At 44.3% G+C, this 57,671-nt stretch carries 47 protein-coding genes and 1 pseudogene (1 of these 48 running past the window's edge); 29 read left to right on the forward strand and 19 right to left on the reverse strand.

The genetic code is table 11. The features are described 5' to 3' along the window. Window positions 1-79: 79 nt before the first annotated feature. The 7 genes from EV202_RS10290 to EV202_RS10320 all read right to left on the reverse strand — a co-directional run bounded on the left by EV202_RS10290 (window position 80) and on the right by EV202_RS10320 (window position 8,926). Window positions 80-472 carry a hypothetical protein gene (locus tag EV202_RS10290; protein WP_131927003.1) on the reverse strand — a complete coding sequence of 131 codons (393 nt, stop codon included), beginning with the start codon at window positions 470-472 and terminating at the stop codon, window positions 80-82. Between the two features lie 19 nt (window positions 473-491). Continuing rightward, window positions 492-1,043, reverse strand: a complete 552-nt coding sequence (locus tag EV202_RS10295) for a hypothetical protein (protein ID WP_131927004.1) — start codon at window positions 1,041-1,043, stop codon at window positions 492-494. Between the two features lie 102 nt (window positions 1,044-1,145). Next, window positions 1,146-3,248 carry a dynamin family protein gene (locus tag EV202_RS10300; protein WP_131927005.1) on the reverse strand — a complete coding sequence of 701 codons (2,103 nt, stop codon included), beginning with the start codon at window positions 3,246-3,248 and terminating at the stop codon, window positions 1,146-1,148. A 175-nt stretch (window positions 3,249-3,423) separates the two neighbouring features. Continuing rightward, entirely contained in the window at window positions 3,424-5,154 is a 1,731-nt protein-coding gene (locus EV202_RS10305) for a dynamin family protein (RefSeq protein ID WP_131927006.1), read from the reverse strand. Continuing rightward, on the reverse strand, window positions 5,151-5,540 hold the full coding sequence (locus EV202_RS10310) for a hypothetical protein (RefSeq protein ID WP_165899419.1): 390 nt from the start codon (window positions 5,538-5,540) through the stop codon (window positions 5,151-5,153). The genes EV202_RS10305 and EV202_RS10310 overlap by 4 nt, the downstream gene beginning before the upstream one ends. A gap of 11 nt (window positions 5,541-5,551) precedes the next feature. After that, window positions 5,552-7,345, reverse strand: coding sequence for a dynamin family protein (locus EV202_RS10315; RefSeq protein WP_131927008.1), 1,794 nt, complete (start codon window positions 7,343-7,345; stop codon window positions 5,552-5,554). 771 nt (window positions 7,346-8,116) lie between these two features. After that, complete coding sequence (locus EV202_RS10320) at window positions 8,117-8,926, reverse strand: alpha/beta hydrolase (RefSeq protein ID WP_131927009.1); 810 nt, start codon at window positions 8,924-8,926, stop codon at window positions 8,117-8,119. A gap of 148 nt (window positions 8,927-9,074) precedes the next feature. Here EV202_RS10320 and rpsA point away from each other — a divergent pair, with 148 nt between their 5' ends. The 7 genes from rpsA (at window position 9,075) to EV202_RS10355 (ending at window position 14,484) form a co-directional block, all read left to right on the forward strand. Next, on the forward strand, window positions 9,075-10,868 hold the full coding sequence (gene rpsA / locus EV202_RS10325) for a 30S ribosomal protein S1 (RefSeq protein WP_125238927.1): 1,794 nt from the start codon (window positions 9,075-9,077) through the stop codon (window positions 10,866-10,868). Between the two features lie 104 nt (window positions 10,869-10,972). Next, window positions 10,973-11,338, forward strand: coding sequence for a hypothetical protein (locus EV202_RS10330; RefSeq protein WP_131927010.1), 366 nt, complete (start codon window positions 10,973-10,975; stop codon window positions 11,336-11,338). Between the two features lie 207 nt (window positions 11,339-11,545). Beyond that, window positions 11,546-11,938 (forward strand): hypothetical protein, encoded by a 393-nt coding sequence (locus EV202_RS10335; RefSeq protein WP_131927011.1) that lies wholly within the window; start codon window positions 11,546-11,548, stop codon window positions 11,936-11,938. A gap of 100 nt (window positions 11,939-12,038) precedes the next feature. Then, window positions 12,039-12,953 (forward strand): ribonuclease Z, encoded by a 915-nt coding sequence (locus EV202_RS10340; protein ID WP_131751390.1) that lies wholly within the window; start codon window positions 12,039-12,041, stop codon window positions 12,951-12,953. Window positions 12,954-13,007: 54 nt separating this feature from the next. Then, window positions 13,008-13,562: an RNA polymerase sigma factor gene (locus EV202_RS10345; RefSeq protein ID WP_125238930.1), complete on the forward strand. Its 555-nt coding sequence runs from the start codon at window positions 13,008-13,010 to the stop codon at window positions 13,560-13,562. Window positions 13,563-13,613: 51 nt separating this feature from the next. Beyond that, window positions 13,614-13,979 (forward strand): hypothetical protein, encoded by a 366-nt coding sequence (locus tag EV202_RS10350; RefSeq protein WP_131927012.1) that lies wholly within the window; start codon window positions 13,614-13,616, stop codon window positions 13,977-13,979. 28 nt (window positions 13,980-14,007) lie between these two features. Next, entirely contained in the window at window positions 14,008-14,484 is a 477-nt protein-coding gene (locus EV202_RS10355) for a hypothetical protein (protein ID WP_131751387.1), read from the forward strand. A 42-nt stretch (window positions 14,485-14,526) separates the two neighbouring features. On the opposite strand, the gene mazG is transcribed toward EV202_RS10355, so the two are convergent. Together mazG and EV202_RS10365 are read right to left on the reverse strand one after the other, a co-directional pair. After that, the gene (gene mazG / locus EV202_RS10360; protein ID WP_131927013.1) at window positions 14,527-15,327 is read right to left on the reverse strand and encodes a nucleoside triphosphate pyrophosphohydrolase; all 801 of its coding nucleotides are present in this window, start codon (window positions 15,325-15,327) and stop codon (window positions 14,527-14,529) included. Between the two features lie 28 nt (window positions 15,328-15,355). Further along, a complete protein-coding gene (locus tag EV202_RS10365) occupies window positions 15,356-16,513 on the reverse strand; it encodes a DUF3810 domain-containing protein (RefSeq protein WP_131927046.1) in 1,158 nt (385 codons plus the stop codon). Window positions 16,514-16,617: 104 nt separating this feature from the next. Between EV202_RS10365 and EV202_RS10370 the strand changes: the two genes are divergently transcribed. After that, complete coding sequence (locus EV202_RS10370; protein WP_131927014.1) at window positions 16,618-19,269, forward strand: valine--tRNA ligase; 2,652 nt, start codon at window positions 16,618-16,620, stop codon at window positions 19,267-19,269. A gap of 97 nt (window positions 19,270-19,366) precedes the next feature. On the opposite strand, the gene EV202_RS10375 is transcribed toward EV202_RS10370, so the two are convergent. The 7 genes from EV202_RS10375 to EV202_RS10400 all read right to left on the reverse strand — a co-directional run bounded on the left by EV202_RS10375 (window position 19,367) and on the right by EV202_RS10400 (window position 28,500). Then, entirely contained in the window at window positions 19,367-19,813 is a 447-nt protein-coding gene (locus EV202_RS10375) for a hypothetical protein (RefSeq protein ID WP_106068198.1), read from the reverse strand. A gap of 84 nt (window positions 19,814-19,897) precedes the next feature. After that, complete coding sequence (locus tag EV202_RS10380) at window positions 19,898-20,998, reverse strand: DUF6340 family protein (RefSeq protein WP_131927015.1); 1,101 nt, start codon at window positions 20,996-20,998, stop codon at window positions 19,898-19,900. Further along, complete coding sequence (locus EV202_RS15080) at window positions 20,916-21,413, reverse strand: hypothetical protein (protein ID WP_165899420.1); 498 nt, start codon at window positions 21,411-21,413, stop codon at window positions 20,916-20,918. The genes EV202_RS10380 and EV202_RS15080 overlap by 83 nt, the downstream gene beginning before the upstream one ends. Next, window positions 21,367-24,702, reverse strand: coding sequence for a preprotein translocase subunit SecA (secA, locus tag EV202_RS10385; protein ID WP_131927016.1), 3,336 nt, complete (start codon window positions 24,700-24,702; stop codon window positions 21,367-21,369). Before secA ends, EV202_RS15080 begins: the two co-directional genes overlap by 47 nt. 277 nt (window positions 24,703-24,979) lie before the next feature. Then, entirely contained in the window at window positions 24,980-26,548 is a 1,569-nt protein-coding gene (locus EV202_RS10390; protein WP_131927017.1) for an alkaline phosphatase family protein, read from the reverse strand. Further along, the gene (lnb, locus tag EV202_RS10395; RefSeq protein WP_131927018.1) at window positions 26,545-27,765 is read right to left on the reverse strand and encodes a lipoprotein N-acyltransferase Lnb; all 1,221 of its coding nucleotides are present in this window, start codon (window positions 27,763-27,765) and stop codon (window positions 26,545-26,547) included. Before lnb ends, EV202_RS10390 begins: the two co-directional genes overlap by 4 nt. A 375-nt stretch (window positions 27,766-28,140) precedes the next feature. Next, complete coding sequence (locus tag EV202_RS10400; RefSeq protein ID WP_106068203.1) at window positions 28,141-28,500, reverse strand: hypothetical protein; 360 nt, start codon at window positions 28,498-28,500, stop codon at window positions 28,141-28,143. A 206-nt stretch (window positions 28,501-28,706) separates the two neighbouring features. Here EV202_RS10400 and EV202_RS10405 point away from each other — a divergent pair, with 206 nt between their 5' ends. From EV202_RS10405 to EV202_RS10500, 20 genes are all read left to right on the forward strand, one after another. Next, window positions 28,707-29,267 (forward strand): RNA polymerase sigma-70 factor, encoded by a 561-nt coding sequence (locus tag EV202_RS10405; RefSeq protein WP_131927019.1) that lies wholly within the window; start codon window positions 28,707-28,709, stop codon window positions 29,265-29,267. Between the two features lie 76 nt (window positions 29,268-29,343). Then, the gene (locus EV202_RS10410; protein WP_131927020.1) at window positions 29,344-30,291 is read left to right on the forward strand and encodes a FecR family protein; all 948 of its coding nucleotides are present in this window, start codon (window positions 29,344-29,346) and stop codon (window positions 30,289-30,291) included. A 145-nt stretch (window positions 30,292-30,436) separates the two neighbouring features. Further along, window positions 30,437-33,712: a SusC/RagA family TonB-linked outer membrane protein gene (locus EV202_RS10415; RefSeq protein WP_131927021.1), complete on the forward strand. Its 3,276-nt coding sequence runs from the start codon at window positions 30,437-30,439 to the stop codon at window positions 33,710-33,712. Window positions 33,713-33,723: 11 nt separating this feature from the next. Next, the gene (locus EV202_RS10420; RefSeq protein ID WP_106068207.1) at window positions 33,724-35,469 is read left to right on the forward strand and encodes a RagB/SusD family nutrient uptake outer membrane protein; all 1,746 of its coding nucleotides are present in this window, start codon (window positions 33,724-33,726) and stop codon (window positions 35,467-35,469) included. 48 nt (window positions 35,470-35,517) lie between these two features. After that, a complete protein-coding gene (locus EV202_RS10425; RefSeq protein WP_174704378.1) occupies window positions 35,518-36,999 on the forward strand; it encodes a glycoside hydrolase family 30 protein in 1,482 nt (493 codons plus the stop codon). Window positions 37,000-37,681: 682 nt separating this feature from the next. After that, complete coding sequence (locus EV202_RS10430) at window positions 37,682-38,413, forward strand: type III pantothenate kinase (RefSeq protein WP_131927022.1); 732 nt, start codon at window positions 37,682-37,684, stop codon at window positions 38,411-38,413. After that, entirely contained in the window at window positions 38,400-39,662 is a 1,263-nt protein-coding gene (locus EV202_RS10435) for an OmpP1/FadL family transporter (RefSeq protein WP_106068211.1), read from the forward strand. The genes EV202_RS10430 and EV202_RS10435 overlap by 14 nt, the downstream gene beginning before the upstream one ends. A gap of 48 nt (window positions 39,663-39,710) precedes the next feature. Next, window positions 39,711-41,033, forward strand: a complete 1,323-nt coding sequence (locus EV202_RS10440; RefSeq protein ID WP_131927023.1) for a tetratricopeptide repeat protein — start codon at window positions 39,711-39,713, stop codon at window positions 41,031-41,033. A gap of 4 nt (window positions 41,034-41,037) precedes the next feature. Continuing rightward, complete coding sequence (lptC, locus tag EV202_RS10445) at window positions 41,038-41,664, forward strand: LPS export ABC transporter periplasmic protein LptC (RefSeq protein WP_125239269.1); 627 nt, start codon at window positions 41,038-41,040, stop codon at window positions 41,662-41,664. 12 nt (window positions 41,665-41,676) lie between these two features. Beyond that, window positions 41,677-42,933: a hemolysin family protein gene (locus tag EV202_RS10450; protein ID WP_106068214.1), complete on the forward strand. Its 1,257-nt coding sequence runs from the start codon at window positions 41,677-41,679 to the stop codon at window positions 42,931-42,933. Between the two features lie 122 nt (window positions 42,934-43,055). Continuing rightward, entirely contained in the window at window positions 43,056-45,194 is a 2,139-nt protein-coding gene (locus EV202_RS10455; RefSeq protein ID WP_131927024.1) for a SurA N-terminal domain-containing protein, read from the forward strand. A 295-nt stretch (window positions 45,195-45,489) separates the two neighbouring features. Continuing rightward, window positions 45,490-46,530 (forward strand): 23S rRNA (adenine(2503)-C(2))-methyltransferase RlmN, encoded by a 1,041-nt coding sequence (rlmN, locus tag EV202_RS10460; RefSeq protein WP_131927025.1) that lies wholly within the window; start codon window positions 45,490-45,492, stop codon window positions 46,528-46,530. 69 nt (window positions 46,531-46,599) lie between these two features. Then, complete coding sequence (locus EV202_RS10465) at window positions 46,600-47,655, forward strand: DUF4837 family protein (protein ID WP_106068217.1); 1,056 nt, start codon at window positions 46,600-46,602, stop codon at window positions 47,653-47,655. A gap of 4 nt (window positions 47,656-47,659) precedes the next feature. Then, window positions 47,660-48,757, forward strand: a complete 1,098-nt coding sequence (pdxA, locus tag EV202_RS10470) for a 4-hydroxythreonine-4-phosphate dehydrogenase PdxA (RefSeq protein ID WP_106068218.1) — start codon at window positions 47,660-47,662, stop codon at window positions 48,755-48,757. Window position 48,758: 1 nt separating this feature from the next. Continuing rightward, window positions 48,759-50,009: a sigma-54 interaction domain-containing protein gene (locus EV202_RS10475; protein WP_131927026.1), complete on the forward strand. Its 1,251-nt coding sequence runs from the start codon at window positions 48,759-48,761 to the stop codon at window positions 50,007-50,009. Then, a complete protein-coding gene (locus EV202_RS10480) occupies window positions 49,996-50,520 on the forward strand; it encodes an LptE family protein (protein ID WP_106068220.1) in 525 nt (174 codons plus the stop codon). Before EV202_RS10475 ends, EV202_RS10480 begins: the two co-directional genes overlap by 14 nt. Window positions 50,521-50,524: 4 nt before the next feature. Beyond that, on the forward strand, window positions 50,525-51,349 hold the full coding sequence (locus EV202_RS10485) for a tetratricopeptide repeat protein (RefSeq protein WP_106070389.1): 825 nt from the start codon (window positions 50,525-50,527) through the stop codon (window positions 51,347-51,349). 4 nt (window positions 51,350-51,353) lie between these two features. Next, window positions 51,354-51,713 carry a preprotein translocase subunit SecG gene (secG, locus tag EV202_RS10490; protein WP_106068221.1) on the forward strand — a complete coding sequence of 120 codons (360 nt, stop codon included), beginning with the start codon at window positions 51,354-51,356 and terminating at the stop codon, window positions 51,711-51,713. Between the two features lie 192 nt (window positions 51,714-51,905). Continuing rightward, the gene (locus tag EV202_RS10495; RefSeq protein ID WP_131927027.1) at window positions 51,906-53,570 is read left to right on the forward strand and encodes an MFS transporter; all 1,665 of its coding nucleotides are present in this window, start codon (window positions 51,906-51,908) and stop codon (window positions 53,568-53,570) included. A gap of 4 nt (window positions 53,571-53,574) precedes the next feature. After that, entirely contained in the window at window positions 53,575-53,937 is a 363-nt protein-coding gene (locus EV202_RS10500) for a PqqD family protein (protein WP_234878285.1), read from the forward strand. 1 nt (window position 53,938) lies between these two features. On the opposite strand, the gene EV202_RS10505 is transcribed toward EV202_RS10500, so the two are convergent. The 3 genes from EV202_RS10505 to EV202_RS10515 all read right to left on the reverse strand — a co-directional run bounded on the left by EV202_RS10505 (window position 53,939) and on the right by EV202_RS10515 (window position 57,169). Next, a complete protein-coding gene (locus EV202_RS10505; RefSeq protein WP_131927028.1) occupies window positions 53,939-54,988 on the reverse strand; it encodes a DUF4831 family protein in 1,050 nt (349 codons plus the stop codon). A gap of 73 nt (window positions 54,989-55,061) precedes the next feature. Continuing rightward, window positions 55,062-56,183, reverse strand: a complete 1,122-nt coding sequence (locus EV202_RS10510; protein WP_131927029.1) for a lactonase family protein — start codon at window positions 56,181-56,183, stop codon at window positions 55,062-55,064. Between the two features lie 338 nt (window positions 56,184-56,521). Next, window positions 56,522-57,169 carry a chitobiase/beta-hexosaminidase C-terminal domain-containing protein gene (locus tag EV202_RS10515; protein ID WP_234878286.1) on the reverse strand — a complete coding sequence of 216 codons (648 nt, stop codon included), beginning with the start codon at window positions 57,167-57,169 and terminating at the stop codon, window positions 56,522-56,524. A gap of 4 nt (window positions 57,170-57,173) precedes the next feature. On the opposite strand from EV202_RS10515, the pseudogene EV202_RS15295 reads away from it, so the two are divergent. Beyond that, a pseudogene (locus EV202_RS15295) lies at window positions 57,174-57,671 on the forward strand (response regulator transcription factor); its annotated part runs 14 nt beyond the window's last position; the annotation flags it as partial.

The following is a 57,671-nucleotide window of genomic DNA, read 5'->3' on the forward strand; positions in this document are numbered from 1 at the left end:
TGAAATAAGGGGGCTTGTCCGAAAAAAGAAATACTCCCAACACGTAATAGTTAACGAGTTGGGAGTAGATAATTATGGTTTAGCGGACAGTAATAGTTACGAATAATTCCTTATCGCGACGATGCCAATGTTTCAGTAATTCATATACCTCGATAGTCTGCCTGCGCATATCGAGTAGAGCCTTCTTCAGTTTTTCATTCATAGCCGCAATGCGAGCAATATTCTCGTCAGTCCACTCAAATTGGTCTCTCATTAGGCGCCATCGTTGGAATTTTAGCCCAACGATACATTCTATGGCATGCTCTTTAGTTTTGCCAGACATGTATTTTTCATTGATTAATGCTATCCGTTTTTCAACTTCGCGCACGTTCTCTGTAGGCAGCTCCTCTACTAAATGGTGTTCGGCATCAGTTACCGGTTCTAACTCGCTTTTAATATAATCTATTATCCTATCTATTATGTATTGTTCCATTGCCTTCTCTTTTTGTCAGTTACTCTTTCCCATTTAATATTTTAGCCACGTATCCGCGATGTCGGAACCATTTGTGCGCCCAATTGGGCACCATGAAGATGTGTCCGGAAATATCCTCGTGGGGCGCACAATCCAACTGATTACCGATAGCTTCAGCAGCTTCTTTCAAAGACATGTTGCATTGTAGGGCTATTTCTTTGCGAAGTATCTCGTAGGTAACGGCACGGATGGCACTTGCCGTCACAGGGCGCTCCGGGAGTATTTTCAGTAACTCCTCTTTACTTGGCGTTTTCACTACCGGCCCCACACGGAGTTCCCAAAAACAGTATTCACCGTCTACTTTATACATAGTGAAACCCTCTTTGCGATTACGGCTGTTGCACTCTTCCGCCATTTGCCGTATTTTAGGGTGAGTAATCTGCGCCATTAGTTCCGGAATAATAGGCTGATGGCGCAGTTCCCCATAAGTATATCCTTCCTTATTAATGCCGCCGTTGCCGGAAGGAATGTCGGTGTCGGAAATTTTGCAAACCTCTACGTAGAGGTTTGCAAAAGAAGATGGTATATTCATTGTTGCTAAAAAACTTTTTGTAGTCAAACTCTTTTTTACTCTGATACATTTCTGAGAAAGAGTTTTCTGAGCCTTTTTTACTTGGTTATTCGATGTAGATATTTAAGCAATATCTTGCTTCATTTGCGTGATTACTTCAAGTTGCTCCATGATTTTCTCTTTTAATATCTTCATTTCTTCCTGTTTCTTTCGAGCTTCTTCAAGCTCTTTTTCTTTATCGTATTTCTTAGAGCGTATTTCTTCAATTTGCAGCTGAAGAGGTTCGATCAGTTCTGTAATGAATCTACTCTTAACAAACTTAATAATAGTTTTTTTGCTAGCAAAAGCTGTTTCAAGATACGGCTTTGGATCAAAATCACGACTTATACCATTGATTTCCTTTTTAATTTCCTTCACATTCTCTTCATGCTCAAATATATTGTTCAACGTAGAGAAAAGGCCCAAAGATACCCTATTTAGGAATCGAACGAAGTCTCCAAATCCGTAGTTGGATTCATCTGACTCAGAGTCAAACGAGAATAAATCTGTTTCTTCTATATCCATTTTAATCTTACTTTGAGTGGACTTGACAAAATCTTTTGATTCAAAATCGGGCAAATAGCGCATCAACAAATCTTCTGTGTCAGCAAAGAAATCGTTAATGTTACGTATGATTTTCTTCTTTCCTTCGTTAGCTAATTTTTCTGTGGCTCTTTTGAGATCTCGAGTAAATAACTTCTGTAATTCGGCATCCATACTAGGTCGTATGCTTTCAAAACTCTTCGTTAGGCCCCACTTATTGCGAACGATTCCTCTCAATTGTTCACATGATTTATCTACGATATCTTCAAGTTCGTTTTTGCCTTTACGAACAAGTTCTTGAATATCTGCATCCAAATCTTCACCCAATAAATCTATTTTTTTAGAAATACGCTTGTTTGCTTTCGCAAGCTTTTCTTCCTTATCATTAATTTCTGAATCCGGCATCATGAGAAGTTCTATCTTGCTGTTTAATAATCTCAATTCGCTATCATTGTCAGACTTCATCTTGCCTCCAGCAGCCATAATTGCATTTAGTGGCTTTGCAAACAGAATCTTGTTTTTTTCGTTTTCAATAAGATTCTTGACGGCTGTGATAAAATCCTTAAGATGGCTCCACTGATACAGATCGCTCTGTGTGCTAATGCCAAAATTTGAGCAATGGCGTCTAAAAGCAAAATCCAGTGCTTCTGCTGAAGTGATCTTACTCATTGGGAGCTTAGACAATAATGCCATTTCGGCAGACAATGGTATTGGCTCAACATCATTAAGAATTTCGACCAATGTATTGTCATTACAGTCACGACATGCTTTTTTGATTTCTGCCTTTACATACTCCTTTATTTGATTTTCATCCTCTGGATTCGTTTCATTGCAATAAGGAATATCATATTTGTTGATGCCAACCAATACTTTTCCTATTCCACATTGACGGACATTTTTGAAGATGATATCACGGTCTGTTGCATCAAAAGGTCTACCTGCATAGAGCATCATGATAACCACATCAGCTTTTTTCAGAAATGCCTTTGTTCTTTCTTCGCGAGAAACAATAGGATCATTAAAGCCCGGAGTATCTACAACTTCAACTCCTTTCAGATATTCGTGCGGATAATATATGGTAACTGATTTTGTTATTGACACAAACTTACCGTCTGCACCAACGTAGTCAATTAGATTGCTAAAATTATCCTCCTGAGTTTTTCCTAAGTATCCATCTAAGGAGGAACCTAATTTTATAGCTTTTGATACTAACTCTTTTGCCGCTTTAATTTTAGATTCGTCAAGGCTATTTGCTGCAGCATTTTCATCTTTGGATGCCTGCATTTTTTGTTCTTCCCATTCATCTTTAGTATAGAACTCGGCAATAATATGTTCTTTCTCTCCATAAGTGATTACGGAAAGAGCAGCTGTCATTGGAGTTGTTGCTGCAGGTAAAACATCATCTTCAAAAACAAAAGCATTTAGAAATGTGGACTTCCCGCACTTCATTTGTCCGATTACGCCAATTGTAAGAGTGTCTTTTTCAAGTTTTTCTTTTATCTCTTCCACAGAAATAATTCCATTCTTTTCAAAGGAGATAGATTGCTTGTCTTTTGGAATCCATCCATACTCTGCTGCCTTATTTGCAAGGTTGATTAAGTTTTGTTTTTTGCCTTGCAGCTCTTCAAATATATTTTGAGTCATAATTTTGAAAAATATTTTGATACTTGTTTGTAATATTCATGACAACTATTTATCCTTTGCCAAATAGCTTTTAGATTGCATAAACTTTGGTATTCACTTTGGGTATCTTGAACCTTCTCGAGGCATAGCCCTATATGATTCACCAATGCTTTAATATCTTCTTCGGTTATTTTTTCTAATAGCTCTTTAAAAAAAATCCTTCTTCCTCTGACATTTCATAGCGATTACTACTCCAAAAATGTTTTTTCAACTGAGGCATTTCTTTTATCTCTTCACAATTATCTTTTAACTTATTTATATTATCTAGAAGTTTATCCAGCAGCTCCTCCCTTTCCTTCTTATCCTGATGGTAGGAATTATTGACGGTTTTCAATTTCTCATCAAAGCTGTTTAGTTGTTTCTGCAAGTCATCTGCTACGTCTGTGACAAATGTATCACGGACTTTAAGTTTATTCACAGCCTTAATAGGTTGCATTATTTTGTCAAGAGGTGCTTTCGAAGAAAATTTAATCACTTGTTGGACGCTTAATCCTTCATCGGTCAAAGTGTTTTTTATCAGTTCTTCCACTTTCTGAACCTCGGATTCCGATTTGGTGTCTACTTTGTTGATGACGATATACAATGGCTTGTTTAGTTTCTCTTTAATAATGGAGATGGAACTTCTATTGACGGTACCTGCATTTACATCAAATACCCAAAATAAAGCATCACATTCATTGATTACATCAATGGTACGTTCCTTATCTTCTCTATCATTAGAATTAAATCCGGGAGTATCGAGAATACTTAAGCCGTCCAAATTAGCATTTTTATAGGTCATTACGAAGTATTTTATAAGGGCTGAGACTCCTTTGACCTGATCTAAGATATCCTTGGAAACTTTCTTGAAAGTTTCCTCTGCAATAGTTTTTCGCTTTCCATCGCCTGAGATGAAACTATAAGATATGGTTGGACCACCTGCTATGTAAGTTGGAATAGCGGTTGTGGCTTTGGTGCTAACCGGAAGTTGAGGAATGTTTGGATTATCCTGAGACAGAATCCTATTTACGATGGATGTCTTACCTGCGGAAAATTCACCGACAAAGGCGATGGTAGTTTTACCATCGAGCCAACTCTTCCTCTTCGTAGAAGCCCATTGGTCAAATGTATCAATGAAAAATTTTCTTTTCTCTTCGAAACCCTTTCTGCCCTTAATGCCGTTCCAATCGAGTGATTTATCTTCCTCATACAAAAATGCATTCAGCTCAGTGAAGTGTCCTTTGATAAAAGCCTCAAAAGTATCAATCTGAAGATATAAGGTTTTTATGTCTTCAACAGTGATCTCTTTAGCCGATAAAATTTCTTGGAGAAAAACCAGAGAATTTGTTCTGAGATGAAGTTCTTCTGCTTTCTCTTCAAGCTCCAGCCTGACAGATGAAAGCTCCTCGTTCAGTAACTTTGATTCTTTTTGCTCTTTATGAAGGCTGTTTTGTAAATCAGCAATATTATTATCTTTATTTTTTACTCTCTTTTTAAGTTCAGACAAATCTTCTTCATTCTCTTCAAGTTCTTCTTCCAATCCTTTTATTTTCTTCTTTAGTTCTTCAACTTCAGCCAATTGTTTTTTGATAGAATCATCAATTATCCCATCTAAATCATTTTTGAGTTGCTTATCTAATTTTTCGTATTGCAGATTAGCTTCTTGAAGGAGGAGTTCATATTGCTTTTTTATCTCGCTCACCTTTATGTTACTTTCATTGTCTATACTGGACAGCTTGGACAATAAAGATTCTTTCTCAGCCATCAATATTTCTATTTGCTGAGATATTTCAGGCTTTTTTTTGCCTTTTTTTATTATGAGTGCGATGATTGTACCTGCTGTAAAAGCCAAAAGCAACATGATTGTTGTAGGCACATCTATCATCATATGTTCATTCCCTCTTTAAGTTTTGTAATCTCTATTTCTTGCATCTCACAAGCTGTTCTATATTCTTTTAACTTGCACACCAACTCCTCGTTCTGTAGCCGAAGATCTTTAAGTTCTTTCTTTGCCTTATCTAAATCATCTTCAAGATTTTCATTTTCATCATCATGGATTTTCGCTTGTTTACGAACTTTGTTGAGCTCGGATAGTAAATCTTCGATTTGGCGTTTCATCTCTTTGTTACGCTTACTGAACTTTTCATTCTCTGCGTAGAGAGAGTCTACTTCTCTCTGTTTATCTTCTTTTTGTGATTCTGATCCGAACAATTTGTCTTTCATTGTAATGCCGATAGCACCACCAATAATAAAGGAACTGATTATAGCTAACATTTTCATTATGATTAAAGGGTCATTAATAAGGATTTATATTTTCTTAGTTGAAGAATTCTCTCATCAAACTTATCTTTCTTTTCTTTATATTCAGATTTTAGTTGATTAAGAGTTTTTGTTTTTTGCTCTATCATTTGCGAAGCTTCTTCTTGCAAATTGAAGCGAATACTGGAGACCAAATCGTCGGAAATATTATTGAGTTTTTCCTTGAAGTCAGGCGCAAGTGAATTCTCAATATAATCTCGGATGGCGCGCTTACGTTGAGGTTTTGATAACATTTTCTCGGTAATAGAACCAATAAAAGAGTCTATCATATTTGTGTTCGCTGTTAGGTTACGGTCGATGATGTTATACTGATCAGCGGTTTTAGAAGCTAAACTGACAGTTTTTCTAATTCTATCTACAGTTCTTCTGTTTGAAATGATACTTCCTACATCAGATGCGGTGTCAATTATATCAATGGCTTTACTCGCAACAGTAGAGGCAGCGCTTCTTGCAACTGCAACTCCAGTAGCTCCAGCGGTGAGGGCTACAGTGGCAACTGTAGTTGCCGCAATGAGTCCGTTTTTAATCATTTTATCATATTTGTGTCCCATGGAGGCCAAGTCAAGGTTGTAGCTCAGTCCCGATATCTGCATCTCTGATAGGTTTAAATTGTTTAAGGAGTTGAGTTTTAACTCATTGTCTGTTCCTCGTTGGCTTAATGCCTTCTCACTGAGAATGGTTTGGATCCCGGTTTTATATTTATTCAAAAGAAGGGTCGCGGTATTATTTATGATAGAGACAGCTTCTGCATCAAGGTTCTTGCTCTTGCCTGTTACTAGGTTGTCTAGTTTTAAAGTTATATCATCCTCGAATTTTCTGGAAATCGATTTTTCTTGTTCTTTAATGTCGTCCGACATTGATTCGACCAAACTAACGATATTCCTATTTATTTTTTCCAATTCATATTTACATTCTCTAATGGCTTTCTCCAAATCATCATCAGAGGAGGATGATTTTATAAGTTCGTCAATGTAATTAATAAGATATTTAGCAATATTCTTCAGCTTTAGTGAATCTACCTGCTTGATTATTTCTTTTTTGTTCTTTTGGATATTGTCAAGTAAGGAATATAATTCCTCCATCTTATTGCTATGTGCAGAGACTGCTGCCATTTGTTCAAAAGGTATCTGACTTTCTTTTCTTATATATGCTTTTGCCGCTTCAATATCCTGCTCCGATTTTGTATCGCTTTTGGTGAGAATCAAAAAGATCGTTTTTTGAGATAGTTTCATTGTTTCGATGAAATCTGTCAAAGAACGCGTGATTTGCTGATTTATGTCTATAACTAATAATATTCCATCGGCTTTCGGTAGAAAATCAACCAGAGTTTGTCTATGTTTTGGGTCAGGTGAAGACAGCCCCGGAGTATCTACTAAAATAGTAGTTGAAGGAATCTTGGTTGAAGTGTCGAAAACAGTCACGACTTTCGCGTCAGCCAATGTTTCATTTTTTAAGTCTTCAATATTCGACACTTCAATATGGTCTGATTCCTCATTGAGGATTGTTGCATGGCACACATCACAACCAAAATGAACTTCATAAATGGTAGCGGTTGTAGGCTTTGTGGCGGTTTCTAACTTTTTGCAATCAGTGAGTGCATTAATTAAAGTTGTTTTTCCGGAACTAAATTCCCCAATCAGTGGTAATACTATATTGGCGTTTTCTTGCTGTGCACGATATTTTATAGCGTTTAATTCAGCTTCTATATCAGTGAGCTCTAAATATTGAGCAATGCTGGATAGGGTTTCAAAATATTTCATGGGAGTTGATTTATTTGTAATTATTACTGTCCGTTAAACCTATTTTTATCCCCATATTTACGGAAATCGCTGCTTGACAAGCCCCCCTTTGGACTATTTCAACGGCTGTCCGCTAAAAATTGGGCTCTGTATTTGATATTGGAGCTATGAAGCATGCCCCTATTTGCGTTTTTTAGCCTTTTCCTGCGATTTTAACCCTGAAATAGGCTCTCTACATGTCCAAGACATCGGCTGTCCGACAAAACAGACATTTCTAAACACTGCTATTATTTTTAGCGGACACCAATATATTAAAATCAAATAAATTAGCTCTCATATTCTTCTTTGCCGCATTTTACATCTTTGCCCATGCGTTGGAATAAAGTTGGCTTTATAAGTTTCACCTCAAAGATAAGGCGTGAGACTTTGCTCCATAGGTATAAATGCTCACGGCGCAGATTTTGGCATCGGAAGCGTCTTTCGGTGGAATAATTTAGTGATAATTCTTTACATTAATCAAGCCGCCTCTCTTTCAGCCTGCCACCCTCTTCAGAAAGCTTTCTGAGCGGGCTATTCTTTCGACACCGAGGAACGATGTCTTCCTCACCGAGGAACGAGCTCTTCCTCGGTGTCGGAGGCCTCGTTTCTCGGTGAGGAAGAAAACGGATGTCGGTGAAAGCTCATGCGAAGCCCTCTTTTTATTTCCATTTATCTATACATCCGGCAACTGCTTCCCAAGAGGGGGAGAGGAACGGTAGGTGTGCGGGTGCGGATTGCGTGGAGCGATCCGTGTCACTCCTTCATCTTCTGGTCGATCAGCGTGCAGGCAGGGGGTAGTACGGTTACGTGGTCGAAACCTTCCAGCTGATAGAGCGTGACCTTTTGCCCCATTGCTTTCAATAGCGCATATAGGTGGGCGTTCTCTTCATAGCGGGCCAGCATCTCCAAATCTTTGTCTCCGGTGATAAGCACCATGGGGGAAGCGCCTTTTCGGATGTTGTTGGAAGGTGCGTAACGGTCTATGATGGGGACGTCGGAAGGGAGGCCACGCTCTTTGCGTATGGTGTAGTGCGTCGTGGTCTGTCCGCTGATAGGAAAGACACCTGCCAGCTTGTCCGCATCAATGTTCCATTTGGCAAGGTAGTTCTTGTCGAGGCTCAGCATGAGGCATAGATACCCTCCGGCAGAATGGCCGGCAATGTATATCTTATTCCTGTCTCCGCCGTATTCTTCTATGTGCTCGAACATCCATGCTACCGCTTCGGCGGCATCTTCCGTGTAGGCCGGATTTTGGGCGCGCGGACTCAACCGATAGTTCACGGCTACTACTGCGTAGCCTCTATCCATCAGCTCTTTGGGAAAATGCTTCTCACCGGCTTCAAGGCCTCCACCGTGGAACCAGACAAGGGTGGCAAAGCCTTTTTTGTCCGTGGGGTAGTGGATGTCGAGTTTGCAACGTTCCAGTTTGTAACTATCCGTCTCGCCCGGATGAAGATAGAATATCTCTTTTTGCGTACGGTAGCTCTCGGTGGCACCCCGATTTTGACCGTAACATAACAGTGCGCAGCACGCAACTAAAACACACGCGATTATCTTTTTCATGGCAAATATACAAAACACTAAAATGATACTTCGCAAAGATAGCTTTTTGTTTTGTGATTCAAGAAAATACTTCTATCTTTGCGCCCGATTTATAATGAGTCGATATAATGTCTCACTTAATTAAACGAGTTAAACAATTTATTTATTAATGGAAAATTTAAAGAATGTATCTCCCGTTGAAGACTTCAATTGGGATGCTTACGAAAATGGCGAAACAGTGGCCGGTGCAAGTCACGAAGAACTGGAAAAAGCGTATGACAACACACTGAACAGAGTTAACGACCGCGAGGTGGTTGACGGAACCGTAATCGCAATGAACAAGCGTGAAGTAGTTGTGAACATCGGTTACAAATCAGACGGCATCATTCCGATGAGTGAGTTCCGTTACAATCCCGACCTGAAAGTGGGCGATACCGTAGAGGTGTACATCGAAAATCAGGAAGACAAAAAAGGACAGCTTGTCCTCTCTCACCGCAAGGCTCGTGCTACCCGTTCTTGGGACCGCGTGAACGCGGCTTTGGAAAACGAAGAAATTATCAAGGGGTACATCAAGTGCCGCACAAAGGGTGGTATGATCGTAGACGTATTCGGCATCGAGGCTTTCTTGCCGGGTTCTCAAATCGACGTGAAGCCTATCCGCGACTACGATGTATTCGTTGGCAAAACGATGGAATTCAAGGTTGTCAAAATCAATCAAGAATTCAAGAATGTGGTTGTTTCTCACAAGGCGCTTATCGAGGCCGAACTGGAACAACAGAAGAAAGAAATCATCGGTAAACTCGAAAAAGGCCAAGTGCTTGAGGGTACCGTTAAAAATATCACTTCCTATGGCGTATTTATCGACTTGGGCGGCGTAGACGGTTTGATTCACATCACCGACCTGTCTTGGGGCCGTGTCAGCGATCCGAAAGAAGTGGTTGAACTCGACCAGAAACTCAATGTGGTTATCCTTGACTTCGACGACGAGAAGAAGCGTATCGCTCTCGGCTTGAAGCAACTCACTCCGCATCCTTGGGATGCACTGAGCGCCGAATTGAAGGTGGGCGATCACGTGAAGGGTAAAGTTGTTGTTATGGCCGATTACGGTGCATTCATCGAAATCGCTCCGGGCGTAGAAGGTTTGATTCACGTTTCCGAGATGTCTTGGTCGCAGCACCTGCGCTCTGCACAGGACTTCATGAAGGTAGGCGACGAAGTAGAAGCCGTTGTACTGACTTTGGATCGTGAAGAACGTAAGATGTCTCTCGGCATCAAGCAGTTGAAGGCCGATCCTTGGGAAACCATCGAAGAGAAATATCCCATCGGCAGCAAGCACACCGCTAAAGTACGCAACTTCACTAATTTCGGTGTATTTGTTGAAATCGAAGAGGGCGTTGACGGCTTGATTCACATCTCTGATCTGTCTTGGACGAAGAAAGTAAAACATCCGTCAGAATTTACTCAGATTGGTGCCGACATCGACGTACAGGTTCTGGAAATCGATAAGGAAAACCGTCGTTTGAGCCTCGGCCACAAGCAACTCGAAGAGAATCCTTGGGATGTATTCGAAACAGTATTCACCGTAGGTTCGGTACACGAAGGCACTATCATCGAAATGCTGGATAAGGGTGCTGTTGTTGCTCTGCCTTATGGTGTAGAAGGTTTCGCTACTCCGAAACACCTTGTTAAGGAAGATGGTTCTCAGGCACAGTTGGACGAGAAACTCGAATTCAAGGTTATCGAGTTCAACAAAGATGCCAAGCGCATCATCCTCTCTCACAGCCGTATCTTTGAGGATGCTGCAAAGGCAGAAGAGAGAGCCGAGAAGAAGGCTGCCAAGAAAGCAAACAGCAAGAGAGAAGAAGCAACTCCTGTTATCCAGAATCAGGCTGCATCTACCACTCTGGGCGACATCGACGCCTTGGCTGCTTTGAAAGAGCAATTGGAAGCCGGTAAGAAGTAATTGAAAATACAATAGATTATTAAAAGAGTCGTATCATATTTTTGTTCAAGGATGATATGGCTCTTTTTTTTATGTAGAAAATGTAATAATATTATTAAAACTGAATGAAAATAAAAAAGATTTGTTTGTGTATTTTGTTGTCTGCTATAATGCTTGGATGTGAGCAGGCTGTGGATAATGAATTGATTGCTGTCCATGAGAAGCATGAGTTGAAGCAGGGACAGTTTGCGTTTGATTATGAGGGTTGTAAGATGTATGGTGAAGTAATGCCTATTGTTACTCAGACAAGAGGAATTACTGAAGATAGTAAAACCTACAATTTGATTATCAGATCTGAATATTTAAAAAAGACTGTTGTAACTCAGTTGGTACAGACCTTTAATAATGATGGTAGTTTTATATTAACTCATTATGTCGAAGGAGTGAAAGTGGCTTCTCTTTTTTATAAATGGTGCAGGAAAACTTTATAATATAGAGGTAGAAGAATTTCCTACTACTAGAGCTGCATCTAACTTTCTAAAATGCTTTAATGCTAAGTATTCAGCTCTGAAAAAGGAATATCAAGAGGCTGTGGGTGAGTTTGTGTCAGATATGACTATAGATTTGGTTGCACCGGCTTTGGCTGCTACAGCCGCAGCTGATTGTGCTGGTATGTTTGATTATCCGGGTATTAAATAATGACACCTATCATACTTTTATGCACCTGCCTGCCCTTATGGGCATTGGCTTTACTACTGTTTGCACAACGTTTCCCGAAAAACACAAAGCAATGGTTCTCGTGGGCTTCCGTATTGTTCCTTCTTATTCCTGTATTGTTTTTCCCGTTGTCTGCCTATGCCGATAAGCGGGAGGCGATGCGAATGGGGAATTATACGCTTGAAGCGCGGCAAGAGTTCAGACTTCGTCTCTGGATTTGTGCATGCAGCTACATGGCGGAGTTGATAATCGGCTTTCTGCTGAAATACATAGGCGTGGAGCTTTATGGAGAATTGGCTGTGAGTTGTGGCAATATTTTCCTGTTCCTGCTGATTCTGACATGTTGGGATTTGTTCCGTCCTCTTCGGTATTGATGCAGGTCATATATTTGATATAAAAAGGGAATTGCGGATTGTTTCCGTAGTTCCCTTTTTGTTTTCGTATTTGCGGTGCTTTGATTATCTTTGCCCCGTTATGGAAAAATTTGACATACACATCCTCGGCTGCGGCTCCGCATTGCCTACCACACGCCATTTCCCCACTTCGCAGATAGTGAACGTGCGTGATAAGTTGTTTATGATAGACTGTGGGGAAGGCGCCCAACTGCAGTTTCGTAAATCCCGATTGAAATTCTCCCGGCTGAACCATGTCTTTATTTCTCATTTGCATGGAGATCATTGTTACGGCCTGTTGGGCCTAATCTCTACGCTGAATCTTTTGGGACGTACTGCCGAGCTGCACATACATTCTCCCAAAGGCCTGGAAGAACTCTTGACGCCGATGCTCGACTTTTTCAATCGGCAGATGTCGTACAAGGTGCTCTTCCATGTGTTCGAGACAAAGGAACCCATGCTGATTTATGAAGACCGCTCGCTGACGGTGACAACCATTCCGTTGCGTCATCGCATGCCCTGTTGCGGTTTCCTGTTTGCGGAGAAACCTCGCCCCAACCACATCATCCGTGATATGGTAGACTTCTACCAAGTGCCGGTGTACGAACTGAACCGTATAAAGAACGGAGAAGACTATGTGACGCCGGCAGGAGAAACCATTCCCAACCATCTGCTGACGCATCCTGCCGACCCTCCCCGCCGTTATGCCTATTGCTCGGATACAATCTGTCTGCCTTCTATCGTCGGACAGATACAAGGCGTAGACCTGCTTTTCCATGAGGCCACCTTTGCCGAAGAAGATGCGCCGCGTGCCGGAGAAACATTCCATACAACTGCGGCACAAGCTGCCGGGATAGCCAAAGCCGCCGGAGTGAAGCGGTTGCTTATAGGCCACTTCTCTGCCCGGTATGAGGAAGAAACTGTACTGCTACAAGAGGCTTCGACCATATTCCCCGATACGCTGCTTGCTAAAGAGACACTTTGCGTGTCGGTGTGAATTAAACTTTTTGTATCTTTGGCAGTCTAAAACAACAAATGCGAACGGAAGTTTATGACCTCTTCTTATAATGAACGCGAAGTGTTGGCCCTTTTGCTGGACGAAAGTACGCAAAAACAAGGGTTCGAGATGATTGTTGCCCGGTATAGCGAACAACTGTACTGGCAGATTCGCCGCATGGTTCTTTCTCATGAAGATGCCAACGATTTGCTTCAGAACACTTTTATTAAAGCATGGATAAATATCGACTATTTTCGGGCGGAGGCCAAGCTCTCCACTTGGCTTTATCGCATTGCTTTGAACGAGTGCCTTACCTTCCTGAACAAGCGGCAGGCTTTATCTACCGTCTCTTTGGACGATGCGGAGGCTGATGCGCTCCGAAAGCTGGAGAGCGACCCGTACTTCTCCGGCGACAAGGCGGAAATGACTCTTCAAAAGGCTTTGCTCACCTTGCCGGAAAAGCAACGCATGGTGTTCAATCTGAAATATTATCAAGAGATGAAATATGAAGAGATGTCCGAAATCTTTGGCACATCGGTGGGGGCTTTGAAAGCGTCCTATCATCATGCCGTGAAGAAAATCGAAAGGTTTATAAGCGAAGCGGATTAAACCTTTGCCGTGAAACAATGTCTAATTGAACAGGAAGGAGAAAGAAACTTTATGAAGGAAGAAGATAAAATACGGAAAAAGATAGGAGCGGAGAATCCTTTCCGCGTTCCCGACGGTTACTTTGACAATCTTACCTCGGAGGTGATGAGCCGACTTCCCGAAAGAGAGAAAAATGCTATCGCTCAAAGAGAGCCTACAAGATGGGAAAGGATGAGACCGTGGCTGTATATGGCTGCCATGTTCATTGGTGCGGCATTGATTATCAGGGTGGCTTCTTCAGACCGTACGCCTGCCGCGGATAGCGTGGTTGCCGATGAGACGGAAGCCCAGATGGAATATATTAATATGGCTGTGGAAAACTCCATGATGGACGACTATTCATTGTACGTCTTCTTGGCAGATTCTGATGCCGAATGAAAAAACAACTACTTAGCTGATTGAAAAAATGAAAAGACTAATCGTTTTATTGGTAATGGTATGTGGCGTAATGCCTTTGCTTCGGGCTGGTAATGGAATCAATCAATACTTGTCACCCGATGAGTTTCGTACCAAACAGAAGGCCTTTATCATTGAAAAGGCCGGATTGACAAATGAGGAAGCTGCTATATTCTTCCCCTTGTATTTCGAGTTGCAGGATCGGAAAAAGCAGTTGAACGATGAAGCATGGACATTGCTTCGGAAGGGTAAGGATAAAGAAACTACCGAAGCCCAGTATCAGGAAATTTTGGAGGGAGTATACGACGCCCGTATCGCTTCCGACCGTTTGGATAAGACTTACTTCGATAAATTTAAGAAAATATTATCCTACAAGAAAATATATCTGGTACAGAGAGCTGAAATGCGTTTCCATCGCGAACTGCTGAGGGGCATGCACAAGAAAGGTGAAAGGCCTCAAAGAAGGATGCAAGGACGTAGCAAGTAAGAAGCAGCTTTGCATCTAACCTGTTTTGCATTGGAAAAGGGGTTATGCTTTGCGTCCCTTTTCCAATGCTTTGGCTTCGTTCCATAGCACATCCATTTCTTCCAGCGTCATGTCGTGCAGGCTCTTTCCTTCTTTGATGGTATGTGCCTCCAGATAGTTGAAGCGGTTGATGAATTTCTGATTGGTTCGTTCCAGCGCATTGTCCGGATTGATTTTGTATAGGCGGGCGGCATTGATGAGGCTGAACATGACGTCACCGAATTCCGCTTCCGCTTTGTCTTTTTCCATCTGCCCCACTTCCGCTTGAAATTCTTTGATTTCCTCTTTCACTTTCTCCCAAACCTGTTCGCGTTCTTCCCAATCGAACCCTACGTTGCGAGCCTTATCTTGAATGCGGTAGGCTTTAATCAGTGAGGGAAGAGCAGCCGGAACACCGCTTAGTACGGTTTTATTGCCGTTTTTCTCTTTCAACTTCAGTTGTTCCCAGTTTTCAGAAACCTGTCCGGCTGTCTCTGCTTTTACATCGCCGAACACGTGAGGATGACGGAAAATCAGTTTTTCGCAAAGACGGTCGCAGACGTCTTTCATGTCGAAATCACCGGTTTCACTGCCTATCTTTGCATAGAAAGCCACGTGCAGCAATACATCGCCCAACTCTTTGCAGATGTCATCCTTGTCATCGCGCATCAGGGCGTCGCAAAGCTCGTAAGTTTCTTCGATGGTGTTGGGGCGCAAGCTTTCATTGGTTTGTTTGCGATCCCACGGGCATTTCTCGCGGAGTTCGTCGAGTATATCGAGGAAGCGTCCGAAAGCTTCCATCTGTTCTTTTCTGTTATGTATCATTATCTGTATCTTTTTAAGTAATTTCTGTTTATCGTGGGACAAATAGCCTCATTTCCTCTCTTAGATCATCTGCACTTGGGAATGACAGTTGCCTCACTCCTTCTTTCTCTTCGGCATTCAAGCGGTTCGTTGCTTGTATTATTTGTTCATATTCATAATAGGAGACCAGCAATCCCACAACCTCCGAGTAATTCTTACGACCGCTCGAAATGTTGTTCCCTTTCAGATACCAATCGTAAATCCTATCCTGTATCTTTCCAAGGAGCGGACTGTATTTCTCCATCCAATACTTCCGGTTGCTCTGCACTTGTTCGATGATTTCCGGCCTTATGCGGTGGACAAGCAGTGCATATTCTTCTTCGGTCATCAGTAGGGCAGCATTGCCGAGCACATGTGGGAGTACCGACAAGTAGCCGCTGAAGCGAATGCCGCGTGCTTTGGAACAGATGCATACCTGATAGGCATAGAAGTTGGCTTCCGCTTCGCCGGCAATGCCTAACAGATGTGCCAGTTCGTGGGCATAAGTGGCAGGATATTGCGATGGGAGCAGATCGCCGTTCAGCGTGAACTCGCAAAAGAAAGGTCCCATGCTTCCGGTGACCCCAACCATCGAGATGAGAGGAGTGAAAAGCATGGTTTTCGCACGCGGAGAATCTTGGAGCGGGTAGTGCACGCCCAGACTATCGCTGATTTGGCGGTAAGCGTTGACGCTTTCTCGGCGCACCAACGGCTCATTGATAGAAGTGATACGAACGTAAGAACCGTTCAGCTTGTCGATATAATCGTTTGCGAATGCCTGAAAAGCGGTCTTGCTGTATTCCCGCCGCGACATATCCGTCCGTTCATATATGTCTTTTTGAAAATAGTTCAGCCCCCATGCCAGATAAAACCAAGCATATATCCACGCCAGATATTCCGCTTCGTTCAACAGAATCTGCTTCCATTTCTTTTTCTGTACGTAGTATGCTTTGACGGGATAAAGAAAAAGGCCGATGATGCTCAGAAAGATGAATAAGTCGCCTATGGCAAAAGGGATAAGCCCGGAAAAAGACGATAGGCAGAAAGCGATTATCGGATAAACGATGCGCGCATACATGTCGCTCAATGATGGAATAAGTTGAGTTGCCCATGTGGCAGACAGCAGCACGATTAGTATAACATGTCTGAATTTCAGCTTGTACCTCATTTTATCCATTGTTTTATAGGGGCAAAAATATATATTTAATTTTTAATTCATTAATTTTGCACGCGTTATTCGAAATAAATTAATCGTAGATATTTAAAAAAAACATGGAATTAGCAAGTAAGTACAATCCTGCTGACGTGGAGGAAAAGTGGTACCGGTATTGGTTGGGCCACAAATTATTCAGTTCGAAACCCGATAGTCGCGAGCCTTACACTGTCGTCATTCCGCCTCCTAACGTCACCGGTGTGTTGCACATGGGACACATGCTTAATAATACCATTCAAGATATTCTGGTGCGTCGTGCTCGCATGGAAGGTAAAAACGCCTGCTGGGTGCCGGGCACCGATCATGCTTCCATCGCTACCGAAGCCAAAGTGGTGAACAAACTCGCCGAACAAGGAATCAAGAAGACCGACCTCACTCGTGAAGAATTTCTGAAGCACGCTTGGGAATGGACTGACGAGCATGGCGGAATCATCCTGAAGCAACTTCGCAAGTTGGGTGCTTCTTGCGATTGGGAGCGCACGGCTTTCACCATGGACGAAACTCGTAGCGAGAGTGTGCTGAAGGTTTTTGTAGATTTGTATAATAAAGGTTTGATATACCGGGGTGTCCGCATGGTGAACTGGGATCCGAAGGCATTGACTGCTCTCAGCGATGAGGAAGTTATCTATAAGGAAGAGCATAGCAAACTATATTATCTGAAATATATGGTAGAAGGTGATCCCGAAGGGCGTTATGCGGTGATTGCCACTACCCGTCCCGAAACCATTATGGGTGATACTGCAATGTGTATCAATCCCGAAGACCCCAAGAATACTTGGTTGAAGGGGAAAAAAGTGATTGTTCCATTGGTAGGCCGTGCCATTCCGGTGATTGAAGACGATTATGTGGATATCGAATTCGGTACCGGCTGTTTGAAGGTTACTCCTGCGCATGATGTGAACGACTATATGCTGGGCGAGAAGTATAATTTGCCGAGTATCGACATCTTCAATGATAACGGAACACTTAGCGAAGCAGCGGGGCTGTATGTCGGCATTGATCGTTTCGACGTGCGCGAGCAGATAGAGAAAGATCTTGCCGCCGCCGGATTGCTTGAAAAGGTGGAGGCATATACCAATAAGGTAGGCTTCTCTGAGCGAACCAATGTACCCATCGAACCGAAGCTTTCCATGCAATGGTTCTTGAAAATGCAGCATTTTGCGGATATGGCATTACCGCCGGTGATGAATGATGAATTGAAGTTTTATCCTGCCAAATATAAGAATACGTATAAGAATTGGCTGGAGAACATCAAGGACTGGTGCATCAGCCGTCAGTTGTGGTGGGGACATCGCATCCCGGCTTATTTCTTGCCGGAAGGCGGCTATGTGGTAGCTGCCACTGCCGAAGAGGCGTTGAAGTTGGCTAAAGAAAAGACCGGTAATTCCGGCTTGAAAATGGAAGATCTCCGTCAGGACGAAGACTGCTTGGACACTTGGTTCTCTTCATGGTTGTGGCCTATATCTTTGTTTGATGGCATCAACAACCCCGGTAACGAGGAAATCAAATATTATTATCCTACAAGCGACTTGGTGACCGGGCCGGATATCATCTTCTTTTGGGTGGCACGTATGATTATGGCCGGCTACGAATATGAAGGCGAGATGCCGTTTAGAAATGTTTATTTTACGGGTATTGTTCGCGACAAGCTGGGACGTAAGATGTCGAAATCGTTGGGCAACTCTCCCGATCCGTTGGAGTTGATAGAGAAGTATGGCGCCGATGGTGTGCGTATGGGTATGATGCTTTCGGCTCCTGCCGGCAATGATATTCTTTTCGACGATGCGCTGTGCGAACAGGGGCGCAACTTCTGTAACAAGATATGGAATGCTTTTCGCTTGGTGAATGGCTGGAAGGTAGACGAGGAAAAGCAGGTTTCCGAAGCCTCGCGTCTGGCTGCCGAGTGGTTTGAGTCCAAACAAAATGAAGTGGCTGCCGAAGTGGCCGACCTTTTCGGCAAATATCGCCTGAGCGAAGCCTTGATGGCTGTATACAAATTATTCTGGGATGAATTCTCTTCTTGGTATCTGGAAATTATCAAACCGGCTTACGGCGAAGGAATTCCAAGCAGTATCCACGACTGCACCCTGCGTTTTTTTGATAATTTGCTGCATTTGTTGCATCCTTTTATGCCGTTCATCACCGAGGAAATCTGGCAGCATCTCTACAATCGTACAGAAGAGGAGATAGAGGAGGAACACATCAGCCTGATGATAGACACGATAACCATAGATAGCGTGGTATATAAAGATGTGCTTGCCCGCTTTGAAACCGTAAAAGAAGTAATCAGCAGCATACGCTCTATCCGTTTGCAAAAGAATATTGCCCAGAAAGAAGCGTTGGAATTGCAGGTCATCGGTGAAAATCCGGCGGTTGAATTCAATGCTGTTATTGAAAAGATGTGCAACCTTTCGACAATCAATGTGGTGGAGGCCAAGGCTGAAGGAGCTGCCGCATTTATGGTAGGCACGACTGAATATGCAGTGCCTATCGGCAATATGATTGATGTGGAAGCCGAAATAGCCCGTATGGAGGCCGAGCTGAAGCATAAGGAAGGCTTCCTTCAAGGTGTACTGAAGAAATTGGGCAATGAGAAGTTTGTGAGCAACGCTCCGGCTGCCGTCATTGAAATGGAACGTAAGAAGCAGGCGGATGCCGAAAGCATTATCAACTCTTTGAAAGAAAGCATAGCGGCGTTGCGTAAAGCATGAGTAGAATTAGTATGAAAAAAAGAACTCCGAGATGGAAACATCTCGGAGTTCTTTTTTATTTGTATAATAGAAAGCTTTGGGAAGCTTCTAACCGCTTTTATTTCTCCAATAGATTCTTCAAGAAAGCGTCCAGTTCTTCATCCAGTCCTTTCAGTAGTTCATCATTTACCAATAAGGTTTCATCGTCTATCAACAAGAGTTCGGCAAGGGTTTCTTTCTCATCATCTACCAGTACAAAGGAGAAAGGTTTTAGAATGGTCAGTTTGTCAAAAACTCCTGCGTTTTTCATGTTGCAGAGCAGGGTGGTGAGGATACGTTCCGTATTCTCGTAGAAATCATCCCCTTCGTAAGTAGTCCATTCTTCGATAGTGGTATTGATAAGCTCTTCATCCTCATCATCAAAGACAGACAGCTCGCCCGAGTTTTGGTTCGGTTGCAGATGAATATCCGTAACGATGGTCTGTTCGCAACCGCAAGTATATTTCCCAATTGCTTTTTTGATGCTATCCTCCAAGAGTGATAATGACGATTGACTGAGCTTCATAATTGCTTTTTCTTAATAGTTGTTCAAAGGTAGGGAAAATTATTTATAATGTATGGTTAAAGGTGAAAAAAAACAGATATATAGCTATTCTTCCTCTTTAAACCGCATCATTTGCATGTTCAGCCGTGCCATTCCTTCCTTTCGTTTCTGCAATTCGTTCACGTATGAGGTGGTGAAGAGATAATAGGAAGTCATGCTGTCACTGAGTTCGGCACTATCCTTCGATGTATTCTTTCCTTTTCCATCGGTGAGGGCTTGCGCTTTCGATGCCCATTCCAGAGCAGTGTCTATGCTGTCTTGCATCTCATATCCCAAGGCAATGTTGCAGGCGGCATGTATTTTTTGCTTTCCCTTCTTGCTATTGTAAGTCTGCTTCCAGAGGGCGATGGCTTCTGCCCAATTCTCTTCTTTGGCATATATTGCACCGTCGCGCATGTTCACTGAACCACTGCTGAAGAGATATCGGTTATCGGTTTTCCAATAAGGGAGTAGGTGTTTGGTAGGTATTGTGCCGGCAAACTCCGATGCTTGTTTCAGCATATCTTCTTCTTTGATGAGGTGGCTACGCACGTAAGCTTCTCCGCTTCCTACTTCCTCCCAGAAAATGCTGTCATTGGTACTGACAGTCACCATGGGACCTTTACGGTTGGGCAGATACACTTTTACTGTGGGATAAACCTTTACATCTACAGTGCCATGAAAAACTCCCCAATCGGGTATATAGCTTATCTTGCGGGTGGAACGCATCTGTACATTCTCCAAGGCGATCAGGAAATCTACATCAAGGTTTTGGATAAGATGATTTACTTCTTCCGTCGACAATGTGCTTTCTCGTGGACTGATGTCTTTGCTGCGCAAGGCGGAGTCGCAGATCACTACTTCTTCAAAATAGTTTTCATCGGCTAGGGTCTTTGCCAGCGATTCGGCGGTTGTTGCGGCATCTCCATTATAGTAGTTGGTCATCCGCATCCACTCGTTTGCTCCTTTGTTCTGCTCTTCTTTTGTGATAATCAGTTTGTTGTCGGGAACAGAAGGCATGTTGTTGACAACAGCTACCCGTTTCAGAGTAGTAGGAAAGCTGACTTCTGCCGGAAGCATATACTCAATGGACAGTTGTTCTACACTCCGACAACTGCCCAAAAGCAGTAAAATTGTCAGTAACAGACAATAGTGATATTTTGCCATCTTCTTCAAGATCTTGTTTTAAAAACAAAATTACGCTTTTAAGCTGATATATATAAAGATTAGAAGTTATAAAAAGGTTAGACGAAAATAAAAAATGCAAATGTCTAAAACATCTATGTATCTTTAAACTGCTGGATGCAGATAGCATCCCGATACACAGCTCTTGAATAAAGAAAAAGAGCGTTTGGGGCGTCTGCGCCTGAGAAAAGCTCTCTTTTTGAAGGTCAGCTATCCATTCCGGACAGTGCGTAAGAGACTTAATCTCTTCTTGTGTTAAGAATTGGGGCAAACACTCCCCCAAAAAGAATCCTATAAAAAAACGCAGAGCAAGAATTACCAAGCTCTGCGCTGCCTCATACCGTTTGGCTTTAGGCATTTCTTCCGTGACAATTCTTAAATTTCTTACCGCTGCCACAAGGACAAGGATCATTACGTCCTACTGTTTTTTCGGTACGGATCGGTTCCCGTCTGGGTTGTTCGCGCGTATCTTGCGCTGCGGCGGCCTGCTGATGCGGGTCGTTCAGGTCTACCTTCTGTTCGCGGTATTTACTCATATCCTGACGTTGTTCCGGAGCAGCCTGGCGTACCTCCACATGGCGAGCCGACCGTTGAACTTCCTGATTTTCGGCAGGTGCTTCCTGCATCGGAATCTGTCCGCGCATAAGGATAGAAATGGTCTGGTTGTTTATTTTGTCAACCATGGCATCAAACAAGTTTACGGATTCCAGCTTATAAATCAACAACGGATCTTTCTGCTCGTAGCTTGCATTCTGTACAGAGTGCTTCAAATCATCCAGTTCGCGCAGGTTTTCTTTCCATGCTTCGTCGATAACGTGCAACAGGATTGATTTCTCGAACGACTTCACTACCTCCTTGCATTCGGTTTCGTAAGCTTTCTTCAAGTTGCAGGAGATGTTGTACATCCGTTTGCCGTCGGTGATAGGTATCAAGATGTTTTCGTACATGTGACCTTGTGCTTCGTACACCTGCTTGATGACCGGATGGGCAATCTGTGCCATGCGTTCGGTTTTACGCTTGAAGAGTGTCATGGCAGCTTCGAAAGTTCTGTCTGCAAGACTTTCTTTCTTCTCGTTGCGGAATTCCTCTTCGGTGAAAGGCACCTCCATGGCAAGGGTCTGGAGCACATCCATCTTGCAGTTTTCATAATCGGGGGCTTCTACGGCGTTGGCGCAGCGATCCCAAATCATGTTTACGATATCCATGCCGATGCGTTCGCCCATCAGCGCGTGGCGGCGTTTGGTGTAGACCACCGTACGCTGTTTGTTCATCACGTCATCGTATTCCAGCAGTCGCTTACGGATGCCGAAGTTGTTTTCTTCCACTTTCTTCTGCGCACGTTCTATGGATTTGGAAATCATGCTGTGCTCAATCATTTCGCCCTCTTTGAAACCAAGCTTATCCATCACGCCGGCAATACGGTCGGAAGAGAAGAGGCGCATCAGGTCGTCTTCCAGTGACACGAAGAAAACAGAGGAACCGGGGTCACCCTGACGACCTGCACGACCGCGCAACTGGCGGTCTACACGACGGCTTTCATGGCGTTCCGTACCGATGATGGCAAGACCACCGGCAGCTTTCACCTCGGGACTCAGCTTGATATCCGTACCACGGCCGGCCATATTCGTGGCGATGGTCACCGCACACTTCAAACCGGCTTTCGCCACAATGTCCGCTTCCTTTTGGTGCAACTTGGCGTTCAATACGCTATGTTCTATCTTACGCATGGCAAGCATCTTGCTCAGCATTTCGGAAATCTCCACTGATGTAGTACCCACCAGAACCGGACGTCCGGCTGCTACCATCTTTTCTATTTCCTCGATGACGGCTTTGTATTTCTCGCGTTTCGTCTTGTAAACGCGGTCGTTCATGTCATTACGGGCAATGGGACGGTTGGTGGGGATAACTACCACATCCAGTTTATAGATGTCCCACAACTCGCCGGCCTCTGTTTCAGCGGTACCTGTCATACCGGATAGTTTGTGATACATGCGGAAGTAGTTCTGCAACGTAATCGTGGCGAAAGTCTGTGTGGCTGCTTCCACCTTCACGCCCTCTTTGGCTTCGATGGCCTGATGCAAGCCGTCGGAATAGCGGCGACCTTCCATGATACGTCCGGTCTGCTCGTCCACGATCTTCACTTGTCCGTTGATGACTACGTATTCGTCGTCTTTCTCGAACATGGTATAGGCCTTCAGTAGCTGGTTGATGGTGTGCACGCGCTCGCTCTTCACGGCATAGTTCGTCATTAGAGCATCCTTCTTCTCCAGACGTTGCTCGTCCGTCAGTTCGGTCTCATTTTCCAAGGCCGAGAGCTGGGCGGTGATGTCGGGCAGTACAAAGAAAGTGGGGTCTTCGGCATTTCCGCTGATAAGATCTACGCCCTTGTCCGTCAGATCCACGCTGTTCAGTTTCTCGTCTATTACGAAGTACAGCGGATCTGTCACTTCGTGCATACGTTTGTTGTTCTGCTCCATGTAGATTTCCTCGGTCTTCAGCATGCCGGCCTTGATGCCCTGTTCGCTCAGGAACTTGATGAGAGGCTTGTTCTTGGGCAGACACTTGTGGCTGCGATATAAGGCGAGGAATCCCTCTTCCTGGTCTTTCTTGTCGTTCGAGGCAATGAGCCGTTTGGCATCGGCCAGATATTGGGTAGCTATTCTCTTTTGTGCCTCTACCAAACGTTCCACTTGCGGGCGGAGCTGCTCGAAAAGCTGGTCGTCACCTTTGGGCACGGGGCCGGAGATGATAAGCGGAGTACGGGCATCGTCTATCAATACCGAGTCCACCTCATCCACGATGGCATAATTGTGCTGACGCTGTACAAGGTCTTTCGGGCTGATAGCCATGTTATCGCGCAGGTAGTCGAAGCCGAATTCATTGTTTGTTCCGAAGGTGATGTCCGCCATATAAGCTTTTCGACGGGCGTCGGAGTTGGGCTGGTGCTTGTCGATGCAGTCCACGCTCAAGCCGTGGAACATATAGAGCGGTCCCATCCACTCGGAGTCACGTTTGGCCAGATAGTCGTTCACAGTCACTACGTGTACCCCGTTACCTGTCAGGGCATTGAGGAATACCGGCAGGGTAGCCACCAGTGTTTTACCTTCGCCCGTTGCCATTTCGGCAATTTTTCCCTTGTGTAATACCACACCACCAAACAATTGCACGTCATAGTGCACCATGTTCCATACGGTGTCATTGCCTCCGGCTATCCAGTGGTTTTGGTAGATGGCCTTGTCGTTTTCTATGCGGACGAAGTCTTTGGTGGCTGCCAGTTGGCGGTCAAATTCGGTGGCCGTCACCGTCACTTCTTCATTTTCGGCGAAGCGTTGGGCAGTTTCCTTTACGATGGCAAAAGCGGTGGGAAGCACTTCGTCCAATGCCTTTTCGTAAATGTCCAATATTTCTTTTTCTATTTTGTCAATCTGATTGAAGATGTCTTCGCGTTTTTCCAGTTCGGTGTCTTCCACGCTTGCTTTCAATTCTTCTACTTTGGTGCGCTGTTCGGTAGCCGATTCGAGGATGTAGACCTTCAGTTCCTCAGTCTTGGCGCGCAAACCATCGTTGTCGAGCTTGGCTACTTCCGGATAAGTGGCTTTAATTTTCTCCACCCACGGCTGTATTTCTTTCATGTCGCGTGTGGACTTATTGCCGAAAATCGAGCTTAAAAATTCATTGAATCCCATTATATATCTGTTTTTATTATTATTGCTGAATTAATTAGGCGTGCAAAGTTACTGATTTCTATATAGATTACCCAGATTTGCACAGATTATTTTAATCCTCCCGAAATCATTCTTAAAGAAATTCCACGTTGTCCTGAAAGCTTTGTATTTCGATTTATCAAGTACAGATGACACAAGTGATAGGCAGTATCGTTTTTTGAAAATCTGTGTCATCCGTGCTGTTTGCATCCGAAAAGTTCTCCTTCTGAGACCTTCCATTCTTCTATCGAGACAGGCTTTAGAAATCGAGGGGAGAAGCTGTGCTTGCATTCGGAGCGCGAATGCGCATTATACCGGCCAGGGTGGGGGCGATGCGTTCTATGCTGACAGGTATGCGGATGGTTTCCGCTTTTATGCCACTGCCCAGCAGGATAAGGGGGGCAGGGATATTGGCTTTGCGCACCACACGATTATCGGTGTTGTTTTCCTGCATCACGGTCCAACCCGGCAGTACATCGATGGTCAAGTCGCCGGAACGCTTGCGATGGAAGCCGTTGCGGATGCGCTCTATCTGTGGCGACCAAGAGCCTAACAGCAGGCGGTGAGCCGAATATACCTCGTTTACACCGCTGAACTGTACTAAAAACTCAGCTGCCTTTTCCTGAATCTCTGCCAGGTTCAGTTGCTTACTTTCTATCAATTTATGGTTGAGGTAGATTTGCCGGTCGTAATAAGCTTCCACATACTGGCCTTCGCCGTAGGTGGCCATGAGGAACATGTTCAGCAACGTGGCGCATCGGTTCAAGTGGAACTCTCCGCCCGGTGTGCGATAGATGCCCGGGTCGGCGTCTTCGGCATCGGCATAGCCCGTAGAGGTGATGCAGAAAAGCACGTTGTGCAATCCCACCTTGTGGTCGATGATCTCAAGCAAAGCAGCTATGCTTCTGTCCAGCCGGACGTAGGTATCCTGCATCTCCGTGGCACACTCTTGCACGCTTCGGCGATTGTAGTTTCCGGCGTAGTAGGTCAGCGAAAGCAGGTCGGGTACTTCGTCTTGCCCCACGGTGCTTTTGTTCAGCAGTTCTTCGGTCAGCAAGTTCACTTCCTCGTTGATGAAGGGAGTGGTGAGCAGCCGTCGGAACTTATTGCTCCGTTCGCTGTCCGGTTTATATTTAAAAGGCTCGTCTCGCCATTCGGGTAAGAAAGTATAGTAAGCAAAAGGAAGTGCAGGCGTCCACACCATGTCCTTGATGCGGAAGTCGGGCGATTTGCGTTCGTTGTATAGGCTCAGCCACCACGGGAACTCACTGTAATAGGTCGTACTGCACCATTTTCCCGTGTTTTTGTTAAGCCAAAAAGCACCGTTTCCAGCATGGCCTGCTCCCAATATGGCGGCATCGCTGAAGGGTGCTATGGCATAGACCAGTCCTTTGTTCCGGGTGGCTATTCTCAATTCGTCGGCAATAGTAGAGGTCAGCAATCGTGAGGGAGAAGTACTTTCGTCCGTGTAGTTGCCCATGAAGTCGGGATCTTCCACACAGTTCACGGGGCGTAGCGTATGGGCGTCCAGCCAGTTTTCGGCAATGATGCCGTTCATGGAGGGCGTTGTACCGGTATAGATGGCGGCTATGGCCGATGCCCGGTCGGTTCCGTTGAAAGCGAATTCTGCCTGACGGAACACTTTGCCTTCGCGTAGCAGGCGTTTGAATCCTTTTTCCCCATATAAGGACGAGAAAGCTTCCATATAGTCCGTGCGCAGTTGGTCAATGGTGAGCGTCACCACCAGTTTGGGGGTGGCAGGCAGCGGTTGGGCTTGCAGGCCACCGAATGTCAGTGCAAGTATGGAGGTTATCAGTCCTTTTTTCATTTCTTTTTATATGTCAAAAAGAGGTTGCTTCCTGAGCGTATTAGCAAACACAGTGCCAAAGGTAATACTGTCAGCGGGAATTCTTGAGGAATTATTACCCAAAGGGCTATAAAAAGAGTTAAAACAATGAAATTAGCCCGCATATAGCGGCTTGCCTTCTTTCTTTTTACCCGAATCAGCATAGAGGGAAGACAGAGCAAGTGCAGCGGATGAAACACGAACAGCAGGTAGTTGGGGCTTACTGCCGGATGTTGCGAGAAGAGAGCCAGAAAAGCCAATATACAGCCCGCCGTACCTGCTGCCGCGAAGAGTATAAGGTCTATCCCCCACAAGGATTTCCGCCTGCTTACTCCCCATAGGGTGACGCTTGCCACCACCGTCAGCAACAGCAGAGCCGCCTGCATGGGTGTGATGCCCCCGGTGCGGAAGTCGGCAGGAGTTTTTCCTGTCAGCACGATTTTCTTTTCCGATGCCACCAACGGTCGTGTTCGTCCTTGCCGGTCCGTGATCTGCGCTTTGCTGATGTGCTCTTGCAGATAGAAAGGGACGAACATCATTTCTCTTCTGCTGATAGGTTTATCGGCCTTGCTGCCCATGCACAAGTCCATGCCGAAACGTGCCCACGGATGTCCTTCGCTGTATTTATGCAGCAAATCGCGGAAGCTGATTCCGGTGTTGCTGTCGGTCATGTTTTCGGCATACCGCAAAGTGCCGTCTATGGCATGCTCTATTTGGTCGCGTGGACGGGTGGCGCAGTTGTCGTAAAAGAAATTGTAGAGATACATGCGGTTTTCCGGTTTGTAATTCTCCTGAAGCCGTCGGAAGAGGTGCTCTTTTTCACCGTATGTCAGGTTCAGCGTCTGTTGCCATACGTCACGTCCTAAAGCGGTGTACTCGTTGGCAAAATACCGATATTCCGTCACTCCTAATTGATAATACGTATCTCCCAAGGCAAAACGAAAGGTGAAATTGGGAGTATTGAAATCAAACACCCCGTAATTGAACACGACGTCCACGCCCCGTGTGAAGTTCTCATAGCGGATAGCAGTATGACCGAAGAGGTAATATATCTCTCCGCCAGCGGCACATGTCAGCAGGCTGATGCGGGTGGAATCTTCGGGGGCATTGTTCTCGGTCGTTGTTGCTTGCAGGGTGGCAACGGGCAGGAGAAGAGCGACGAAGACGAAGCGGAGGAGAATGGAGGAAAAATGTTTCATACCTGTTCTCGTAATATCTCAATAAAACTATTCTTTGGTAATATGGGCGCAAAGATAGTCTTTTTTAGGCGTTTGCGGGTGGGGAAGTCTCCTTTTTTTGGTTATTAATACGTATTCGGAATAAGAAAATGGTAATCTCGCTTATTTTTTGTAATCTTATAGTTATAAATCAATTTAGAGAACAAACCGGATACATCGCTCGCAACTCTGCACTTCATCGTCCGCAACTCCGCACTTCGTCATCCGTAAGCCCGCACTTCATCGTCTGCAATCTCACACCTCGCACCAGTTGCGCCCTCACGTTACGACGCATGCGGTGTGGTGTTCCTCCACCTCCTCCACCTTAATCCACCTCCTCCGCCTTAAGAGGAGGAATTATATGGAGGAGGTATTTTCTATTCTCTTCTTCTCTATTCTTCTCTTCTCTCGCGCGCGAGAGGGGAGATCCGCGCGATAACTCGCTAATAAGCTGCATGTTATCCTGCTTTTTACCGCTTTCCGGACTGCTTGCCGGCAGGCAGTCGGCAGGCAGTCGGCTACAAGTTCGTCCGAAGTCGCCGCGTAAGCTTCGGACACTTCCGCAGCAGCGGCAGGAGAAGTTGCCGCCTGAAAATCCCCGTCCTCTTCTACAAGCGGGCTTGCTTCTTCGACAGCCGACCCTGCCTCTTCGACAACCGGCGCTGTCTCTTCGGGCATCGGCCCTGTTTCTTCGGCAACCTTCATACTTTCCGTCATCGCCTCCTCTTCTTCCGCTCCTCTTTTGGAGTTGTTCCGGAAAAACTTATCCCGAACCGGCTTATTAATTCATGTCGCACCGTATGACAGTAGTTTTATTCTTTAACAGGATTGAATTATTACACCTAATCTTGTTTCTTTTTAAAGTAAAAGTGTATATTTGTAGCATCTTTTCCTTATGTTTTAATACTATTATTAATTGAACGATGGCCTTTAATCTGAGTGATTTCAATCAATTCTTCAGGGAATATCAACAACGCTTTGTCCACTTTGTCGTTACTTATGTGCACGATGAAGCTGTTGCCGAAGACATTGTCATCGAATCCATGATGTATTATTGGGAAAACAAGGGACGCCTTGCTGCCGACACTAATATTCCGGCCTATGTGCTGACTGCCATTAAACATAAGTGCATCGATCACCTGCGTCGCCGGCGGCTTCACCAAGAGATTTCGGACGAGTTATCCCGCCTGTATGCCTGGGACCTGTCTAACCGCATCCTGTCATTGGAAGATCTGGAACCCGATGAGATTTTCACCCATGAGATACAGGAAATAGTGGACAAGGCACTGTCTGCCCTGTCCGAACAGACACGGCGTATCTTCGTCATGAGCCGTTATAAAAACAAATCTCATAAAGAAATAGCCGAATCACTGGGAATAACCACCAAAGGAGTGGAATTTCACATATCGAAAGCCACCAAGGTGTTGCGTCTTGCCTTGAAGGACTATCTGCCCGCCGCGCTGCTTTTTTTCTATCTTCATTAAAAAAAAACGGTTTTTCCGCTAGGGGAGTTTCTTTTCTATCCGCTATTACCATAGATACGCAAAATAAGAAGTATTTATGGATAAGGATATATTATATCGTTTTTTCGAAGGCTATGCCTCTGTGGAAGAAATGAAGCAGGTGGAGGAATGGGCCGAGGCTTCCGATGAGAACCGCAAGCAGTTCTTGCGTGAACGCAAGTTGTTTAACGCCATGATTCTGGCAGGCAGGCCGCAACGGGACGATGTGTGGAAAACGAAGAATAAGAGGCTGCACCGCTTTATCGGCGAATTTCTGAAAATAGCCTCTGTGATTGCGATAACGGTGAGTGTGACGGCTGCCTTGTTTTCAATAGGAAAAGATAGCGATGAAGTAAATATGAACATGCAGACCATCACCGTACCGGCCGGCCAGCGTGTGAACCTGGATTTGCCCGACGGTTCCAACGTATGGCTGAATGCCGGTACCCGCATGCAGTATCCCACCGCCTTTATGAAAGGAAAACGTGAAGTGGTGCTGGACGGAGAGGCTTACTTTGAAGTAACGCGCCATGAGAAAAGTCCGTTTGTGGTGCATACCTCTGTGATGGATGTGGAAGTGCTGGGCACAAAATTCAATGTGGAGGCTTATTCAAAACGCAAGGTGTTCGAGACTTCTCTGATGGAGGGGAAGGTGAGGGTGAAGTCTCCTTTGAACGAGAAAGCCTCCATCGTCCTTTCACCTCATTATAAGACGACGTTGAAGGATGGCAAGCTGGTTGTGAGCCGGATAGAAGACTATAATGTGTATCGATGGAAGGAAGGATTATATTGCTTCAAGAATAAGTCTTTTGCCGAAATTATGAGAGATTTGGAACGGTATTATGACTTGAGGATACAGATGGACAACTCCGCTGTTTCCGGAGTGATGCTGACAGGCAAGTTCCGCATATCCGACGGTCCGGACTATGCGTTGCGTGTGCTGCAAAATGATGTGTCTTTCAGCTATCGAAGAGGTAAAGAAAATGATATCATTTATATAAAGTAAAGAATCTATTAACTACCTAAAACCGGAGAATAGCCTATGGAACAATACTGTTGAAAAACAAAGGCCGGCGGATGTTTGCCCCATCCGTCGGCCGGGACTAATACAATTTTTTAATCAATCGTATCAATAACTCATTTGCAAAGATATGAAAAATACTCTTTTGCCGGATTTTTATTGCCTTGAAAATCCGAAATCAAAACATTTATTTAGAATCATGCGAATATCGATATTCTTATTGTTCTTTTGTCTGTTCAGCCTGACGGCCGGGAACAGTCGTTCACAAAACGCAAGGGTGACCATAAACAGTAGTAATACCCGTTTGGAATCCATTTTGAATGAGATAGAGACTCAAACGGATTATCTTTTCATATACAAGGAAGACGTAAACGTGAAGACACGTAAAAGCATACAGGTGAACGGCAAGCCTGTGTCGGAGGTGTTGCCGCTGTTGCTGGCCGGCTCTTCCATCGGCTACAAAATGGAGGGGAATCATATAATCCTTACTCGTAACGCTGCGTTAGCGGCACAACAGCAGAGAGTGACGGGAGTGGTGACCGATGCCTCGGGCGAACCGCTGATAGGTGTCACTGTGAGGTTGAAAGGGGGCACGCAAGGTGCGGTGACGGATATGGACGGAAGATTCTCGCTACCTGCCGGGGTGGGAGACGTGATTGTGGTGAGCTATATAGGATATGTCTCGCAGGAGATAAGACTGAAAGATATGAAATTGCTTCGCGTCACGATGAGGGAAGATGTGGAACTGCTGGATGAAGTGGTGGTGATAGGTTACGGTTCCGTTTCGAAGAAGGAACTGACCAGTGCCGTCTCTCACGTATCGGCTAAGGATATGTTACAGATTGCTAACGGTAACCCTGCCATGAAAATTCAAGGAAAGGTTGCAGGTGTGAATATCGATAATACGGCTTCGGCGGATCCTAATAGCAGAGCGAACATACAAATTCGCGGGGTGTCTTCACGTACTGCCGGTTTAGGCCCTCTAATTGTCATTGACGGTATCCCCGGCGGAAGTCTTGACAATGTGAATGAAAACGATATTGAGTCCATCGATGTGTTGAAAGACGGTGCGGCTTCGGCCATCTATGGAACTCGCGGATCTAACGGTGTAATTGTCATTACCACAAAGAAAGGCTCTGTCGATGGCAATATCCATACGTTCTATTCGGGATTTGTGAATGTTGCAACTCCGATTACAGAGCTGGAAGTCCTGGATGTGGATGAGTTTAGAAAATATAGTCGCGGAAATGACTATGGAGCCGATACCAATTGGTTTGACGAAATTACAAAAGTGGGTATATCTCATAGTCATACTTTACAGGTGACCGGGGGGAACTCGAAGAATAATTATAAAGGTACGGTGGATGTAAAAAACTCTGAAGGAATCGATTTACGGTCTTCTAAAAAAGAAATAGGCGCACGTCTCAGTTTGAACCATACCGCTAAGTCTGAACTATATAATATAGTATTGAATGTGGCTCCGCGAACAATAGATTATGACCATGCGGATTATAGCGTTTTCTGGACTGCTTTGACTGTAAATCCCACTATTCCCGTGATGGATCCCAAAGAACCCAATAAGTATTATAAACTGACGGGGTGGGATACTTACAATCCTGTAGAGACGCTGAAATTGGAAGATCATGGCGGTAAGAGCAAGATCTTAAACTGGGACGGGACCTTTAAATTGAATTTATTCCCTTTGTTGTGTCGGAATAAATCTCATTATCTCAGCACACAGATAACTTTGGCCCAGCAAATTATGGATTATGATAAATTCTTTTTCCGTCCTTCGACTTCTACTCGTGCGGAGCAGAAAGGTTTTAAAGGAGAAGCCAGCAAAAGTTATGATAAACACGAACAGGAGTCTTTAGAGTGGTTGGTGAACTATATGTTCGATAAAAACAACCATCACCTGAAGTTGATGGGAGGATATTCTTATCAATATTTCGTAAACTCCGGTTTTAATGCGGAAAACAAGAATTTCGCTTCGGATCTGTTGTCATATAACAACCTTGGCGCAGGCTCTTATAATAGTGCGGCAATCGGGCGTTTGGGCATGGGGTCGTATAAGAATGATTCAAAACTGATAGCATTCTTCGGGCGTATCAGTTATAATTGGTCCGATAAATATTTCGCTACTTTTTCATTGCGCCGTGAAGGTTCTTCTAAATTCGGTATAAATAATAAGTGGGGATCTTTTCCGGCTGCATCGGCGGGGTGGAGAATTAGTGAGGAAAAATTTATGAAGAATCTTAAATGGATTGATGAATTGAAAATCAGGGGAGATTATGGCGTGACGGGTAATCAGGATTTCGACAGTTACCAGTCTTTGGCTACAATGGGAAGTTATGATTTGAATTTTTATAAAGGACGATATATCCGAGGATGGTCGTTTAATTCTAATCCTAATCCTGACATAAAATGGGAGAAAGGTAAAAATTGGAACGTAGGCGTTGATTTTGTCTTTTTTAATCATCGTTTGACGGGAAGCATGAATTATTATTCGAGAAGGCAATCCGACTTGTTGGGCAGCTATAATGTATCTCTTCCTCCCAATGGCTCTCCCACCACTTTTGTGAATGTAGGTACGATGAAGAATTCCGGTTGGGAGATTGATTTAAATTGGCATGCGGTCAAGACCGGGAAATTTGATTATACAGTCGGATTTGTCGGAGCTACATCCAATAATCGTTTTGTCTCTTTTTCCAATCAGATGCATAAAGGACAGTCTTTTTATTGGATGAGTTCATTTCCCACTTATCCGGGCGACCCGGGACCGGTGCAGCGTATCGAGGAAGGAGAACGTATCGGTAATTTCTACACGTTTGAATATGCAGGCGTCAATGATGAAGGTCAATGGTTGATTCGTTCCAAAACCGGCGATGTCATTCCTATCGATAAAGGTACCGATGAGGATAAGCATGTGGCAGGAAACGGATTACCCAAATTTACGATGTCGATGACTCATGCTTTCAAATATAAGAACTTTGATATGAGTTTGTTCTTTCGTGGTAATTTCGGTTTTCAGATTTATGATACCCATAATCTGTATTATGGTCTGCAATCGGCGGCACCTAACACAAATGTTTTAAAATCGGCATATAAAGAAAATATAGCCGTTACTACAGGAAAAAATGTGCATAGTGATTATTTTGTGCATAATGGTAACTTTTTAAAGTTGGATGTAGCCACATTAGGATATAATTATAACGTAAATTCGAAGTGGGTGGAAAAAGTACGTATTTATTTCACGGCGCGTAATTTATTCACCATTAGCGGATATAAAGGATTGGACATGGATGCATTTGCCGTAAACGGAATGGAGCCGGGAGTGTCTGCCAACAAAATAAGTTACTATCCTTCTTCGCGGCAATTTTTATTGGGTGTTCAAATCGACTTTTAATTTATTGCATTATGAAAAGAAAAAGTTTAAAACAAATATTGGTTTGCTTAGGCATTTTTGTGATAACCGGTTGTACCGATTTGTCCGAAACCACTTATAGCATTATCCCTCAAGATGAATTTTATCGAACGCGGGAGAATGTGCTTCAAAGTTTTGTCCGGCCTTTCGGACATGCGTATTGGCTGTGCTCCAGAAGTTCTTACTTGTTCGGCGAACTTTCTGCAGATCAATATATGATAGTACAGAGAGAAGAACATTGGTATGATGGAGGGGCTTATTTCCGCCTTCATTATCATACTTGGACCATTGACGACTGGTTTGTTAATAATATGTGGAAAGATACTTATCGGGGCATCATTCAGTGTAATTCGGTGATAGCTGATTTCTTGAAATTGAATCCTGCTCGTTTAGGGTATTCAGAACAAGAATTCAATGATTTTATATCACAACAAAGGGTGTTGCGGGCATGGATGTATATGACGCTTTTTGATTTAATGCATAATATTCCGCTTGTAACACAATATCCAAGTCAAGAGTTGCCTTTTCAATCTACTCCTGAAGAAACTTTTGCTTTCCTTGAAAAAGAACTTTTGGAAGCTCTTCCGACTTTGAGCGTCAAATCGGAAAGTGGAGGAAATGGACCGGATCAAGGATTATGGAATCAGGCCGGAGCGGCAGCATTGTTAGCCCGGCTCTATATGAATGCCTGCTGGTGGATCGATGAAGATAAAAGCGCTGAATGTGAGAAAATTTGTGAAGATATCATCAATGGCAAATATGGTTACTATAAAATAGCTGACAGATGGGATGCTCCTTTTGATTGGGATAATGATAAATGCGATGAGGTGATTTATGCATTTGCCAGCTCTTATGGAGGAGCCCATTGGGCATATACGGGAAATATGCATTGGTATGTGGCTCCTTTCATGTCAGCACTGTATTTTGGTTTTACAGACTGGGGGAGATGTAATCCTAAGTATGCATTGCAACCGGGACTGGATTTGAAAGGAAAGGAATATACGTTTGATAATGGGAAACCTGTACGTAAATTTATGAACTATCCGGATGATGTGCGTTTGAAAAAATATCGAAATTTGGAAAACGGAAAACGAGAAGGATTATTTTTGTATGGAACGTTGGATTATTCTACTGCGGATGGAAAAACAAAATATGTGCGTTCGGATAATGATGCTTATCAGTTGTATATTCGAGACCAAGTAGGCATCTTTCAGGATACGGATACACTAAGTGTCTCACCTGCGCCTTCCAGCGGTAAAGAGACTCCTGAATCGGCTATGCCTTATGGTGACCAAAATTCGGGATGGTGTTTGATTAAGTATCCTATTTACAGGTCGGATGATCCTGCAAAAATAGAATCTGATTACACCGTGATTCGTCTGGCAGAAATTTATTATTACTTGGCGGAAATAAAATTTAATAAAGGAGATCGCGCTTCTGCCGCAAAATTGCTTAATACCGTAAGAAAGAGGTATTATCCGGAAGGGTCTCCCAGTTTATATAACGAAGATGGTAGCCAAATTACCAAACAAGAGTTATTGGATGAATGGGGACGAGAATTTATTGGTGAAGGACAACGAAGGCGTGTCTTATGCCGATTCGGAGTTTATAATTCCGGGACTTGGTGGGATAAAAAACCGGATGCGGATAAACACACCATGTGGATTCCTCTTTCACGTACTGTTCTTCAAACGAACCCTAACCTGAAGCAGAATCCCGGCTATCCTACTATTAATTAAATAAGAGATTATCCAATTTTAGTTGAATTTAAAATGGAAAGAAGAAGTATGAAAAGATTCTTGAAAAAGATATTGCTGGTTAGCGGCTTGGCAATAAGTATGTCTGATTTGTATGCTCAATCTTATACATGGTTTTGCAGTACGGAAAACGATGTATGGAAAGAGACGAAAATAAAGCTGCAATCGAAGAGTGAAACGACTCCCGTTTTGAAGGTTCTCGGAACAGAAAGTATACAAATATTTAAAAAATGGGGGACATGTTTTAATGAATTGGGATGGGATGCCCTTAATCTGTTATCTCTTGAACAACAGAATGTCGTTTTAAATAAGCTGTTCTCACCCGATGGGGAATTGCATTTCACTATGGGACGTATACCGATGAATGCTAATGACTATGCTCGTGATTGGTATAGCTGTGATGAGGTCGATGGCGATTTTCAATTGAAATATTTTAATGTTGATCGTGATAAAAAAACGATTATACCTTTCATAAGAAGAGCGCTGCATTATAATCCGAATATGACTTTCTGGGCTTCTCCATGGTCACCTCCTTCTTGGATGAAAGTAAATCATTATTATTCGATTCTTAGTAACGATAAAGTGAATAAGATGTCTCCTTTATCTAATATTATTCTTCATGAAAACAATACAGAGAGGAATGATGCTTATTATCCGAGGAGACTTGCCGTAAATGACTACTTTATTCAAGATCCACGTTACTTGAAAACCTATGCAGATTATTTTTGTAAATTCATTTCTGCTTATCGAGATGAAAATGTTCCTGTGACAAGGGTGATGTTCCAAAATGAGCCATGGGCGTTTACCATATACCCCGGTTGTGCATGGACTCCGGAAGGCATCATTCGTTTTAATGTTGAATATTTAGCTCCGGAATTAAAAAAACAGCATCCCGATGTCTCTCTTTACCTGGGAACACTTAACACCAATCGTTTTGAAGTTGTTGATAAGATTCTCTCCGATCCTCGCATGCATGAAACGGTTGACGGTTTGGGATTTCAATGGTGGGGTGGACAGATTTTGCCCGGCATTCGTAAAAAATATCCTCAGTATAAATATATGCAAACAGAAAATGAATGCGGTTCGGGTACTTTTGACTGGAAAGCGGCGGAGCATACGTTTGATTTGATAAATCATTATTTGGGAAATGGTTGTGAAGAGTATACTTTTTGGAATGCGATATTGTGTGATGAGGGTACAAGTGCATGGGGATGGAAACAAAATGCACTGATTCATGTCAATTCTAAAACCGGTGCTGTAACTTATACTCCGGAATATTATGCTGTGAGGCATTTTAGTGATAAAGTAGTTTCGGGCACAAAGGTGTTGCAGTACAAAGAAAAAGGTGATGATAAATTACCCGCCATGGTTTTTCTAACTTCAGATAATAAATATTTGGTAGTAGCGGGTAACTTTAATGATGAACCACGGGAATTGACAATACAATTAGGAGCTAAATTTTTAATTGTAACTTTAAAACCGCATTCGTTTAATTCCTTCTATATGAAATAATTCGGGATAGGCAGTTCCTTCTTCTAAAGATGAGGGACTGCATCCTATCGGTCGGATATTTCCTGAATGCACCGGTTTGCAGTGGTTAGGCAGAAGAGAGCCTTTTACGCCGAGCGCCCTCCCCCCTGTTTGACAGCTGCAAGCCTTTGTCATGACAGACGCAAATGTTCAAGCCGACAGACACAAGTTCCTGACGTGACAGACACAGGTGTTTGAGCCGTCAGACACTTGTGTCTGATAGGGTAGGGGTAAACGTCTGATAAACAATGGACTTTAACTCTAAAATACAAGTCTCAGTGTGAGTTTATCGACCAGCTTCTTATCCCGACTCAGGTAAGAATCTGTAGTTTGCTTATAGTGTGTCAGATTAACTTGTCATGGTTAATTCTGACACTCTCTATTGTTAAAGGGCACGGCCAACCACGACATTCAGAATCTGGCGCAAAAAGATATTCTGCGAGAAGACATCCCGGAAGCCAAGCATCCTGCTTACTCTATCTGTTGCCGTGCAAAAGATTCCGGTATCGCAAACCTTTTTTCGGATATCTGCATTGTCGAAGAAAACAAAGAGTTCTCTGATTTCCCTTGTTTATACACCTCGAATTAAAAAAACAGCCTCCAGAATGATGAGGGGTAGTGATATTGATTATATCTTTGTACACTGAAGATAAGGAGCTGTGCTGTGAATCTGATTATCGATATAGGAAATACGGTGGCTAAAATGGCGGCATTCAACGGTAAGGAGATTGTCGAGGTGGTGTATGACTCCAATTGCACATTGGAGCACCTGCCCGTTTTTTGTAGTAAATATCCGTTTGAGAAGGCTGTCGTGGCTACTGTCATTGACGTGGACGGACAGGTGCGCGAACGCTTGGACAATCTGCCCTTCCCGATACTGTGGCTTGATGAAAAGACCTTACTCCCGGTGGAGAATCTCTACGATACGCCTCACACCTTGGGCTACGACCGCATAGCCGCCGTGGTGGGTGCCAACGAGCAATATCCCAGTAGGGATATACTGGTGGTGGATGCAGGTACCTGCATCACCTACGAGTTTATCGATGCGGCAGCACGCTACCATGGAGGGAACATTTCGCCCGGCATGCAGATGCGTTTCAAGGCGCTTCACCGGTTCACTGCCCGATTGCCTTTGGTGTCTGCCGAGGGGGCTTTGCCTCCGATGGGCAAAGATACCGATACCGCCATCCGTGCAGGAGTGCTGAAAGGAATAGAATACGAAATAGCCGGCTACATAAAGGCTATGAAGTATAAATATCCTGAACTTTTGGTTTTTTTAACGGGCGGGGATGATTTTTCTTTTGATACAAACTTAAAAAATATCATCTTTGCAGACAGATTTTTAGTATTGAAAGGATTAAATAGAATTTTAAACTATAATAATGGCAAGCTATAAACAAACACCTTTGGTGCTTTTGCTCATGATATTATCCGGAGCGACAGTCGCTCAAAATAATACGAATTCTCCCTATACGCGATACGGATACGGACAGCTGGCGGAACATGGTTCAGGCAACAGCAGGGCTATGGGGGGCGTTGCTTATGGTTTGCGCGATAATTCACAGGTCAACTTTGCCAATCCGGCATCTTATACGGCCGTGGATTCGCTGACTTTCATTTTCGATGGAGGGGTTTCTTTCCAGAATGTGAATTTCGGTATCGGAAGTGTGAAACGGAATGCCAAGAATTCCAGCTTCGACTATATCACGATGCAGTTCCGCGCCGGTAAGTGGGCTGCCGTTAGCTTGGGATTATTACCCTATTCGAACGTGGGATACAACATGGGAGAATATCGCGAGAATACGGAGTATCCCGACAATTCCAACTCTGTGACCTATTCGGGTGAAGGCGGTTTGCATCAGTTGTTCTTGGGAGCAGGCTTTAAAGTCCTTAAGAACTTTTCCGTGGGTGCCAATGTTTCCTATTTTTGGGGAGACATAACGAGAACCTCGGAGATGAATTTTACATCCGCTTCGTCCGTGTTTCCCTATAAGAAGCAGCTGAATGTGGCGATAAAAAGTTATAAGATTGACTTGGGAGCGCAATATACCCATCGGTTTGGAAAGAAGCATGTCGCCACTTTGGGAGTGGTCTTCTCGCCGAAGCAGGATTTGAATAACGATGCTTACAGGGTGACTCAATTGGGTAACTCCACCACCGGGGTGAGTACTACCACGAAAGATACCCTTCTCACTTGCGGCCTTCCGGCAAGTTTGGGCGTGGGTGTGACGTATGTGTACGACGGACGGCTGACACTGGGTATGGACCTGCTGACCCAAAAGTGGAGCGATGTGACTTTTATGAATGACTGTTCGGCACTTTGCGACCGTACAAGATTGTCGGTCGGTGCAGAATATCTGCCCAATCCTGTGGGAAGAAGTTATCTCTCTCATGTGAAGTACCGGTTGGGAGCTTACTACTCCAAACCTTACTATAAGATAGATGGTGTACGTGCTGCCGATGAATATGGCGTGACAGCCGGCTTCGGATTGCCTATCCCGCGAACACGTTCTATGCTGAGCCTTTCGGCACAATATGCGAGGGTGAATGGCTCCCGTGCGGAATTCTTGAATGAAAACGTGTTGCGTGTTTCCGTCGGAGTCACTTTCAATGAACGCTGGTTCTTTAAACGGAAGGTGAATTAATGGGAATGAAGGTTTTTGATTATAATAACGACTAAAAATTAGAATACAATGAAAATGAAGACGCTTGTAGCTGTCTTGCTCCTTTCGGGTGGAGTGACCGGCGCTTTTGCACAGACAGACAATTGCAAAGCTCAGAGCAGTATCTCGCACGAGGCTGTAAGAGCGGGAAATTTTAAAGATGCGTATGCTCCATGTATGGAGGTGCTGAAGAATTGCCCGACGTTGAGATTTTATACCTATTTGGATGCTATTAAAATTTTGAGAGCTTTTCTTGGCGACATTAAAGACCGTAATTCTGCGGACTACAAGAAATATTTCGACGAACTGATGCAGGTCTATGATCAGGAATTACAGTATTTACCGGACCTCAACAGAAGTCTAAAGACTCCGATGAGTCCTGCTAAGGAATTGGGTAAGAAAGCTATCGATTATATTCAATATGCTGCGAATCCGGATAACGAACAAGCTTACAAATGGTTGAAGGAAGCCGTCCAGGGAACAGCCGATGATCCGGATGGCGCCATTCTTCACTATTTCTTGGAAACGTCCATGAACAAAGTGAAAGCCGATAGTAATCATACCGATTTGTTCTTCCAAGGCTACATCGATGCCTCCAAATCAGCCGACGATGCGATTGTCGCTGAAACGAACGAACAGAAGAAAGCTGTGCTGCAGACCATCAAGGACAATCTGGTGGCCATGTTCGTGCAGAGTGGCGTTGCTGACTGCGAATCTTTGCAAAATATCTATGGTCCGAAAGTGGAAGAGAATAAGACCGACTCTGCTTTCCTGGCTAAGACCGTTGCCATCTTGAAGATGATGAAGTGTAACGAAAGCGAGGTTTATTTCAAGGCTTCCGATTATCTGTATCAAGTTAACCCGACGGCCGATGCAGCCGTAGGTGTGGCTTATATGTATTACAAGAAAGGCGATTATAACGTGGCCGTGAAATACTTCGATGAAGCGCTGGATATGGAAACGGATAATGGAAGAAAGGCTGAAATGGCTTATCTCACAGCAGCTTCCTTGATGCAGGCCAAGAGATTGTCACAATCGAGAATGTATTGCCAGAAAGCGATCAGCTATAAGGAGAATTATGGTGAACCTTATATCCTGTTGGCACAGCTGTATGCTTCTAACCCGAATTGGAATGATGAGCCGGCTTTGAATAAGTGTACTTATTTCTTGGCAATAGATAAGCTACAGAGGGCTAAGGCAGTGGATCCTTCCGTTGCCGAAAGAGCCAATGAATTGATCGCTTCTTTCTCACGCCACACACCTCAGGCCAAAGACCTCTTCATGTTGGGGTATAAGGCCGGTGATCGTATCACCATCGGTGGGTGGATAGGTGAGACTACAACTATCAGATAAAATCATGTTGTTTCGTTTCGTAAACGCGATCTATTATAGATTTTTTAGCATAACCATTGTCCTTGGGGCGATGGTTATGTTTCTTTTATTTTCGGCTTGTTCGCACAGGGAGAAGGCATTGGGTAAGGCCATTACCGAACGCGATTCTTTGCCTATACTCGATACTCGCGGTGTGACTTCGCTCATTTCCGATTCAGGCGTGACACGCTATCGTATCCATACGGAAGAGTGGCTGGTCTTCGACCGTAAAGATCCTCCTCACTGGGCTTTTGAAAGAGGGGTGTATCTGGAGAAATTCGACTCCATTTTTCAAGTGGAAGCCAGCATCAAAGCCGATACGGCCTACTACTATAATAAAGATGAATTATGGAAACTGATGGGGCACGTAGACATCAAGAACCTGAAAGGCGAACGTTTCTCCACTGAATTGCTGTATTGGAATCAACGGGAGCAGAGAATTTATTCCGACAGGTTTATCCGTATAGAACAGCCGGACAGAATCATCACCGGGCGTGGATTTGAGTCAAATCAGCAGATGACTGTCTATAAGATCCATAAGCCGGAAGGCGTCTTTTATATTGACGAAGAGGCATTGGCAGGGGACAGCCTGCAAACCGATAGCATAAACTGAAAAGATACAAAGATGGATACCGTCATTTTTTTATTGATCACAATGGCTTTCTCGGCTTTCTTTTCGGGAATGGAGATTGCCTTTGTCTCTGTGGATAAGCTTCGCTTTGAAATGGAAAAGAAATCAGGCGTCACTTCAGGCATCATCTCTTATTTCCTGCGCAATCCCAACAACTTCATTTCAACCATGTTGGTCGGTAACAACATTGCGCTCGTCATCTACGGTATCCTGATGGCACAGATTATAGAGGTGAATCTGCTGGCAGGTATCATCTCCAACCATTTTGTCATGGTGCTGGTGCAGACCATTATCTCTACGCTTATTATCTTGGTGACGGGAGAATTCCTTCCCAAGGCCTTGTTCAAGATTAACCCCAACCTGATGCTGCGCTTCTGCGCGCTTCCTCTCTTTGTTTGCTACGTTGTCTTGTTCCCCGTCTCGAAACTGGCTTCCGGATTATCATATCTGTTCCTGCGGTTGTTCGGGGTGAAGATAAACAAGGAAGCTTCCGATAAGGCTTTCGGCAAAGTGGATCTGGACTACTTCATACAGACGAGCATAGAGAATGCCGGCAATGAAGAGGAGCTGGATACGGAAGTAAAAATTTTTCAGAATGCGCTGGACTTCTCTAATATAAAGATACGCGACTGCATTGTGCCGCGTACGGAAGTGGTGGCGGTGGATCGCACTGCGCAGCTGGAAGAGCTGAAGAACCTTTTTGTTGAGTCGGGTATCTCGAAGATCATCGTATATGATGGGAATATAGATAATGTGGTAGGCTATATCCATTCGTCGGAAATGTTTCGGAATCCGACAGATTGGAGAAATAATATCAAGGAAATGCCTATCGTTCCCGAGACCATGTCGGCGCATAAGCTGATGAAACTGTTTATGCAGCAGAAAAGGACCATTGCCGTGGTGGTGGATGAGTTTGGCGGTACGGCAGGTATTGTCTCGCTGGAAGATTTGGTGGAAGAAATATTCGGGGACATCGAGGATGAGCACGACAATTCTTCTTATATCTGCAAGCAGATTTCTGAGCATGAGTATGTGCTCTCGGCACGTTTGGAAATAGAAAAAGTGAATGAAACATTCGGTTTGGACTTACCCGAATCGGATGAGTATCTGACGGTGGGCGGATTGATCTTGAGTCGCTATCAGAGCTTCCCGAAACTGCATGAGGTGATTGCCGTAGATAACTATCTGTTCAAAATAATCAAAGTCACGGCTACGAAAATAGAATTGGTAAAGCTGAAAGTCGTGGAATAATTCCGTATAAGCGTATTTTTTTACGCAATAAATAGATGTATATTAGCATTTTTTGTATCTTCGTGCGCTAAAAAGGAATTGGATAGAGAATAATAATAAACAAATAAATCATACTAACTAAAATGGCAACATTACAAAACATTCGGTCAAAAGGACCTTTATTGGTGATTGTTATTGGTTTGGCGCTGTTTGCTTTCATTGCAGGCGATGCTTGGAAAGTACTTCAGCCACACCAGTCGCAAGATGTAGGTGAGGTGAACGGAGAGAGCATTTCTGCTCAGGATTATCAGGCATTGGTGGAAGAGTACACGGAAGTGATTAAGTTTTCCAGTGGCAACAGCGCATTGAACGATGAACAGACCAATCAGATCAAGGATGAGGTGTGGAGAACATACATCAATAATAAACTGATTGAGAGAGAAGCCAAAAAACTGGGACTGACCGTGACAAAAGCAGAAGTTCAGGCCATCATTGATGCCGGTGTGCACCCGATGCTGCAACAAACACCTTTTCGCAATCCGCAAACCGGAGTATTCGACAAAGATATGCTGAAGAAATTCTTGGTGGATTATTCCAAGATGGACAAGGCGCAGATGCCTTCTCAGTATGTGGAATATTATGAGTCGATGTATAAATTTTGGTCTTTCCTCGAAAAGTCACTTATACAAGGTCGTTTGCAGGAGAAATATCAGGCTTTGATCACGAAATCTCTGTTCTCTAATCCGGTGGAAGCACAGGGTGCATTCGATGCCAGAGTAAATCAGGCGAATTTGCTGTTGGCTGCCGTGCCTTATTCTTCCATTGTTGATTCTACTATTGTGGTGAAGGATGCCGATCTGAAGGCTGCTTATGACAAAAAGAAAGAACAATTCAAGCAATATACCGAAACCCGTAATATCAAGTTCATCGACGTGCAGGTTACTGCAAGTGCTGAGGACAAGGCCGCTCTCCAGAAAGAAATGGAGGAATATACGGAACAGCTTGCCGGTACTCCGACAGATTATGCTTTCTTTATCCGCTCTACCGGTTCGGAGGTTTCCTACGCTGACTTATTTTACACTACACGTTCTTTGCCGGCTGACGTGGTTGCTCGTCTGGATTCTGTTTCAGTAGGCGGTGTATTTGGCCCATATTATAATGTAGAAGACAATACCATCAACTCTTTCAAGAAGTTGGCTTTTGCCTCTATGCCGGACTCTATTGAGTTCCGCCAGATTCAGGTGGTTGCCGAAGATGCTGCGAAGACTAAGACATTGGCCGACAGCATTTACAACGCCATTAAAGGTGGTGCCGATTTTGCAGAGGTTGCCAAAAAGTATGGTCAGACCGGTGAGCCTGCATGGATTTCTTCAACTAACTATGAAGGTGCTCAAGTAGAGGGTGATAACCTGAAATATATCACTGCAGTCACTACTTTGGCACAGAATGAATTGACTAATCTGACCTTGGGGCAAGCAAATGTTATTTTGCAGGTGACTGCCAAAAAAGCAGTGAAAGATAAATATAAAGTAGCTGTTATCAAGCGTCCGGTGGACTTCAGCAAGGAGACTTATAGTAAGGCTTACAATGAGTTCAGCCAATTCATAGCAGCCAATAACACGTTGGAGAAGATGGTTGCCAATGCGGAAGATGCAGGATACAAATTGCTGGACAGAACCGATCTATATAGCTCGGAGCACGGAATAGGTGGTGTGAGAGGAACCAAAGATGCATTGAAGTGGGCGTTTGAAGCCAAAGCCGGTGAGGTTTCGGGACTGTATGAGTGTGGCGAAAGCGACCGCATGATGGTGGTAGGTGTGGTAAGCATTGTACCGGAAGGCTATCGTCCATTGGCTTTGGTAAAAGAACAACTGAGAGCTGAAATCCTCCGTGATAAGAAAGCTGAGAAGATCATGGCCGACATGAAGGCTGCCAATGCCGTTTCATTCGACCAATATAAGAACCTGACGAACGCTGTCAGCGACTCTGTGAAGCATGTTACTTTCGGTGCTCCTGCTTATGTTGCAGCTCTTCGCAGCAGTGAGCCGTTGGTAAGTGCTTATGCCTCGGTAGCCGAACTGAATAAGTTGAGCGCCCCCATCAAGGGTAATGGCGGCGTTTTCGTTCTGCAGGCTTATGCAAAAGAAAAGCAGAATGAAACCTTTAACAAGGAGACAGAAGAGGTTGCCTTGAAGAATATGCATGCACGTATGGCAAGCCAATTCATCAATGACTTGTATTTGAAGGCAGAAGTTAAGGATAAACGCTACTTGTTCTTCTAAAACAAGTAGAAATCTGATAGGCTCAGAGGCGCTGCAACGCATCTCGAACCTCTATAGGCATGGATTTCACGGAGTGCACGGATGGGTTATATAACAACCGTGTGGTTTCATGAAATCCGTGCCTTTTTCCATTTGCTCCATTGAATTTATGTAACTTTATTGCTACCTTTGCATTGTCAGAGGAATATTTGTGTCTTTGCGACAGGTCGGGCATTCCGGTGGGAGAAGTGGACGTTCTCTTATATGAAGCTTGTTGTTTTTCGGCGGGAAGTTCCTCTTAATAAAAAACTACAAAATGCAGAAACGACCTTTATTGGGGCTGACCCTAGCTGAATTACAAAACGTGGTGAAGAATCTGGGGATGCCTGGTTTTTCGGCCAAGCAGATAGCTTCTTGGCTGTACGATAAGAAAGTGATTTCCATCGATGATATGAGCAATCTTTCGTTGAAGCATCGTGGGTTGTTGAAGGAGATTTATGAGGTTGGTGCCGAAGCTCCGATGGATGCCATGCGCTCGGTAGATGGTACGGTGAAATATCTCTATCGGACGGGGGAGGGGCATTTTGTGGAAGCGGTTTATATTCCTGAAGAAGATCGTGCCACACTTTGTGTCTCCTCTCAAGTGGGATGCAAGATGAACTGTAAGTTCTGCATGACAGGTAAGCAAGGATTCGCCGCCAATCTAACTTCCCATCAGATTATCAATCAAATCAGTTCTTTGCCCGAAAGAGAGAAGCTGACTAATGTGGTGATGATGGGAATGGGCGAACCGCTTGATAATCTGGATGAGGTACTGAAAGCACTGGAGGTTATGACCGCCTCCTATGGGTATGGATGGAGTCCTAAACGTATCACCCTCTCTTCCGTGGGATTGCGGAAAGGATTGAAGCGCTTTATAGAAGAATCCGACTGTCATTTGGCCATCAGTCTGCATTCGCCCGTGCCTCTACAGCGCAGGGATCTGATGCCTGCCGAAAAGGCTTTCTCCATCACGGAGATTGTGGAGTTGCTAAGAAACTATGATTTCAGTAAGCAACGCAGGCTATCTTTCGAGTACATTGTCTTTAAAGGAGTGAACGACTCACTGACATATGCCAAGGAATTGCTGAAGTTGTTGCGTGGGGTAGATTGTAGGATTAATCTGATCCGTTTCCATGCCATACCGGATGTGGATCTCGAAGGAGCCGATATGGAAACGATGACTGCTTTCCGCGATTATCTGACGTCGCACGGATTGTTCACCACCATACGCTCTTCGCGCGGTGAAGATATTTTTGCGGCGTGTGGTATGCTTTCTACTGCCAAGCAAGAGGAGAATAAGGGCAAATTAATATAAATTATTAGCTTTGGTAGAAAGGATATTGTGCATTCTTCTTAGCTTTGTGAAAACTAAATTGACAGAGATATGAAAAAACACCTGTTTTATGTAAGTATGGCTCTTGTGTTGATGCTTTTTGCTGCATGCGGAAAGGACAAGAAGGGAGTGTTTACACCAACTTCCAGTGGTCGTGCGTATGAAGTTCTGGTGGTAGTCAACGCTGGATTGTGGGAACGTCCTGCCGGTAGAGCCTTGTTCGATGTGCTTGATTCGGATGTACCCGGATTGCCGCAGTCGGAACGTTCATTCCGTATCATGTATACCGATCCGGCTAATTATGATGCTACGTTGAAGATGATTCGCAACATCATCGTTGTAGATGTGAACAAAAGCCAGTACACTCAGCCCAAATTCAAGTCGGCAAAGAACGTCTATGCTGCTCCGCAATCTATCCTAACTATTCAGGCGCCTGATGAACCGTCGTTTGCCCAATTCGTGGAAGAGAACAGTCAGGTCATCATCGACTTCTTTACCCATGCGGAAATGAACCGGCAGATTTCGGTCTTGGAGGATAAACATAGTGACTATATCTCTACAAAGGTGAAAAGCATGTTCGATTGCGATGTGTGGGTTCCCGGCGAACTGACCTCTACCAAGCAGGGTGAGGGCTTCTTCTGGGCAGGAACGAATGCAGCTACCGGTGACCAGAACTTCGTAATTTATTCTTATCCTTATACGGATAAAGAGACGTTTACCAAGGAGTATTTTGTGCACAAACGCGATTCTGTGATGAAAGCCAATATCCCGGGTGCCAGAGAAGGAATGTATATGATGACGGATTCCTTGATGACCGATGTGCGTCCCATCAGCGTGCAGGGTGAATATGCGCTGGAAGCTCGTGGCTTATGGCGTGTGAAAGGTGATTTCATGGGTGGCCCTTTTGTCTCTCATACACGCTTGGATAAAGCCAATCAGCGCATCATTGTGTCGGAGATCTTTATCTACTCACCTGATAAACTGAAACGGAATTTGGTTCGTCAGATGGAAGCTTCACTCTATACGCTGAAGTTGCCCGGTAGCAAGCAGGAAGGAATGGCTATTCAACTCAACACGGTTTCGAAAGATACAATAAACAATAAGTAATAAAATGGAAGATAACAAAATAAGAGTCGGCATTACGCAGGGCGACATCAACGGAGTGGGGTATGAGGTTATTTTGAAGACTTTTGCAGAACCTGCCATGTTGGAGTTGTGTACTCCCATTATCTACGGTTCACCCAAGGTGGCAGCCTACCATCGTAAATCATTGGATTTGCCCACTAACTTCAGCATAGTCAACTCTGCATCCGAAGCCATTCATAATCGGTTGAGTGTAGTGAACTGTACCGATGATGAGGTGAAGGTGGAGTTTTCCAAACCCGACCCCGAAGCCGGTAAGGCTGCGCTGGGAGCATTGGAAAAAGCCATCGAGGAATATGAAAAGGGCTTGATAGACGTGCTTGTCACTGCTCCTATCAATAAACATACCATTCAGTCGGAGGAATTCGCTTTTCCCGGACATACGGAATACATCGAACAAAAACTGGGAAATGGTGAAAAGGCGCTGATGATTTTGATGAAAGATGATTTCAGAATCGCATTGGTGACCGGACATCTGCCGGTGAAAGAGATTGCTGCGACTATCACGAAGGAGTTGATAGAGGAGAAACTGAGGATTTTCAATCACTCCTTGAAGCGTGATTTTGCCCTTGACGCACCTCGTATTGCTGTCCTGTCGCTTAATCCGCATGCAGGAGATAATGGTTTGTTGGGAACTGAGGAGCAGGAAGTGATAATTCCCGCCATTCGTGAGATGGCTGCTCAGGGTGTGCTTTGTTATGGGCCTTATCCGGCAGACGGATTCATGGGCTCGGATAATTATACTCATTTCGATGGCATTTTGGCAATGTATCACGATCAGGGATTGGCTCCATTCAAGGCATTAGCAATGGACGAAGGGGTGAATTATACGGCGGGATTGCCGGTGGTGCGCACTTCGCCGGCTCATGGCACGGCGTATGATATTGCCGGAAAAGGGCTTGCCTCAGAAGATTCATTTCGACAGGCCATCTATGTGGCGATAGATGTATTTCGCAACCGTGTACGTGAGAGTGCGACGCGTGCCAATCCGTTGCGCAAGCAATATTACGAGAAACGTGATGACAGTGACAAGCTGAAGCTTGATAGTGTAGAAGAGGATTTATAGAATGACGAAAGCAGAGATACAACAAGTGAAATTACGTTTTGGTATCATTGGCAATAACGAAGTGCTGATGCGTGCCATCGACATCGCCATCCAAGTGGCGCCTACCGACTTGTCTGTATTGATTACTGGAGAGAGTGGAGTGGGAAAGGAAAGTTTTCCGCAGATGATCCATCAATACAGCCGGCGTAAGCATGGGCAATACATTGCTGTGAACTGTGGTGCCATTCCGGAAGGAACGATTGACTCCGAACTGTTCGGGCATGAGAAGGGTGCTTTTACCGGTGCCATTGGAGAGAGGAAGGGGTATTTCGGAGAGGCCAACGGCGGGACGATATTCCTTGACGAAGTAGGAGAATTGCCTTTGCCTACCCAAGCTCGTTTGTTGCGTGTGCTCGAGAGTGGAGAGTTCATTAAGGTAGGATCCTCTAAAGTGGAGAAAACGGATGTGCGGATAGTTGCCGCTACCAATGTGAACCTGGTACAAGCCATTGCCGAAGGGCGTTTTCGTGAAGATTTATATTATCGCTTGAATACAGTTCCTGTTCAAGTTCCACCGTTGCGCGAGCGTGGCGAAGATGTAGTACTGCTCTTCCGCAAGTTTGCTTCGGATTTTGCGGAGAAGTATCGTATGCCTGCCATTCAGTTGACGGAAGATGGTAAGCAGATGTTACTGACATATCCATGGCCAGGAAATGTGCGTCAGTTAAAGAATATTACCGAGCAAATCTCGATCATTGAAACCAATCGTGAAATCAATGCAGCCATCTTGAAAGGCTATCTGCCCGAGCAAAACAATATACAACGTCTGCCTGCTTTGTTCGGAGTGAGAGAGAACAAGGGCTTTGGCAGTGAGAGGGAAATTCTTTATCAGGTGCTGTTTGATATGCGTCAGGATGTGACCGAATTGAAGAAGTTGGTGCATGATATCATGGCCGAACGTGGAACGATGCCTAACTCCGTCGCTTCTGCTTCTGCTTACTATACGTCGGCTCCTTCGGCTGTGGTTCCTCCGGTAGCATCCGTTGTGTCTACTATCATACATCCCTCGGTGAAACCCATGACTTCGATAGATGACGACATTCTGGACACGGAAGAGTATGTGGAAGAGACGCTTTCGTTGGATGAAGTGGAGAAAGAAATGATACGCAAGGCGCTTGAAAGGCACCGTGGGAAGCGTAAAAGTGCAGCTCAGGACTTGAATATTTCCGAGCGGACCTTATACAGAAAGATAAAAGAGTATGGATTGGATTAAGAAAATGGCGTCTGCCGCATTGTTGATAAGCTTGTTGTTACTGGTAAATTCCTGTCAGATGAAGTTTGGCCTTGCGCCCATTAGCTCCATCGATTATACAAGGGTGAAATCGATTTCCATTGCCGATTTTCAGAATCGGGCAGAATATGTATATGCACCTTTGGCTACGGAGTTTAACCAGAAAATGAAAGACATGTTTATACAGCAGACTCGTTTGAAATTGGTCAACTCCGGCGGTGATCTTGATATAGACGGCGAAATAGTGGGTTATAACCAATACAATGAAGCTGTGGATGCCAGTGGCTACTCATCGAAGGTGAAAGTGACGCTGACGGTCAATGTGCGTTATGTCAATAATACAAATCATGAAGAAGACTTCGAGCAACAGTTTTCGGCTTTTCAGACATACGATTCTTCGCGATTACTCACAGAGGTGCAGGATCAGTTGATTGCTGTGATGGTGAAAGATATTACGGAACAAATCTTCAATGCGACTGTAGCTAATTGGTAGAATGATGACCTTTACTCATTTACAAAAATGGATTGAGCATCCTGATACATTAAACAAGGATACTTTGTACGAACTTCGCACATTGGTAGCCCGTTATCCTTATTTCCAGTCACTCCGTTTGCTGTATCTGAAAAATCTTTATTTGCTACATGACATCAGCTTTGGGGCAGAATTACGCAAGTCTGTATTGTATGTGGCAGACCGGCGTGCATTGTTCTATCTCATAGAGGGTGAACGTTTTTCTTTGAAACCTGGCAAGATCTCTTCTGTCTTTTCCGAGGAGCTGGAGACAGAACCGAGCGTGGATCGTACTCTTTCTTTGATCGATGCTTTCCTGGCCACTATCCCCGAAGAGCACTCTCAGAGTTCTGAGTTGGATTATGCCATGGACTATACTGCTTACCTGATTGAGGAGGACGAATCCTCTGAAGAACATTTGGAAAAAGAGATTGAAGTACCTCCTTTACGCGGGCATGAACTGATAGATGGCTTTATTCGTAAGAGTGAGTCGGAAACTATACCTCTGCTTGAGGTGCAATCCCTTTCTCAGGGCGATGAAGAGACAGCGGGTGATGTAGGAGTGGCTTCGGGTGAAAATGGGGATTTTTTTGATGAAGAGGAGAAGAGGAAAACGACTCCTGTAACAGACGAACTGGATGACAGCTGTTTTACAGAAACCTTGGCTAAAATCTATATCAAACAGCAGAGATATGACAAAGCACTCGAAATTATTAAAAAATTAAGTTTGAATTATCCAAAAAAAAATGCTTACTTTGCAGACCAAATTAGATTTTTGGAAAAATTGATTATTAACGCTAAATCGAAATAACAAAATGTACTTATTATTAATTATCTTTATGCTGATAGCATCGGTTTTGATGTGTTTCATTGTGTTGATTCAAAACTCTAAAGGAGGTGGTCTGGCATCAGGCTTCTCATCATCCAATCAGATTATGGGTGTGCGCAAAACTACCGACTTTTTGGAAAAGGCAACTTGGGCATTAGCATGCGCAATGGTAGTTTTCAGTATTGTATCTGCATACACAATACCTTCTTCTTCCGGTAAAGGTGGCGATGTTATTATGGAACAGGCACAGCAAGAAGAGAAAACAAATCCTTATAATATGCCCGTGGGTACGGCAGCTCCGCAAGCGGAAACTCCTGCTGCTGAAACCGATTCTGCGGCTAACTGATAATAGGAATTTTACATTCTTTATATAAGAGGGTGTGTCTGAACGGTGCACTCTCTTTTTGCGGGACGCGGATTGCACAGGACAGCACGGATAGAGAAATAAGTTCGTGAATGCCGTGTAATTCGCGCCCTCTTTTATAAAGAGGGGTAATCCGGAGCTTTTAATTATTAACTTTATAGCAATACAAGAAAAATGACTACTACGGACAAAATTCATCAGACATTGCGCGATTCTGCAGGAATGCGCTGGATGGTATTATTGTTTTTGGCTTTCGCCATGTTTTGTTCATACATCTTTATGGACATCTTATCACCCATCAAGGACTTGATGCAATCTACTTGCGGATGGGATTCTACCGCATTCGGTACGATGCAAGGGTCTGAAACTTTCCTCAATGTATTTGTCTTTTTTCTTATTTTTGCCGGTATTATCCTCGATAAGATGGGGGTGCGTTTTACGGCATTGCTTTCGGGAGTGGTGATGCTGGTTGGCGCTACTATCAACTGGTATGCCGTGACTGAGGCTTTTCAGGGAAGCGGACTTGAAGCTTGGTTTAATAACAATCTGAATTATATTCCCGGTTTTGATGAGTTGGGAATCTCGCCTTTCTATAAGGGTATGCCTGCATCGGCCAAGTTTGCCGCAGTGGGTTTCATGATTTTCGGCTGCGGTGTGGAAATGGCCGGAATCACTGTTTCACGCGGTATTGTAAAATGGTTTAAAGGGCGCGAAATGGCGCTTGCCATGGGTTCGGAGATGGCGCTTGCCCGTTTGGGTGTGGCCACCTGTATGATATTCTCTCCTATGTTTGCCAAGTTGGGTGGGGTGATAGATGTATCGCGCTCAGTGGCATTCGGTGTTGTCTTGTTGTTCATTGCACTCATCATGTTTATTGTCTATTTCTTTATGGACAAGAAGCTCGATGAGCAGACCGGTGAGGCGGAAGAAAAGGATGACCCGTTTAAAATCAGTGATCTTGGAAAAATTCTTTCCAGCGGAGGCTTCTGGGTGGTGGCTCTTTTGTGTGTGCTTTATTATTCTGCCATTTTCCCTTTCCAGAAATATGCGGTGAACATGTTGCAATGTAATTTGGTATTCACGGAGGTTTCTCCTGAATCTTTTTGGGCTACCAATACTGTAACTATTATTCAGTATGGCATCATGCTGGTGGTGGCAGCGGCGGCTTTTGCAAGTAATTTCTCCAAGAAGGCCAACATGAAGTATGGCCTGCTGGTGGTGGCAGGTGTGGCATTGGTGTTGTTCTGCTACATGGGCTATATGCGTCAGAGTGCTGAAACGGTGTTTGCCGTATTTCCTTTGTTGGCTGTCGGCATCACACCGATATTGGGTAATTACGTAGACCATAAAGGTAAGGCTGCTTCCATGCTCGTGATAGGCTCTGTATTGCTGATTTTATGCCATCTGACCTTTGCGTTTGTACTACCGTTGTTCAAGGACAATGCAGTGGGCGGCATATTCATAGCTTATCTCACGATTCTTGTACTTGGAGCCAGTTTCTCGCTGGTGCCGGCTTCCTTGTGGCCCAGTGTGCCCAAGCTGGTTGATGCTAAGATTATAGGGAGTGCGTATGCATTGATTTTCTGGATTCAGAATATTGGTTTGTGGCTTTTCCCATTGTTGATAGGTAAGGTGCTTGACAAAACCAATCCGCAGTTGGTGGAGGATTTGAAGAATGGACTGATTACGCCTGAAGAAGCAGCTGTGTCGTATGATTATACAGTTCCGCTGGTGATGTTGGCATGTTTGGGTGTTGCCGCTTTGGTGCTGGGTTTTGTTCTGAAAGTGGTAGATAGAAAGAAGGGCCTTGGATTGGAAGAGCCTAATATTAAAGAATAAACCTGTGGCAGATGAATATAGAGCGTCTCAAGGAAAGATTAGTCTGTTAGATGCTGTTCCGGTGCGCTGCGAACATATAATGACCGAGTGGGAAGGTGAGTGTGCTGTGCTCACCTATCCTCGGTTTAAATACAGATGGGTGTGTCGATTCTTGTTGTCGAAAGGTATGTCGCCCAATATTCGTGTGACACTCGAAGAGCATGGTACAGCCGTTTGGCAACTGATAGATGGAAAGCACTCTGTAAGTGAAATTGTTTCCCTGCTTGCCGGACATTTTAAAGATGAAAGCAACTATGCTACGCGTGTCACTGCCTATGTGATGCAGTTGCGTAAGGACGGTTTTATCCGATTAACAGTCAAGTCCTGAATTACTCCCTATCTACTTTTATTAGTCCCCCTGTTGCTGTGTCGAACAGCACTTTGATCGTTGAATTTTTATTGAACAATACGGGTGCAAGATACTCTACTGTGCCGAATTGGGTAACAGGAAGTGATTCGTCAAGCAGTTTTTTATTGTTGTATACAAGGGTTAGCTGTGCTTTTCCCGGGAGGTTGTAGGCTATGCCATCTACCTTCTTTTTGCTTTCTTCGGTTGCAGAGATATCCGGTGTTTTGAGGTCGGCAATCGTGAGGTAATACGGTTCACCGGCTAAATCGGTGTCGGCTACTACGCCCAACTTCTTGGAAAAGCGGAAAGCAACTACGTTTTGCATTTCTTCGGGCGTTAGGCGGATAACAAACGTTTTGGACTCCTTTTCCACTTTACCTGAGAACATCTCTGTCATGGCACGTTCTTGCTGATTCAGGTTATCAAGCATGAGTTTGAGTTGGGCACCGTCCTTTGGCATGTTGTCTGCTTCGCCACGCAACAGGGCATTTTTGCTCTCGCGTATGCTGTAAATCTCTTTGGCTACCAATTCGGCCATTTTGGCTGTGGAATTTGACATCAGAATTTCTTCCGTCAGGAAACTACGTGGGTCAATGCTGCTTTCGGAGGTCGTCGCTTCAGGTGTCTTGGTATTTTGTCGGCCGCTGAAAGGAATGTTGATGGAGCGGACAATACCGTCTTCTGTGAGCTCCATGAGAGGAGCCACGGTTTTGTCTTTCATCTTGACGAAATACACGTTGTCCTTGTCCGGTAGGCCGATTACACGGCTTTCCACTTTGTCCAATGTCCAATATGTTTCCGATTCGGCAGATACGTTGTTGAGACGGAGGTAGCGGTCGGCATATTTGCAAAACTCTCCAGGAGTATAGCTGTGTTTGGTGGTTTGTAATACAATTTCTATTTCCGTTTTGGGCAACAGATAGGTCACTCCGTAATCTTTTCCACGCATTACACCGGTTGTAACTTCTGTTTGAGCCATGGAAGTAGTGGTCAGTAGCAGGGCAGATAATATCAATATATTTTTCTTCATAAATGCATACGTTCGTTTGGATAAACCTTGTTTGAGAACAAAGTTAATCAAGATATCGTTGTCCGGATGTGGTTTAGGGATTATTAACTGAATTGGTGAATTGTATGCATACGGGTTTGTCCAATATGATATCCCGGTGGATGTCGCTCAGCAACCCGGTGTGCTCGTCACGTTGAAACACTTGAATGATATTGCTGTCACGGCAGGCAACGAGCAGAAACTTTCCATTAGGAGTGATGTTAAAGTTACGTGGGTGGATGCCTGTTTGCTGATACCCGACTTTGGCTAAGTTCCCATTTTGGGGATTAACGGAGAATATGGCAATGCCGTCTCCCTTCAGGCGATTGCTGGCATAGAGATATTTGCCGTCCGGACTGAGGTGTATGTCTGCGCTTCCGCGGGCGGCCAATGTATCGGCGGTGATGGTTTGTATCTGATTAAGACGGCCATCGTCGTAGCTGAAGGCTATGACTTTGCCTGACAACTCGGTGATGAGATAAGCATATTTACCGTTGGGGCTGAAAATCAGATGACGTGGCCCGGAGTCGGCTTCAATGTCAGTTGTCTCCATTGAGGGATGAGGAGTGGCCGCATTGGGGTGCAGAACAAAACGCAGGATGCGATCGGAGCTGAAGTCGGTGGCAAAGATATATTTTCCATCCGGCGAGAAGACAGCACAATGGATGTGTGGGGTGTTTTGGCGTATGGTGTCGGGACCTGTGGCAGTACCTTCAAAGAGAGTGTCTATAGGAGTTGCTGTTCCATTTTTACGTAAGGAGAATACGGACATGTTTCCACCACTATAGTTGGCTGTCACTACCTTGCTTCCATTTGTAGCCACATAACAGGGATCACCTCCCAGCGTGAGTTCCGTGTTCAGCAGGCACATGCTTCCCGTTTCTTTATCGAAAGAGAGGGTGTTGAGGGAGGCTGTGCTATCGTTCATTTCGCTTACGGCATAGACCAGCTTCCCATCTTCGGATGGAGTGAGGTAGGAGGGGTTGGCTAACTCTATGGAGTCGAGAGGAGTGGCCATACCCGTTTCTTGGTTGAAGCGAAAGGTATAAATACCTTTGCTTGTTCCATTGGTATAAGTTCCTACCAGCATGGCGAGTTCGTCTTGATTATTGCTTGCCTTCTTTGGCGTACAAGCAGAGATGCTTAATCCGAGCATACAAAAAAGAAATGTTTTCATGCAGAAGCTGTTAAAAAATGAGGAAAATATCCCATCGGTCTGTGTAATGACCGATAAGCACGCAATATTAGGCATTTAAAGTGACAAATGCAAATGCGCGGTATTTCAACTTACGATACTCTCTTCTTTTCTTATGCTTCGCTTCAGTCTCTGTTCGCAGTGCGCGGATATATGTTCGCACGTTGCGGATATCTGTCCGCGCCGTGCGGATACAAAAACGCACGGCGCGAACAGAGATTTATCCGAACTTCGAACAAGTTTACTGTTTACAGCAAACGATTTTATTCTATGGATTCAAGAAGCTTTCTATATGTATACATTGTACTGCCATATATTGCTTAATGCCACAGCATATTTCCTGTTACCGGTTTGAACTCAGCCTCATCGCTTCGGCGAAGCTTTATGCTTCCATCGTTCCAGTTGGAAAGCCATCCGCCAATAATATGTCCCAGAAATACGGTTTTTAGTTTATGAAGGCCTTTGGCTAAAGCAATAGAGGTGTCTTTACGAGAATGGCGTTTAACTTCACCACTATTGTTTATTAGTAGCTTATCGTCTAACCAGACTTCTTCTAAGTCGGACGAAAGGAAATAGACCCCATCGGCGGGAATTTCCAGGAAACCGGTGCCCACGGCAGCATATTGCTTGACACTGCGCATCGACTCGTCATACTTCTCTTGGGAAGTCAATTCGTTGAGTTGCTTTATTTCTTTTATGACATCGGGAGTTTTAGCGGAAGCATTCAGTTCATTTATATTGAGATAGTAGCCGTAAGTCATTTCGACAGTCAGTCCTTGTTTTAGATTTTCGGCTCTGATGGCAGGCATCGGTGTCTGTTTCTCAATGAGGATAGTGCGCACTCTACTCAACTTGCCCGAAGACAGTAAAGTGGCGATTTTCAGTGTTCCGTTTGTACTGAAGCTGATGGGGCTTTCATAACGGGCTGATCGGGCTGTTGGTTCGGTACCATCTGTGGTATAAACCATGTCGGTAGATGACCATCCGGACATGACAGACTTCTTGAAGAAATCACTGAAAGAGTTTTTCAAACAGGTCATTACGGCTGCTGATGGTGTAGAGGCCCTGCAATTAATGAAGACACATGTGCCCGACGTCATTGTGAGCGATGTGATGATGCCACGCATGAACGGCTATCAACTTTGTATGGAGATCAAGAAGAATGTTGATGTCAGTCACATTCCGGTCATATTGCTTACTGCCCGCCACGATGAGCAAAGCCAGAAAGACGGCTATAAAAAGAGATGGGAATGAGTCGCGCTTCTCTCTACAATAAACTGAAAGTGCTGACAGATATGAGCGCCAATGAGTATATTAATAAATTCCAGATGGAAAGGGCTATACTGTTAATCCACTCTACTGACATGATATTTTCCGACATTGCCGAGAAAGTGGGCTTCACCACCTCTTCTTATTTCAGTACTGCTTTCAAACAATATACGGGAGAGACGCCGACACAATATAAGAAAA

Source organism: Prevotella heparinolytica (genome assembly GCF_004342845.1).
In the GTDB taxonomy this organism is placed as follows: Bacteria; Bacteroidota; Bacteroidia; order Bacteroidales; family Bacteroidaceae; genus Bacteroides; species Bacteroides heparinolyticus.

Bases quoted from the DNA above. Each gene is read 5' to 3' on its own strand.
- EV202_RS10515 (WP_234878286.1), bottom strand. From the start codon at position 57,169: ATGGTTTATACCACAGATGGTACCGAACCAACAGCCCGATCAGCCCGT.
- EV202_RS10510 (WP_131927029.1), bottom strand. From the start codon at position 56,183: ATGAAAACATTTCTTTTTTGTATGCTCGGATTAAGCATCTCTGCTTGT.
- EV202_RS10310 (WP_165899419.1), bottom strand. From the start codon at position 5,540: ATGTTAGCTATAATCAGTTCCTTTATTATTGGTGGTGCTATCGGCATT.
- rlmN (WP_131927025.1), top strand. From the start codon at position 45,490: ATGCAGAAACGACCTTTATTGGGGCTGACCCTAGCTGAATTACAAAAC.
- EV202_RS10350 (WP_131927012.1), top strand. From the start codon at position 13,614: ATGAAGGAAGAAGATAAAATACGGAAAAAGATAGGAGCGGAGAATCCT.
- EV202_RS10390 (WP_131927017.1), bottom strand. From the start codon at position 26,548: ATGAAAAAAGGACTGATAACCTCCATACTTGCACTGACATTCGGTGGC.
- secA (WP_131927016.1), bottom strand. From the start codon at position 24,702: ATGGGATTCAATGAATTTTTAAGCTCGATTTTCGGCAATAAGTCCACA.
- EV202_RS10340 (WP_131751390.1), top strand. From the start codon at position 12,039: ATGGAAAAATTTGACATACACATCCTCGGCTGCGGCTCCGCATTGCCT.
- EV202_RS10435 (WP_106068211.1), top strand. From the start codon at position 38,400: ATGGCAAGCTATAAACAAACACCTTTGGTGCTTTTGCTCATGATATTA.
- EV202_RS10450 (WP_106068214.1), top strand. From the start codon at position 41,677: ATGGATACCGTCATTTTTTTATTGATCACAATGGCTTTCTCGGCTTTC.
- EV202_RS10475 (WP_131927026.1), top strand. From the start codon at position 48,759: ATGACGAAAGCAGAGATACAACAAGTGAAATTACGTTTTGGTATCATT.
- EV202_RS10420 (WP_106068207.1), top strand. From the start codon at position 33,724: ATGAAAAGAAAAAGTTTAAAACAAATATTGGTTTGCTTAGGCATTTTT.
- EV202_RS10290 (WP_131927003.1), bottom strand. From the start codon at position 472: ATGGAACAATACATAATAGATAGGATAATAGATTATATTAAAAGCGAG.
- lptC (WP_125239269.1), top strand. From the start codon at position 41,038: ATGTTGTTTCGTTTCGTAAACGCGATCTATTATAGATTTTTTAGCATA.
- EV202_RS10425 (WP_174704378.1), top strand. From the start codon at position 35,518: ATGAAAAGATTCTTGAAAAAGATATTGCTGGTTAGCGGCTTGGCAATA.
- EV202_RS10295 (WP_131927004.1), bottom strand. From the start codon at position 1,043: ATGAATATACCATCTTCTTTTGCAAACCTCTACGTAGAGGTTTGCAAA.
- EV202_RS10370 (WP_131927014.1), top strand. From the start codon at position 16,618: ATGGAATTAGCAAGTAAGTACAATCCTGCTGACGTGGAGGAAAAGTGG.
- EV202_RS10355 (WP_131751387.1), top strand. From the start codon at position 14,008: ATGAAAAGACTAATCGTTTTATTGGTAATGGTATGTGGCGTAATGCCT.
- pdxA (WP_106068218.1), top strand. From the start codon at position 47,660: ATGGAAGATAACAAAATAAGAGTCGGCATTACGCAGGGCGACATCAAC.
- EV202_RS10505 (WP_131927028.1), bottom strand. From the start codon at position 54,988: ATGAAGAAAAATATATTGATATTATCTGCCCTGCTACTGACCACTACT.
- EV202_RS10415 (WP_131927021.1), top strand. From the start codon at position 30,437: ATGAAAAATACTCTTTTGCCGGATTTTTATTGCCTTGAAAATCCGAAA.
- EV202_RS10380 (WP_131927015.1), bottom strand. From the start codon at position 20,998: ATGGCAAAATATCACTATTGTCTGTTACTGACAATTTTACTGCTTTTG.
- EV202_RS10480 (WP_106068220.1), top strand. From the start codon at position 49,996: ATGGATTGGATTAAGAAAATGGCGTCTGCCGCATTGTTGATAAGCTTG.
- EV202_RS10465 (WP_106068217.1), top strand. From the start codon at position 46,600: ATGAAAAAACACCTGTTTTATGTAAGTATGGCTCTTGTGTTGATGCTT.
- EV202_RS10300 (WP_131927005.1), bottom strand. From the start codon at position 3,248: ATGACTCAAAATATATTTGAAGAGCTGCAAGGCAAAAAACAAAACTTA.
- mazG (WP_131927013.1), bottom strand. From the start codon at position 15,327: ATGATACATAACAGAAAAGAACAGATGGAAGCTTTCGGACGCTTCCTC.
- EV202_RS10455 (WP_131927024.1), top strand. From the start codon at position 43,056: ATGGCAACATTACAAAACATTCGGTCAAAAGGACCTTTATTGGTGATT.
- secG (WP_106068221.1), top strand. From the start codon at position 51,354: ATGTACTTATTATTAATTATCTTTATGCTGATAGCATCGGTTTTGATG.
- EV202_RS10365 (WP_131927046.1), bottom strand. From the start codon at position 16,513: ATGAGGTACAAGCTGAAATTCAGACATGTTATACTAATCGTGCTGCTG.
- EV202_RS10440 (WP_131927023.1), top strand. From the start codon at position 39,711: ATGAAAATGAAGACGCTTGTAGCTGTCTTGCTCCTTTCGGGTGGAGTG.
- EV202_RS10485 (WP_106070389.1), top strand. From the start codon at position 50,525: ATGACCTTTACTCATTTACAAAAATGGATTGAGCATCCTGATACATTA.
- EV202_RS10330 (WP_131927010.1), top strand. From the start codon at position 10,973: ATGAAAATAAAAAAGATTTGTTTGTGTATTTTGTTGTCTGCTATAATG.
- EV202_RS10345 (WP_125238930.1), top strand. From the start codon at position 13,008: ATGACCTCTTCTTATAATGAACGCGAAGTGTTGGCCCTTTTGCTGGAC.
- rpsA (WP_125238927.1), top strand. From the start codon at position 9,075: ATGGAAAATTTAAAGAATGTATCTCCCGTTGAAGACTTCAATTGGGAT.
- EV202_RS10305 (WP_131927006.1), bottom strand. From the start codon at position 5,154: ATGATGATAGATGTGCCTACAACAATCATGTTGCTTTTGGCTTTTACA.
- EV202_RS10410 (WP_131927020.1), top strand. From the start codon at position 29,344: ATGGATAAGGATATATTATATCGTTTTTTCGAAGGCTATGCCTCTGTG.
- lnb (WP_131927018.1), bottom strand. From the start codon at position 27,765: ATGAAACATTTTTCCTCCATTCTCCTCCGCTTCGTCTTCGTCGCTCTT.
- EV202_RS10405 (WP_131927019.1), top strand. From the start codon at position 28,707: ATGGCCTTTAATCTGAGTGATTTCAATCAATTCTTCAGGGAATATCAA.
- EV202_RS10320 (WP_131927009.1), bottom strand. From the start codon at position 8,926: ATGAAAAAGATAATCGCGTGTGTTTTAGTTGCGTGCTGCGCACTGTTA.
- EV202_RS10335 (WP_131927011.1), top strand. From the start codon at position 11,546: ATGACACCTATCATACTTTTATGCACCTGCCTGCCCTTATGGGCATTG.
- EV202_RS10400 (WP_106068203.1), bottom strand. From the start codon at position 28,500: ATGACGGAAAGTATGAAGGTTGCCGAAGAAACAGGGCCGATGCCCGAA.
- EV202_RS10315 (WP_131927008.1), bottom strand. From the start codon at position 7,345: ATGAAATATTTTGAAACCCTATCCAGCATTGCTCAATATTTAGAGCTC.
- EV202_RS10495 (WP_131927027.1), top strand. From the start codon at position 51,906: ATGACTACTACGGACAAAATTCATCAGACATTGCGCGATTCTGCAGGA.
- EV202_RS10375 (WP_106068198.1), bottom strand. From the start codon at position 19,813: ATGAAGCTCAGTCAATCGTCATTATCACTCTTGGAGGATAGCATCAAA.